The 55,367-nt window shown below is 74.0% G+C and carries 53 protein-coding genes, 1 other RNA gene, 1 pseudogene and 1 riboswitch (2 of these 56 only partly in view); of the genes and pseudogenes, 19 read left to right on the top strand and 36 right to left on the bottom strand.

From position 1 onward, the window contains the following. Together ACIPM1_RS01265 and proP are read right to left on the bottom strand one after the other, a co-directional pair. On the bottom strand, positions 1–540 hold the start of the coding sequence (locus ACIPM1_RS01265) for a DUF2330 domain-containing protein (protein ID WP_402427270.1). Its footprint begins 630 nt before the window's first position; 540 of the gene's 1,170 nt are visible here — the first part of the coding sequence; it begins with the start codon at positions 538–540; its stop codon lies off the left edge, out of view. 113 nt (positions 541–653) lie between these two features. Next, on the bottom strand, positions 654–2,099 hold the full coding sequence (proP, locus tag ACIPM1_RS01270) for a glycine betaine/L-proline transporter ProP (protein WP_402427273.1): 1,446 nt from the start codon (positions 2,097–2,099) through the stop codon (positions 654–656). Between the two features lie 240 nt (positions 2,100–2,339). Here proP and ACIPM1_RS01275 point away from each other — a divergent pair, with 240 nt between their 5' ends. Then, complete coding sequence (locus ACIPM1_RS01275; RefSeq protein ID WP_402427276.1) at positions 2,340–2,522, top strand: hypothetical protein; 183 nt, start codon at positions 2,340–2,342, stop codon at positions 2,520–2,522. A 6-nt stretch (positions 2,523–2,528) separates the two neighbouring features. Here the strand turns inward: ACIPM1_RS01275 and infA are convergent, their stop codons facing one another. The 11 genes from infA to ACIPM1_RS01330 all read right to left on the bottom strand — a co-directional run bounded on the left by infA (position 2,529) and on the right by ACIPM1_RS01330 (position 13,969). Further along, the gene (gene infA, locus ACIPM1_RS01280) at positions 2,529–2,726 is read right to left on the bottom strand and encodes a translation initiation factor IF-1 (RefSeq protein WP_402428143.1); all 198 of its coding nucleotides are present in this window, start codon (positions 2,724–2,726) and stop codon (positions 2,529–2,531) included. Positions 2,727–2,819: 93 nt separating this feature from the next. After that, positions 2,820–3,617: a GNAT family N-acetyltransferase gene (locus tag ACIPM1_RS01285; protein ID WP_402427279.1), complete on the bottom strand. Its 798-nt coding sequence runs from the start codon at positions 3,615–3,617 to the stop codon at positions 2,820–2,822. Positions 3,618–3,948: 331 nt separating this feature from the next. After that, positions 3,949–5,184, bottom strand: coding sequence for a cytochrome P450 (locus ACIPM1_RS01290; RefSeq protein WP_402427281.1), 1,236 nt, complete (start codon positions 5,182–5,184; stop codon positions 3,949–3,951). Positions 5,185–5,453: 269 nt separating this feature from the next. Next, complete coding sequence (locus ACIPM1_RS01295) at positions 5,454–5,888, bottom strand: VOC family protein (RefSeq protein ID WP_356185710.1); 435 nt, start codon at positions 5,886–5,888, stop codon at positions 5,454–5,456. Between the two features lie 183 nt (positions 5,889–6,071). Beyond that, a complete protein-coding gene (locus ACIPM1_RS01300) occupies positions 6,072–6,488 on the bottom strand; it encodes a transglycosylase SLT domain-containing protein (RefSeq protein WP_402427284.1) in 417 nt (138 codons plus the stop codon). A gap of 338 nt (positions 6,489–6,826) precedes the next feature. Further along, complete coding sequence (locus tag ACIPM1_RS01305) at positions 6,827–7,684, bottom strand: ECF transporter S component (RefSeq protein ID WP_402427287.1); 858 nt, start codon at positions 7,682–7,684, stop codon at positions 6,827–6,829. A 266-nt stretch (positions 7,685–7,950) separates the two neighbouring features. Continuing rightward, a complete protein-coding gene (locus tag ACIPM1_RS01310) occupies positions 7,951–9,696 on the bottom strand; it encodes an ABC transporter ATP-binding protein (protein WP_402427290.1) in 1,746 nt (581 codons plus the stop codon). Continuing rightward, complete coding sequence (locus ACIPM1_RS01315) at positions 9,693–10,880, bottom strand: energy-coupling factor transporter transmembrane protein EcfT (protein WP_402427293.1); 1,188 nt, start codon at positions 10,878–10,880, stop codon at positions 9,693–9,695. The genes ACIPM1_RS01310 and ACIPM1_RS01315 overlap by 4 nt, the downstream gene beginning before the upstream one ends. Then, positions 10,873–11,568, bottom strand: coding sequence for an SCO2322 family protein (locus ACIPM1_RS01320; protein ID WP_402427296.1), 696 nt, complete (start codon positions 11,566–11,568; stop codon positions 10,873–10,875). The genes ACIPM1_RS01315 and ACIPM1_RS01320 overlap by 8 nt, the downstream gene beginning before the upstream one ends. After that, positions 11,565–12,776, bottom strand: coding sequence for a prenyltransferase/squalene oxidase repeat-containing protein (locus tag ACIPM1_RS01325; protein WP_402427299.1), 1,212 nt, complete (start codon positions 12,774–12,776; stop codon positions 11,565–11,567). The genes ACIPM1_RS01320 and ACIPM1_RS01325 overlap by 4 nt, the downstream gene beginning before the upstream one ends. Positions 12,777–12,905: 129 nt before the next feature. Then, positions 12,906–12,977: riboswitch (cobalamin riboswitch) on the bottom strand. Positions 12,978–13,300: 323 nt separating this feature from the next. Continuing rightward, the gene (locus tag ACIPM1_RS01330; RefSeq protein ID WP_402427301.1) at positions 13,301–13,969 is read right to left on the bottom strand and encodes a TetR family transcriptional regulator; all 669 of its coding nucleotides are present in this window, start codon (positions 13,967–13,969) and stop codon (positions 13,301–13,303) included. A 209-nt stretch (positions 13,970–14,178) separates the two neighbouring features. Between ACIPM1_RS01330 and ACIPM1_RS01335 the strand changes: the two genes are divergently transcribed. From ACIPM1_RS01335 to ACIPM1_RS01345, 3 genes are read left to right on the top strand one after another with little or no spacing between them, the layout of a single operon-like run. After that, the gene (locus ACIPM1_RS01335; protein ID WP_402427304.1) at positions 14,179–15,702 is read left to right on the top strand and encodes a glycosyltransferase family 4 protein; all 1,524 of its coding nucleotides are present in this window, start codon (positions 14,179–14,181) and stop codon (positions 15,700–15,702) included. A gap of 55 nt (positions 15,703–15,757) precedes the next feature. Further along, on the top strand, positions 15,758–16,492 hold the full coding sequence (locus ACIPM1_RS01340) for a methyltransferase domain-containing protein (protein ID WP_402427307.1): 735 nt from the start codon (positions 15,758–15,760) through the stop codon (positions 16,490–16,492). Continuing rightward, a complete protein-coding gene (locus ACIPM1_RS01345) occupies positions 16,489–17,559 on the top strand; it encodes a prenyltransferase/squalene oxidase repeat-containing protein (RefSeq protein ID WP_402427310.1) in 1,071 nt (356 codons plus the stop codon). The genes ACIPM1_RS01340 and ACIPM1_RS01345 overlap by 4 nt, the downstream gene beginning before the upstream one ends. Positions 17,560–17,563: 4 nt before the next feature. Here the strand turns inward: ACIPM1_RS01345 and ACIPM1_RS01350 are convergent, their stop codons facing one another. From ACIPM1_RS01350 to ACIPM1_RS01375, 6 genes are all read right to left on the bottom strand, one after another. Continuing rightward, entirely contained in the window at positions 17,564–17,851 is a 288-nt protein-coding gene (locus ACIPM1_RS01350) for a hypothetical protein (protein WP_356185741.1), read from the bottom strand. A gap of 124 nt (positions 17,852–17,975) precedes the next feature. Then, on the bottom strand, positions 17,976–18,704 hold the full coding sequence (locus tag ACIPM1_RS01355; RefSeq protein ID WP_402427313.1) for a hypothetical protein: 729 nt from the start codon (positions 18,702–18,704) through the stop codon (positions 17,976–17,978). A 188-nt stretch (positions 18,705–18,892) separates the two neighbouring features. Then, positions 18,893–19,867 carry an N-acetylmuramoyl-L-alanine amidase gene (locus ACIPM1_RS01360; protein ID WP_356185747.1) on the bottom strand — a complete coding sequence of 325 codons (975 nt, stop codon included), beginning with the start codon at positions 19,865–19,867 and terminating at the stop codon, positions 18,893–18,895. A gap of 258 nt (positions 19,868–20,125) precedes the next feature. After that, positions 20,126–20,296, bottom strand: a complete 171-nt coding sequence (locus ACIPM1_RS01365) for a hypothetical protein (RefSeq protein WP_402427317.1) — start codon at positions 20,294–20,296, stop codon at positions 20,126–20,128. Between the two features lie 79 nt (positions 20,297–20,375). Next, the gene (locus ACIPM1_RS01370; protein WP_356185749.1) at positions 20,376–21,035 is read right to left on the bottom strand and encodes a class I SAM-dependent methyltransferase; all 660 of its coding nucleotides are present in this window, start codon (positions 21,033–21,035) and stop codon (positions 20,376–20,378) included. A 104-nt stretch (positions 21,036–21,139) separates the two neighbouring features. Continuing rightward, positions 21,140–22,879 (bottom strand): MFS transporter, encoded by a 1,740-nt coding sequence (locus tag ACIPM1_RS01375; RefSeq protein ID WP_402427320.1) that lies wholly within the window; start codon positions 22,877–22,879, stop codon positions 21,140–21,142. Between the two features lie 315 nt (positions 22,880–23,194). Between ACIPM1_RS01375 and ACIPM1_RS01380 the strand changes: the two genes are divergently transcribed. Continuing rightward, positions 23,195–24,265: a hypothetical protein gene (locus ACIPM1_RS01380; RefSeq protein WP_402427323.1), complete on the top strand. Its 1,071-nt coding sequence runs from the start codon at positions 23,195–23,197 to the stop codon at positions 24,263–24,265. Positions 24,266–24,400: 135 nt separating this feature from the next. Here ACIPM1_RS01380 and ACIPM1_RS01385 read toward each other — a convergent pair whose 3' ends face one another. From ACIPM1_RS01385 to ACIPM1_RS01395, 3 genes and pseudogenes are all read right to left on the bottom strand, one after another. Further along, positions 24,401–25,042 (bottom strand): response regulator, encoded by a 642-nt coding sequence (locus ACIPM1_RS01385; protein ID WP_402427325.1) that lies wholly within the window; start codon positions 25,040–25,042, stop codon positions 24,401–24,403. After that, positions 25,039–26,511 carry a sensor histidine kinase gene (locus tag ACIPM1_RS01390; RefSeq protein WP_402427328.1) on the bottom strand — a complete coding sequence of 491 codons (1,473 nt, stop codon included), beginning with the start codon at positions 26,509–26,511 and terminating at the stop codon, positions 25,039–25,041. Before ACIPM1_RS01390 ends, ACIPM1_RS01385 begins: the two co-directional genes overlap by 4 nt. 19 nt (positions 26,512–26,530) lie before the next feature. Beyond that, positions 26,531–26,635 (bottom strand): annotated as a pseudogene (locus ACIPM1_RS01395) (ABC transporter permease); the annotation flags it as partial. A 295-nt stretch (positions 26,636–26,930) separates the two neighbouring features. Here ACIPM1_RS01395 and ACIPM1_RS01400 point away from each other — a divergent pair. Next, positions 26,931–27,788 (top strand): MaoC/PaaZ C-terminal domain-containing protein, encoded by an 858-nt coding sequence (locus ACIPM1_RS01400; protein WP_402427331.1) that lies wholly within the window; start codon positions 26,931–26,933, stop codon positions 27,786–27,788. A gap of 199 nt (positions 27,789–27,987) precedes the next feature. Here the strand turns inward: ACIPM1_RS01400 and ACIPM1_RS01405 are convergent, their stop codons facing one another. Both ACIPM1_RS01405 and ACIPM1_RS01410 read right to left on the bottom strand, forming a co-directional pair. Then, positions 27,988–28,146: a hypothetical protein gene (locus ACIPM1_RS01405; RefSeq protein WP_402427334.1), complete on the bottom strand. Its 159-nt coding sequence runs from the start codon at positions 28,144–28,146 to the stop codon at positions 27,988–27,990. A gap of 104 nt (positions 28,147–28,250) precedes the next feature. Then, a complete protein-coding gene (locus tag ACIPM1_RS01410) occupies positions 28,251–29,675 on the bottom strand; it encodes a hypothetical protein (RefSeq protein ID WP_402427337.1) in 1,425 nt (474 codons plus the stop codon). Between the two features lie 196 nt (positions 29,676–29,871). Between ACIPM1_RS01410 and ACIPM1_RS01415 the strand changes: the two genes are divergently transcribed. From ACIPM1_RS01415 to ACIPM1_RS01425, 3 genes are read left to right on the top strand one after another with little or no spacing between them, the layout of a single operon-like run. Beyond that, positions 29,872–30,765 carry a Nif3-like dinuclear metal center hexameric protein gene (locus ACIPM1_RS01415; RefSeq protein WP_402427340.1) on the top strand — a complete coding sequence of 298 codons (894 nt, stop codon included), beginning with the start codon at positions 29,872–29,874 and terminating at the stop codon, positions 30,763–30,765. After that, positions 30,762–31,505, top strand: a complete 744-nt coding sequence (locus tag ACIPM1_RS01420) for a C4-type zinc ribbon domain-containing protein (protein WP_356188499.1) — start codon at positions 30,762–30,764, stop codon at positions 31,503–31,505. The genes ACIPM1_RS01415 and ACIPM1_RS01420 overlap by 4 nt, the downstream gene beginning before the upstream one ends. Positions 31,506–31,557: 52 nt before the next feature. Then, on the top strand, positions 31,558–32,787 hold the full coding sequence (locus ACIPM1_RS01425) for a bifunctional RNase H/acid phosphatase (protein ID WP_402427343.1): 1,230 nt from the start codon (positions 31,558–31,560) through the stop codon (positions 32,785–32,787). On the opposite strand, the gene eda is transcribed toward ACIPM1_RS01425, so the two are convergent. Then, complete coding sequence (gene eda, locus ACIPM1_RS01430; RefSeq protein WP_402427346.1) at positions 32,762–33,421, bottom strand: bifunctional 4-hydroxy-2-oxoglutarate aldolase/2-dehydro-3-deoxy-phosphogluconate aldolase; 660 nt, start codon at positions 33,419–33,421, stop codon at positions 32,762–32,764. The genes ACIPM1_RS01425 and eda overlap by 26 nt on opposite strands. A 78-nt stretch (positions 33,422–33,499) precedes the next feature. Then, positions 33,500–34,300, bottom strand: coding sequence for a peroxide stress protein YaaA (gene yaaA / locus ACIPM1_RS01435; RefSeq protein WP_402427349.1), 801 nt, complete (start codon positions 34,298–34,300; stop codon positions 33,500–33,502). Positions 34,301–34,375: 75 nt separating this feature from the next. Between yaaA and ACIPM1_RS01440 the strand changes: the two genes are divergently transcribed. From ACIPM1_RS01440 to rnpB, 3 genes are all read left to right on the top strand, one after another. Continuing rightward, positions 34,376–35,851: an RNB domain-containing ribonuclease gene (locus ACIPM1_RS01440; RefSeq protein WP_402427352.1), complete on the top strand. Its 1,476-nt coding sequence runs from the start codon at positions 34,376–34,378 to the stop codon at positions 35,849–35,851. Between the two features lie 102 nt (positions 35,852–35,953). After that, entirely contained in the window at positions 35,954–36,532 is a 579-nt protein-coding gene (locus ACIPM1_RS01445; protein WP_402427355.1) for a Uma2 family endonuclease, read from the top strand. 61 nt (positions 36,533–36,593) lie between these two features. Beyond that, positions 36,594–36,997, top strand: an RNA gene (rnpB, locus tag ACIPM1_RS01450) — RNase P RNA component class A. 46 nt (positions 36,998–37,043) lie between these two features. Here the strand turns inward: rnpB and ACIPM1_RS01455 are convergent. Together ACIPM1_RS01455 and ACIPM1_RS01460 are read right to left on the bottom strand one after the other, a co-directional pair. Next, complete coding sequence (locus ACIPM1_RS01455; RefSeq protein WP_402427358.1) at positions 37,044–38,483, bottom strand: arylsulfotransferase family protein; 1,440 nt, start codon at positions 38,481–38,483, stop codon at positions 37,044–37,046. 582 nt (positions 38,484–39,065) lie between these two features. After that, entirely contained in the window at positions 39,066–39,623 is a 558-nt protein-coding gene (locus ACIPM1_RS01460) for a DoxX family protein (RefSeq protein WP_402427361.1), read from the bottom strand. A 133-nt stretch (positions 39,624–39,756) separates the two neighbouring features. Here ACIPM1_RS01460 and ACIPM1_RS01465 point away from each other — a divergent pair, with 133 nt between their 5' ends. Next, the gene (locus ACIPM1_RS01465; RefSeq protein ID WP_356188471.1) at positions 39,757–40,083 is read left to right on the top strand and encodes a nuclear transport factor 2 family protein; all 327 of its coding nucleotides are present in this window, start codon (positions 39,757–39,759) and stop codon (positions 40,081–40,083) included. Between the two features lie 213 nt (positions 40,084–40,296). Further along, positions 40,297–41,544 carry a D-alanyl-D-alanine carboxypeptidase family protein gene (locus ACIPM1_RS01470; RefSeq protein WP_402427365.1) on the top strand — a complete coding sequence of 416 codons (1,248 nt, stop codon included), beginning with the start codon at positions 40,297–40,299 and terminating at the stop codon, positions 41,542–41,544. Between the two features lie 383 nt (positions 41,545–41,927). Here ACIPM1_RS01470 and ACIPM1_RS01475 read toward each other — a convergent pair whose 3' ends face one another. Next, positions 41,928–42,686 carry an SDR family oxidoreductase gene (locus tag ACIPM1_RS01475; protein WP_402427368.1) on the bottom strand — a complete coding sequence of 253 codons (759 nt, stop codon included), beginning with the start codon at positions 42,684–42,686 and terminating at the stop codon, positions 41,928–41,930. A gap of 75 nt (positions 42,687–42,761) precedes the next feature. Then, positions 42,762–43,790 carry a Gfo/Idh/MocA family protein gene (locus ACIPM1_RS01480; protein WP_402427371.1) on the bottom strand — a complete coding sequence of 343 codons (1,029 nt, stop codon included), beginning with the start codon at positions 43,788–43,790 and terminating at the stop codon, positions 42,762–42,764. A gap of 89 nt (positions 43,791–43,879) precedes the next feature. Here ACIPM1_RS01480 and ACIPM1_RS01485 point away from each other — a divergent pair, with 89 nt between their 5' ends. From ACIPM1_RS01485 to ACIPM1_RS01495, 3 genes are all read left to right on the top strand, one after another. Next, the gene (locus ACIPM1_RS01485; RefSeq protein ID WP_402427374.1) at positions 43,880–45,217 is read left to right on the top strand and encodes a multidrug effflux MFS transporter; all 1,338 of its coding nucleotides are present in this window, start codon (positions 43,880–43,882) and stop codon (positions 45,215–45,217) included. Then, positions 45,136–46,344: a serine hydrolase domain-containing protein gene (locus tag ACIPM1_RS01490; RefSeq protein WP_402427377.1), complete on the top strand. Its 1,209-nt coding sequence runs from the start codon at positions 45,136–45,138 to the stop codon at positions 46,342–46,344. Before ACIPM1_RS01485 ends, ACIPM1_RS01490 begins: the two co-directional genes overlap by 82 nt. 324 nt (positions 46,345–46,668) lie before the next feature. Next, positions 46,669–47,664, top strand: coding sequence for a small ribosomal subunit Rsm22 family protein (locus ACIPM1_RS01495; protein WP_402427380.1), 996 nt, complete (start codon positions 46,669–46,671; stop codon positions 47,662–47,664). Here ACIPM1_RS01495 and ddaH read toward each other — a convergent pair. Next, entirely contained in the window at positions 47,653–48,474 is an 822-nt protein-coding gene (ddaH, locus tag ACIPM1_RS01500; protein WP_402427383.1) for a dimethylargininase, read from the bottom strand. The two genes, ACIPM1_RS01495 and ddaH, sit on opposite strands and share 12 nt — an antisense overlap. Before the next feature lie 242 nt (positions 48,475–48,716). Between ddaH and ACIPM1_RS01505 the strand changes: the two genes are divergently transcribed. Then, positions 48,717–49,454, top strand: a complete 738-nt coding sequence (locus ACIPM1_RS01505; RefSeq protein ID WP_402427386.1) for a bifunctional DNA primase/polymerase — start codon at positions 48,717–48,719, stop codon at positions 49,452–49,454. 297 nt (positions 49,455–49,751) lie between these two features. Here the strand turns inward: ACIPM1_RS01505 and ACIPM1_RS01510 are convergent, their stop codons facing one another. The 4 genes from ACIPM1_RS01510 to efeO form a co-directional block, all read right to left on the bottom strand. Beyond that, the gene (locus tag ACIPM1_RS01510) at positions 49,752–50,753 is read right to left on the bottom strand and encodes a hypothetical protein (protein WP_402427389.1); all 1,002 of its coding nucleotides are present in this window, start codon (positions 50,751–50,753) and stop codon (positions 49,752–49,754) included. 202 nt (positions 50,754–50,955) lie between these two features. Next, on the bottom strand, positions 50,956–51,807 hold the full coding sequence (gene efeU / locus ACIPM1_RS01515) for an iron uptake transporter permease EfeU (protein WP_402427392.1): 852 nt from the start codon (positions 51,805–51,807) through the stop codon (positions 50,956–50,958). A gap of 3 nt (positions 51,808–51,810) precedes the next feature. Next, positions 51,811–53,085 (bottom strand): iron uptake transporter deferrochelatase/peroxidase subunit, encoded by a 1,275-nt coding sequence (gene efeB, locus ACIPM1_RS01520; protein ID WP_402427396.1) that lies wholly within the window; start codon positions 53,083–53,085, stop codon positions 51,811–51,813. 14 nt (positions 53,086–53,099) lie between these two features. Further along, positions 53,100–54,239, bottom strand: coding sequence for an iron uptake system protein EfeO (gene efeO / locus ACIPM1_RS01525; RefSeq protein WP_356188447.1), 1,140 nt, complete (start codon positions 54,237–54,239; stop codon positions 53,100–53,102). Positions 54,240–54,443: 204 nt separating this feature from the next. Here efeO and ACIPM1_RS01530 point away from each other — a divergent pair, with 204 nt between their 5' ends. Continuing rightward, the gene (locus ACIPM1_RS01530; protein WP_402427399.1) at positions 54,444–55,088 is read left to right on the top strand and encodes a PhzF family phenazine biosynthesis protein; all 645 of its coding nucleotides are present in this window, start codon (positions 54,444–54,446) and stop codon (positions 55,086–55,088) included. Positions 55,089–55,181: 93 nt separating this feature from the next. Here the strand turns inward: ACIPM1_RS01530 and ACIPM1_RS01535 are convergent, their stop codons facing one another. Then, positions 55,182–55,367: the final stretch of a heme oxygenase (biliverdin-producing) gene (locus ACIPM1_RS01535; RefSeq protein WP_402427402.1), read on the bottom strand. The gene runs 462 nt beyond the window's last position; only the last 186 of its 648 coding nucleotides appear in the window; its start codon lies off the right edge, out of view; the stop codon is at positions 55,182–55,184.

The raw sequence follows: 55,367 nt of genomic DNA on the forward strand, positions 1-55,367 counted from the left end.
GAGCGCGTCGGGGTCGGTGGCGGTCAGGCGGGCCACGTCGAACGGGCCGAGCCGCTGGCGCCCCACCACCCCGACGCCGCCCGCGCCGACCGCGCCGGGAGAGGCCGCGCCCACGCGGTCGCCGGAGTCGAAGGGCCAGTCGCCCCGCTGCGGCCAGAAGTGGTGGCGGGTGCGGTGGGCGGGGGCGGAGGCGGCGGCGAGCTGGTCGAAGAGCGCCGGGTCGCCCAGCCGGACGGTCGCCCGGTGCGGGACCGGCATGATCCACGCGGCCCGACCGGCGTTCCCGGTGACGGTCAGGCGCATCACGATCTGCTCCTGCCGCCCGTCCCAGCGGACGGCGGACACCTCACGGCCGACGGCGATCCGGCGGTCGGGGTCCGTCACCATGGCGCCGCAGCCGCACGCGTAGGCGGGGGCGACGAGCCAGGCGAGCTGGACGCCCAGCAGGGCCAGTACGACCGTCAGCACGCGCCCGCGCCCGCGCACGCGAGTCCCAGCGCGTCGCTGAAGGCCGACCGCACCGATTTCGAGCTTCTCCATGGACCAACGCCCCCCGTCCCGTCACCGCCAGGGGATCAGACGGTGGGACGGAGGGCGTGGTTCCAGGGGAGGTCAGGACCTCCGGGGCGGCCCCGTATGGGCCGCTCGCCCGGTCAGTGCCGGACGGCGCCCTTCGGGGCGTCCTTCGCGGCACCGGCGTTGGCGGCACCGGCCTCCGCGCCGGAGGCGTCCTCGGCGCGCTCCACCGCGGGGGCGGAGCCCGGCAGCGGGCGGCCGGCCGACTCGGCCATGAACCAGACCGCCGCACCACCGATCAGCGACGCCGCCATCATGTAGTAGGCGGGCATCATCACGTTGCCCGTCGCGCCGATCAGCGCGGTCACCACCAGCGGGGTCGTACCGCCGAACAGGGACACCGAGATGTTGAAGCCGATCGACAGGGAGCCGTAGCGGACCCGGGTGGGGAACAGGGCCGGGAGCGCCGCCGGCATGGACGCGGTGAAGCAGACCAGCAGCAGGCCCAGGGCGCCCATGCCCAGCGCGACCGCCAGCAGGCTGCCCTGGCGGATCAGCAGCAGGGCGGGGACCGACAGGAACAGGAAGCCCGCGCAGCCGGCCGCGATCATCGGGCGGCGGCCGATCCGGTCGCTCAGCGCACCGGCGAAGGGCTGCACGATCATCATCAGGACCATCACGCCGAGCACCACCAGCAGACCGTGCGTCTCGTCGTACTTGAGCTCACTGGTGAGGTAGCTCGGCATGTACGACAGCAGCATGTAGTCCGTGACGTTGTAGATCAGCACCAGGGCCATGCACAGCAGCAGCGCCTTCCACTGGCCCGCGACCATCTCGCGCAGCGGCACCTTCGGGCGGCGCGACTCCGCCTTCTCGGCCTCGGCGGCGAACGCCGGGGTCTCCTCCAGGCGCAGCCGCAGGTAGAGGCCGATGATGCCCATCGGACCGGCGATCAGGAACGGGATCCGCCAACCCCACGAGGTCAGGTCCTCGGTGGACAGCAGGGCCGTCATCAGGGTCACCAGGCCCGCCCCGCCGACGTAGCCGACGAGCGTGCCGAACTCCAGCCAGCTGCCCAGGAAGCCGCGCTTCTTGTCGGGGGCGTACTCGGCGATGAAGGTGGTCGCGCCCGCGTACTCGCCGCCGGTGGAGAAGCCCTGCACCAGGCGGGCGGCCAGCAGGAGCAGCGGGGCGCCCACGCCGATCGTCGCGTACGACGGGATCAGGCCGATCGCGAAGGTGCCGACCGCCATCATGATCATGGTGGTGGCCAGGACCTTCTGGCGGCCGATGCGGTCGCCGAGCGGGCCGAAGACCATGCCGCCGATCGGGCGGACGAGGAAGGCCGCGGCGAAGGCGCCGAACGTGGACAGCAGCTGCGCCGTCGGGTTCCCGGACGGGAAGAAGACCTTGCCCAGGGTCACCGCGATGTAGCTGTAGACACCGAAGTCGAACCATTCCATCGCGTTGCCCAGCGCGGCGGCCTTCACGGCGCGTTTGACGAGGGCCGGGTCGATGACGGTGGCTTCCTGGTTCCTGGAAACGGACTGGGACGGGGGAGCAGCGACTGTGGCAGCCGACAAGGGTTCGCTCGCCTACCTCTCGACGGGGACAGGGACGCGACCCACGCGACGGCGCTGACGTGCGGGCCGAAAACGACCCGCTCACGGCGGGCCCAAAAACGACCATACGGCGGATTGTGTGCCTTACGGACCGTACGGCAGTCGTTGCATGCTGCACATAAATGGGCGCCAAGCAGGTACTTCCGGCCGCTCCCCGCGCACTTTCCGGCCGTATGCCTGTGATGCTTCTCGCGCCCCACCGTGGGAACCGCACCGCCCCCGCATCCACTCCCGCGGGCGCTGTCCATCGACATGGAGCACTGGCCGCGCGCGGCGGCGGCGCCCGCTCCGCCGGAGGAGCGGGAGGCCGGGGCGGGCGGCACCGCGCTCGCCGCACGCCGGCCGGCCTCCTGGGGCGGGACGGTCTTCACCGAGGCGGGATGAGCGCGCTCACGTCCGGTAGCGGTAGATGATCCGGCCCCGGGTGAGGTCGTAGGGGCTCAGCTCCACGAGCACCCGGTCGTACGGGAGGATCTTGATGTAGTTCTTCCGGATCTTCCCGCTGATGTGCGCGAGCACCTTGTGCTCGTTGTGCAGCTCCACGGTGAAGGTGGCGTTGCGCAGACATTCGACGACGGTTCCCTCCATTTCGAGACCGCCCGATGTTTTCGGCAAAATCACTCGTTCCTTTGAGTCGACGACGGTGAAAAACGCGAGGACGTGCTGGGATGTGGCGGCGCCTCAGCGGCGCACCAACTCCACGTTCACGCCTGTGCGCCGGGCGCCCACGCCCTCGAAGAGCGCCGCGGCGGCGGCATTGGACTCGTCCACCTCGGCCCATGCCGTTTCGGCGCCGGAGCGGTGCAGCGAACCGAGCGCCTGGGCCAGCAGCGCCCGCGCGATGCCCTGGCGCCGCTCCTCGGCCAGGACCGCGACCAGTCCGATCCGCGGCCTTCGGGGGACCAGCGCCATCCGGACCAGCCCCACGTAGCGACCGGACCGTTCCGCGACCGCGTACTTCGACGGGTCCACGACGGTGACCCCGGCGGGGCGGGGCAGCACCTCGGCCGGCATCGTCCGCCAGCCGACCGTGGCCTCGACCTCGTCGCGAATCGCCCGGTCCAGCACGCGCAGCGGGTCCTCCCGCGCCTCGCCGGCGGGCACGATCGTCACAGCCGTGGGCGGTCGCACCGCGTCGAGCCCGGTGACCCGCGGGTCGGTGGGCACGGCGTACTCCCGCTCACGGCGCCCCGTGGTGAAACCGGCCCGCTCCCAGCCGGCCCTGACCTCGTGGTCGGTCTCGCCGGCCACCACGTACAGCGGTGCCGGCAGGTCGGCCACCATCGTGGCGGCGAGCCGGTCGAAGACCGCGCCCTGCCACGCGTCGACGCTGACGAACATCCGCCCGTCGGGCCTGCGCACAGCGTCGCCGCGCCCGACCTCCCGGTCGTCCTCGACGGCGAGCCAGTGCGTCTGCGAGATCCGTGCGATCGTCACCGGGCGCTCCCCGGCGCCCGAAGAGAAATGCGATGTGTCCATAGTGACGGCCTTTCAGGAATGCCTTGTCGGTCGAGGCACTCCCGAGGACGCCTATGTCACTCGCGCACCGTGCGGGAAAGGGGGAGCACCCACTTGAGAACAGCGTTCACGGGTCTCACCTCCTAGCGGCCTGTCACGGTGTTCCGCACGCTACCAAGCGGGCGGCATCCCGCCCAACCCATTTTCCGCGGCTGCTCCCGGCCCCGCCCCGCCGGGCAACGCGGGCCCCGGGACGGCCGGATGGCGCCGGCGGGCGCTTGCGGAGGCACCGGGCCCGGACGGCCGACGCGGACCACGGGTTCGGCGTCGTCGACGCGGCCGGTCCGGGCTCTCAGGCGGTGGTGACCCGGAGTTCCTTCACGCCGTTGAGCCAGGCCGAGCGCAGGCGGCGCGGAGCGGCGGTCATCCGCAGGCCGGGCATCGTGTCGGCGATCGCCCGGAAGACGAGGTCGATCTCCAGGACGGCCAGGGACCTGCCCAGGCAGTAGTGCGGTCCTCCGCCGCCGAAGCCGAGGTGCGGGTTGGGATCGCGGGTGATGTCGAAGGCGTCCGGGGTGTCGAAGACCTCCGGGTCGTGGTTGGCCGAGGCGTAGAAGAGGCCGACCCGGTCGCCCTTCCTGATCCGCCGGCCGCCGAGTTCGGTGTCCTCGACCGCAGTTCGCTGGAGGGACACCACCGGCGTCGCCCACCGCACGATCTCCTCGGCGGTCGTCGCGGGACGCTCCCGCCGGAACAGCTCCCACTGCCCGGGGTGGGTGAGGAAGGCGTGCATGCCGTGGGCGATGGCGTTGCGTGTCGTCTCGTTGCCCGCGACGGCCAGCATCAGCACGAAGAAGCCGAACTCGTCGGAGCCGAGGTTGCCCTCGTGCTCCGCGGCCACCAGCGTGGTGACGATGTCCTCGGCGGGGCACCGCTTGCGGTCGGCGGCCATGCTCTTCGCGTAGGCGATGATCGCCGCGGCCGACTCCGCCCCGGACTCCTCCGTGAGCGCGTACTCCGGATCGTCGTAGGCGATCATCCTGTTCGACCACTCGAAGATCCGCGCCCGGTCCTCCTGCGGCACGCCGATGAGCTCCGCGATGGTCTGCAGGGGCAGTTCGCAGGCGACCTCCGTGACGAAGTCGAAGGGGCCGGGCAGCGCGCGCGCCCGCTCCACGATCGCCCGTGCGCGGGTGCGCAGCCGGTCCTCCAGCGCCCGGATCGCGCGCGGGGTGAAACCGCGCTGCACGATCTGCCGGACCCGGGTGTGCTCCGGCGGGTCCATGTTGAGCAGGATCAGCCGCTGGGCGTCGATCGCCTCGCGCTCGATGTGCTCGCCGAAGCGGATGACGGCGGTGTGGAGGGAGGACGAGAACAGCTCGGGACGCGTGGAGACGTACCTGACGTCCGCGTGCCGGGTCACGGCCCAGTAGCCGTCGTCGGCGAAACCGGCCAGGCCGTGCGGCTGCTCGATCCAGTGGACCGGCTCCGTCCGGCGCAGCTCGGCGAACTCCGGAAGGGGTACGCGCTGGTGCAGCAGTTCGGGGTCGGTGGGGTCGAACCCGTCGGGCAGCGCTGGACAGGGCATGAGCGATTCCCACCGTTCTGACGGTCCATCACGCATTTCCGAGGAGGTAGTAACGGGTTCCGTCAGTGGCGAGGGGCGCGGCGCGCCGAAGTCCCGGGTGATTGGTACAGATGCGCGGACGGCGCCTTGGGGCCACCGGGACGATCATTCAGCCTCGGTGTAGAGCAGGCATAGCCCATTTCAAGGAGCAGCAGCCGGAGCTGACCACCGCGGTTCAGAGCCGTCCAGGGGCTGCCCGTCGGGCCGGCCTGGGCTCGGGCTGCTCAGGGTCAGTCGAGACAGAACTCGTTGCCCTCGATGTCCTGCATCAGGATGCACGACTCGTTCTCCTCATCGGCAAGCAGCGTTCGCACGTGTACCGCGCCGAGCGCGACCAGCCGCGCGCATTCGGCCTCCAGGGTGGCGAGGCGCTCCTCGCCCACGAGTCCGGTGCCGGCCCGCACGTCGAGATGCACCCGGTTCTTGACGACCTTCCCTTCGGGAACGCGCTGGAAGAGCAGGCGGGGGCCCACCCCCGAGGGATCACTGCAGGCGAAGTAGACGACCTGATCCTCGGGCGGCAGCGAGCGGTGGTAGTCCTCCCAAGTGGCGAACCCCTTCGGGACCGGCGGTACGACGTATCCCAGCACCTCGCACCAGAAGGCGGCGAGGCGCGCGGGTTCCGCGCAGTCGAAGGTGACCTGGAACTGCTTGATCGATGCCATCGGCGCACCATAGCAGGGGGACGCTGGTGCCCATCTCCCGCTGTAAACGGGCGCGTTGGGGGGAAGGCCAGCCCACAACGGCCGCGTTCCGCGTGGGGTGGGTGCGGCGAAGGCGACGGCCCCGGGGATCGGGGGCCGCCGCCTCCATGGCTGCCGTGAGGTGGCTCAGACCGCGGGTGCGGCTCAGTACCAGCCGTTGGCCTGCCAGAAGTTCCAGGCGGCGGTCGGGCTGCCGTAGCGGGAGTTCATGTAGTCCAGGCCCCACTTGATCTGGGTCTGGGCGTTGGTCTTCCAGTCGGATCCGGCCGTGGACATCTTGGAGGCCGGGAGGGCCTGGACCAGGCCGTAGGCGCCGGAGGAGGAGTTGGTCGCGGAGACGTTCCAGTTGCTCTCGCGCTCCACGATCTTGCTGAACGCGTTGTACTGCGCGGCGTCCGGGATCATCTGGCGCGCGATCGCCTGCGCCTGACCGCCAGGGGTGGCGGTGGCGGCCTGGGCGGGGGCCGCGGTCAGGGCCATGCCGACGGCGGCGGCGGCCACGACGGCGGTGGTGAGGGACTTCTTCGGCGTGGCGATGCGGCGGATGAAGGAGACGGACACGGAGAACCTCTTGCGTCGGGGACGGTGGGGGGTCGCGTGCAGTTCCGTCACCACGCGGTGCGCGGTGGGGCGTGCGTCGGTGCCGCGACCCGTGGGGCCTGTGGCGCCTTGCGACGTCGCTCAGACAAGCAGGTGCGAAATCTGTCCGCAAACACCCCTTTTACTAGTTGTGGTCGCATCCGGGTTGAAGGTCCGGTGTGTGAGCTACATCGCAATGCGCAGGTCAGCGGGGGTGTCCGGGCGTGCGGGCCGGGCCCGGGGACTACGGCCCGGGGTCGTAGGTGATCCGCGTCACGTGGGCGGGCTCACGGAGGCCGTCGCCGTCCGCGCACACGGACTCACGGAGCGGGTGCGTCGAATGTGACCGGCGCCTCGAAGGCGGCGCGGCGGGTGGCGCGGCGCAGGGCGCGGAGCAGCGCGGGGCCGAGGGTGAGGGTCAGGACGACGGTGACCACGGCGCGTCCCAGGTCCCAGCCGAGCGAGGTGGCCAGGCAGTACGCGAGGAAGCGGGCCAGGTTGGCGGGGACGGCGGCGTGCGGGTCGAAGGCGATGGAGGAGGCGAGGGCGCCCATGAAGGGCCAGCCCGCGAGGTTCATGACCGTTCCGTACGCGAACGCGGCGAGGAAGCCGTAAAGGGCCAGCAGCGCCGACTCGGCGCGGCCGCGCAGGCGTTCGGGGCCCGGCAGCAGGCCCGCGCCCATGGTGAACCACCCCATGGCCAGCATCTGGAACGGCATCCACGGACCCACCCCGCCGGTGAGCAGGGCCGAGGCGAACATCGTGACGGAGCCGAGCACGAACCCGAAGCCCGGTCCGAGGACGCGCCCGCTCAGCACCATCAGGAAGAACATGGGCTCGATGCCGGCGGTCCCGGCCCCGATCGGGCGCAGGGCCGCGCCGGTCGCGGCGAGTACGCCGAGCATGGCGACCGCCTTCGGGCCCAGGCCCGACTCGGAGATCGTCGCGGCCACGACGGCGACGAGCAGGACCAGCAGGCCCGCGAACAGCCAGGGCGCGTCCTGCGCGTGCGCGCCGAGCTGCGAGTCGGGCGGGGCGAGGAAGGGCCAGCCGAAGCCGACGACCCCCACGGCGCTCACCAGGACGAGGGCGGCGAGCGAACGGGGGCCGAGGCGGACGGCCCGCACCCGGCGTCGCGGGCCGGTCGTGCGAGCGCCTTCGCGCCGTGAGTCCGTCATGGGCGGGCCTTCGTGCCGTGGGTCGGTCGTGCCGGGGCTCTCGCGGCGCGGGCCGGTCGTGCCAGGGACTTCGTGCCGTGAGTCCGTCGTGCCGGGGCTCTCGCGGCGCGGCTCGGTCGGGGTACGGCCTTCGTGCCGCGGGTCCGTCGTGCCCGGGCTCTCGCGGCGCGGCTCGGCCGGGGTACGGGCTTCGTGCCGCGGGTCGGTCTCGTCACGGCCTCGGCGCTGTCCGGCGGTCGTGCGACGGGCTCCGCGCTCCTCGGCGGTCATGCGAGGGCCTCGCGCACCTGGGCCGTGGTCAGCCACGGCTGCGGCGCCAGGATCTTCGTCACCTGCGGCGCGAAGGACGGGGAGGAGACCACCACGTCCGCCGTCGGGCCGTCCGCGATCACCTCTCCGTCGGCGAGCAGGACCACCCGGTGGGCCAGCTCGGCGGCGAGTTCCACGTCGTGCGTGGCGAGCACGATGGCGTGGCCCTCGGCGGCCAGGGCGCGCAGGACGGCGACCAGGCGGGCCTTCGCCGCGTAGTCGAGACCGCGGGTCGGCTCGTCGAGCAGCAGCAGGGGCGGGCGGGCGGTGAGGACGACGGCCAGGGCGAGCGTGAGCCGCTGGCCCTCGGAGAGGTCACGGGGGTGGATGCCGTCCGTGATGCCGGGCAGCAGCTCCGAGACCAGGGTCCGGCAGGTGCCCGGCGGGGCCCCGGCGTCCCGGTCGGCGGCGGCGCACTCGGCGGCGACCGTGTCGGCGTAGAGCAGGTCGCGCGGCTCCTGCGGGACCAGGCCGACGCGGCGGACCAGCTCGCGGGGCGGGGTGCGGTGCGGGGGCGCCCCGCCGACCTGGACCCGCCCGGCGGACGGCTCGACCAGGCCGACCAGCGCCCCGAGGAGCGTGGACTTGCCGGCGCCGTTGCGGCCCATGAGCGCGATGGTCTCGCCCGGCGCGACGGCCAGGTCCACCTGCCGGAGCGCGTCCACGCGCCCCCGCCGGACGGCGAGCGAGCGCACGTCGGCGACGGCGGCGGCGCCCGCCTCGGAGGCGGAGACACCACCCTCGGCGGTCGGGTGCTCCGGCGTGACGGTGGGCGCGGCCCGCCGGAACAGACGCTGGAGGACGCCGGGGGAGTGGGGGACGGCGGGCCGGGACGGGATCCCGGGGGAGGGGACGCCGGGAGAGGAGGGCGCGGGGCGCGGGACGTGGTGTGCCAGGCGGTCGCGCAGGGAGGCGGCGCGGCGGCGAGCGTCGCGGACCGTCAGGGGGAGGGGGGTCCAGCCGGCCAGCCGGCCGAGGTCCACGACCGGGGGGAAGACGGGGGAGACGGCCATGACGTCCGCCGGGGCGCCGAGGACGGGCGCGGCGCCCGGGGAGGGCAGCAGGACGACCTGGTCGGCGTACTGGACGACGCGTTCCAGGCGGTGTTCGGCCATGAGGACGGTGGTGCCGAGGTCGTGCACCAGGCGCTGGAGGACGGCGAGGACCTCCTCCGCCGCCGCCGGGTCGAGCGCCGAGGTCGGCTCGTCGAGGACCAGCACCCTCGGGTGCGGGGTGAGCACCGAGCCGATCGCGACCCGCTGCTGCTGCCCGCCGGAGAGGGTGGCGAGGGGCCGGTCGCGCAGGCCCGCCAGGCCCAGCAGGTCCAGCGTCTCCTCCACCCGGCGCCGCATGACGTTCGGGGCGAGCCCCAACGACTCCATGCCGTAGGCGAGTTCGTCCTCCACCGTGTCCGTCACGAAGTGGGACAGCGGGTCCTGTCCGACGGTGCCGACGACATCGGCGAGTTCGCGCGGCTTGTGGGTGCGGGTGTCGCGCCCGGCCACCGTGACGCGGCCGCGCAGGGTGCCGCCCGTGAAGTGCGGGACGAGGCCGCTCACCGCGCCGAGGACGGTGGACTTGCCCACCCCGGACGGCCCGACGAGCAGCACGAGTTCGCCTTCCGGCACCTCGAAGTCGACGCCGCGGACGGTCGGTTCGGCGGCGCCGTCGTACGTCACGGAGACGTCCTCGAAGCGGATCATGAGGGCTCCTCGGCGGCGGGGGTGGACGGGGCGGGGGGACGGCCGGTGGCGGCGCGGCGGGGTGCGGCTCCCCGCCCCGGTGCGGGGGCCGCGGGGGCCAGGAACGCCGGGAGCAGGCCCAGGAGTACGGCCGTCGCGGGCCACAGCGGGAGGGCCGGGGCGGCGAGCGGGACCACGCCCGGGTGCAGCGCGCCGGGATCCCGCGCCGCGGCCAGGAACAGCAGCGCGGCGACCGCCGCGCCGGATGCGGCGACCAGGCAGGAGCGCGCGTTCCAGGTGTCGGGGCGGTAGCGGGTGCGCGGCGAACGGCGGCCGCCGAGCCACAGACCCGCCAGCGCTGCGGCGACCCCGGCGAACAGGACGGGGAGGCCGTAGGTGCCGCCCTCGGCGGTGAGCAGCCCGTACGTTCCGGCGCAGACGCCGAGCAGCCCGCCGAGGGTGAGGGCGGCCGTGGTGCGCCGGACGGCGGGCGCCACCTCGGCGGTACGGCCGTAACCGCGGGCGTCCATCGCGGCGGCGAGGGCGACCGAGCGCTCCAGCGCGCCCTCCAGCACCGGCAGCCCCACGTGCAGCAGGCCCCGGACGCCGCGGTCCGGACGGCCCCGCAGCCGGCGCGCGGCGCGCAACCGGCGGACGTCGGCGACGAGATGCGGGGCGAAGGTCAGCGCGACGACGACGGCGACGCCGGTCTCGTACAGCGCGCCCGGCAGGGACTTCAGCAGGCGGGCGGGGGCGGCGAGGGCGTTCGCCGCGCCGACGCACACCAGCAGGGCCGCCAGCTTCAGGCCGTCGTAGAGCGCGAAGACCAGGGCCTCGGCGGTGACCCGGCCGCCGAGGCGGATGCCCTGCGCCCAGTGCGGCAGCGGGACTTCGGGCAGCGTGACGATCACGTGCGTGCCCGGGATCGGGGAGCCGAGCAGGGTGGCGAAGGCGAGGCGGACCAGTAGGACCGCCAGGGCCAGCTTGACGAAGGCCGGGTAGGAGCGGGCGGAGGGGGTGTCCGGGCGGCAGGTCACCACGACGTAGCCGGACACCGTCAGGAGGAGGGTGAGCAGGAGGGGGTTGGTGGTGCGGGTGGCGGCGGTGCCGAGGGCCAGCGACCACAGCCACCAGGCCCCCGGGTGGACCGCGAGCCGGGAGGGCGTGCCGCGCGACGGGCCGCGCCCGGGGCCGTCGCTACCCATGCCTGCGCCGGCGCGCCTGCCACACCGCCGCCCCGGCCAGGGCCGCCACGCCCGCCGCGCCGGCGAGCAGCCCCACCGACGGGCCGTCACCGGACGGCTTCCCCGACGAGGACGCGGACGCGGAGGAGGCCGAGGACGAGGGCGAGGTCGGGTCCGGGGTGGCGCCCGCGTCCTTCCCCGCGGTCGTGACCTGCTCGCCGCAACCCTGCCGGGGATACCCGGCGATCGCGCACAGCAGGGCGTTGGTGTCGTACCGCAGCGGCCCCGCCACCGCGGCCAGGGCCTCGGCCGTCGTCGCGTCCGGGGACACCCGCGCGCAGGCCGTGCGCGGGTTCGGCGGGGTTTCGCCGGACGGGGCGTCCGCCCTGGTGCCGAAGTCGAGCACCAGGGCCACCCGCTTGCTGCCGTGCCGGGCCGGGGTCCGCGCGCAGATCGTGGCGAAGTCGGCCGTGCCGCGCGGCTGCTTCGCGTTCCGCGAGTCCTCGCTCACCGCGAAGCGGAAGCCCTGGACGTCGCCGTCGGCGGGGCGCGCCGTGGACGGCCCCTGCGTGGCGTACGACCAGTGGCCGCCGTCCCGCTCCCAGAAGGACCAGTAGCGGTAGCCGACGGCCTGCGCCTGGCCGGCGCCCGCCGGGAGCAGGAACGCGGCCAGGAGCAGGACGGCCCGCACGCGGACCCGGCGGGTCACGGCTGCTGCTTCTTCCGGCGGCCGCTGAGCAGGAAGCCGACGCCGATGCCGGCGACCAGGCAGACGCCGACGAGCCACCACACGCCGTACCCCGAGTCGCTCTTGCGGTCGGCGTGCGGGGACTTGTGCCCGGCCGACTGCGGGGCCGGGCCGGCGGCGTTGAGCCGGTCGACCAGGTTCACGCCGCCGAAGGCGCGCGGGTCGGTGCCCGTCGCGTTGGCCGCGAAGATCAGCTGGGCGTAGGCGGCGGGGCCGCTCTGCTTGGCCCACGCCTCGAAGTGCCCCTCCAGCCACCGCAGCGGCTTCTGCGCCTGCCCGGCCCCGCCCTGCGCGGCGAGCGCGACGACCGCGTCGGCGGTGTTGCCGTAGTCGGGCTGGTCGGTGGAGCCGGGGAGCACGGAGGTCAGGTAGCCGTCCTTGGCGACGGCCCCCGCGAGGTAGGACGCGCCGTTGGCGGCGGCGCGCTCCGGCGTCGCCTTGCCGGAGCCCGTGCAGTGGGCGGCCGTGCCGGCCGTGGCCGCGGCCTTCGCCGCGAAGCCCTGGCCGAGGGCGCCGACCACGCCGGCGGCGGTCGCGTCCGCGTTGGCGGCGAGCTTGCCCTTCTTGTCGGGCTGGTAGGCGAAGGCGCCGGCCCCGTCGCCGTCGCACGGCAGGGCGAGCTTCAGCAGGGCGTCGTAGGCGGACCGGCCGCCCTTCTCGACGGCGGTGGGCTTCTGGCCGGCCGCGGCGAGCGCGCCGACCACGACGGAGGTGGAGTTGGTGTCGCTGGGGCCGCCGGGGGCGTATCCCCAGCCGCCGTCCTTGTTCTGCGCGGACTTCAGCCAGGCCACCGCCTTGCCGGTCACGTCGTCATGGCCTCCGAGCGCGGCGAGCGCCTGGACGGCGGCGGCCGTGCTGTTGGTGTCCACCATCACCTTGGCGTCGCAGGCCTTCCCGGGCGTGGCGCGGAACGCGGCGAACGCGCCGTTCGCGCACTGCTGCCCGGTCAGCCAGTCCACCGCCTTCGCGGCGGGCCGCACGCCCACGGTGTGCTGGGCGAGCAGCGCGAGCGACTGGCGCCAGACGCCGTCGTAGGTGGGGTCGGTGCTGCCGTAGAGCCCCGACGGGATCGCCGGCTCGGGCGACGGGGACGGTGCGGCGACGGCGGGTGCCGCGGTGCCGAGCACGGCTATGGCGGCCAGAGCCGCGGCGGTGCGGCGAACGTTCATGATCGGCTGCTGCCTCTCCCTGAAGAGAGCCGGACAGCACGGGACACCCCGGGCGGCTCGGCTCCGTAACCTCGACGGTGCCGTGGGCCGGCGGACCGCCGACGCACGTGAGCCGGTCACGTCCGCCCGGGGCAGTCCGGCTCACCGCCCCACGGGCGGCTCACGGTTGCGGGTCAGCGCCGGAATTGCACCGGCTTCCCCCCGTACGGGTGTGATGACGACGCGGCCACTCTACCCGCAGGTAGCGGGGCCCCGAGAGGGGCCTGTGCGCCGGGGACCCGGCCCGCGCCCCCGCCGCCGCACCGCGCCGAGGGGGGTCCGTCACGGTGGCTCCGTCAGGTCCCCGTGCGGACCGATGCGCGGGGTGGTCCGCGGGAGCGGGTGGCCGCCGGGGAACAGGCTTCTCCAGCCGCGGAGTTGGGCTCGATGTCGCTCCCGCGACGGTGGAGACGGCGGCCCGGGCGCGGACGCACCGTCAGCGGTGAGGGGGGCGAGGGGGCGGTCGGCAGGCCCGGCGGACGGGCCTAGGCGTCCTCCGCCGGTGCCGTCAGGTCGATCAGACGGCAGGCCGTCTCTATGTCCGTCCGCACCTGGGCGATGGAGGCCCGGCCCGACAGCCAGGTGATCAGCGCCGAGTGCCAGGTGTGCTCGATCACCCGGACCGCGGCGAGCTGTTCGGGGGTCGGGCTGTCCAGGCCCATCGCGTCCAGGATGATCGCCGTGGTCTGCCGGGAGACCTGGTCCACCTCGGGGCTCACGCTGCGGTCGGCGAAGGTCAGCGCGCGGACCATCGCGTCGGCCAGGTGCGGCTCGCGCTGGAGCGCGCGGAAGGCCCGCATGAGGGTCTCCGCCACGCGTTCGGCCGCCGTCTCGCCCGCAGGGGGCTTCTTGCGCAGCGTGGCGTGCAGGTGCTCCAACTGGTCCTGCATCGTGGCGACCAGCAGATGCACCTTGGAGGGGAAGTAGCGGTAGAGCGTGCCGAGCGCCACCTGCGAGGACTCCGCGACCTCCCGCATCTGCACCGCGTCGAAGCCGCCCCGGCCCGCCAACTGGGCGCTCGCGTGCAGGATGCGGCGGCGCCGCGCCTCCTGCCGCTCGGTGAGGGGAGGCGGCGGAGGACCGTCCGCTCGGACGGAGTGGGGACCGGGGGAGGTCCGCGCGGTACGGGCTTCCCCCGTGGCTTCCGCAGGCATGGGCACCGTTCCGTGACAGTCGGTGAGGGCGGGTGATCGGACAGCGGGGCAGGGGTGCCGGCCGTGGCATGAATCACCTGATCCACTTCTCACAGCGCGGCTACCTGCCGGTAGATTCGGAGCCTCCTGGACGATCAAGTCTGAAACTTGTTCTAGATTAGCGTCCCGGCGTAATCTCGCGGGACAATGCAGGAAGAAGGGGGCCCAGAGTGACCGCTGAGGCCAGTCAGGCGGGTCCCCGGAAGGACCCGGCCGCGGACGGCGAGCGACCGCTCGACATCGCGCTCCTCACCTACAAGGGGAACCCGTTCTGCGGCGGGCAGGGCGTCTATGTGCGCCACCTCTCGCGCGAGCTGGCCCGCCTCGGCCACCGGGTGGAGGTGATCGGTTCCCAGCCCTACCCCGTGCTCGACGAGGGCCTCGACGGCCTGCGCCTGACCGAGCTGCCGAGCCTGGACCTCTACCGCCAGCCGGACCCCTTCCGCACCCCGAAGCGCGAGGAGTACCGCGACTGGATCGACGCGCTGGAGGTCGCGACGATGTGGACGGGCGGCTTCCCCGAGCCGCTGACCTTCTCGCTCCGCGCCCGCCGCCATCTGCGCGCCCGGCGCGGCCAGTTCGACGTCGTGCACGACAACCAGACGCTCGGATACGGGCTGTTGGGCGACGTCGGCGCGCCTTTGGTGACCACCGTCCACCACCCCATCACCGTCGACCGGCAACTGGAGCTGGACGCCGCCGAGGGGTGGCAGCGGCGCTGGCCCGTGCGCCGCTGGTACGCCTTCACCCGGATGCAGAAGCGCGTCGCCCGCCGCCTGCCCTCGGTGCTCACCGTCTCCGGCACCTCCCGCCAGGAGATCGTCGACCACCTCGGGGTGCGCGAGGACCGCGTCCACGTCGTCCACATCGGCGCCGACACCGACCTGTTCTCCCCCGACCCCTCGGTGCCGCGGGTGCCGGGCCGGATCGTGACGACGTCCAGTGCGGACGTGCCGCTGAAGGGCCTGGTCTTCCTCGTCGAGGCGCTCGCCAAGGTCCGTACCGAACACCCCGGGGCGCACCTCGTCGTCGTCGGCAAGCGGCCCACCGAGGGACCCGTCGCGCAGGCGGTCGAGCGGTACGGCCTGGAGGGCGCCGTCGAGTTCGTCAAGGGCATCTCGGACGCCGAACTGGTCGACCTGGTCCGCTCGGCCGAGGTCGCGTGCGTGCCGTCGCTGTACGAGGGGTTCTCCCTGCCGGCGGCGGAGGCGATGGCCACCGGCACCCCGCTGGTCGCCACGACCGGCGGCGCCATCCCCGAGGTCGCGGGCCGCGACGGCGAGACGTGCCTGGCGGTGCCGCCCGCGGACGCGGGCGCGCTCGCCGCCGCGCTGAGCCGGCTGCTGGAGGACACGGAGCTGCGGGACCGGCTGGGCCGGGCCGGGCGCGAGCGGGTGCTGCGCCACTTCACCTGGGCGCGGGCGGCCGAAGGGACCGTGGCCCGGTACCGGGAGGCCATCGCCGCGGCCAGGGCCGGGCGCGCCACGGCCGACGCCCCCGCCCGGTCGCGGTCCACGGCCGTCGCGGTCGGCGCGGCCGCGACCGCGAGCGGCCCGGCGGCGGCCGGCGCGGCGGAGGCCCGACCGGCTGCCGTGGCGACGGGCGGCGAACCGGCTGCCCTGGCCGCCCGCCCGGGAGCCACGGCCGTGGCGGCCGGATCCGAGGCGCAGGCCGCGGTGGAGGCGGCCAAGTGAGAGGCGCCGCACCCCAGATGACCGACGTCGATTCCAACCGCGAAAGCAGGAGCACGTGCTGACCGTCGACTTCTCCCGGTTCCCGCTCGCCCCCGGCGACCGTGTCCTGGACCTCGGCTGCGGTGCCGGACGGCACGCGTTCGAGTGCTACCGGCGCGGCGCCCAGGTCGTGGCCCTCGACCGGAACGGCGAGGAGATCCGCGAGGTCGCCAAGTGGTTCGCCGCGATGAAGGAGGCGGGCGAGGCCCCGGTGGGCGCGACCGCGACGGCGATGGAGGGCGACGCCCTCGCGCTGCCCTTCCCGGACGAGTCCTTCGACGTCGTCATCATCTCCGAGGTGATGGAGCACATCCCGGACGACAAGGGCGTACTCGCCGAGATGGTGCGGGTGCTGAGGCCGGGCGGCCGGATCGCGGTCACCGTCCCGCGCTACGGCCCGGAGAAGGTCTGCTGGGCCCTCTCCGACGCGTACCACGAGGTCGAGGGCGGCCACATCCGCATCTACAAGGCCGACGAACTGCTCGCCAAGATGCGGGGAGCGGGCCTCCGGCCGTACGGCTCGCACCACGCCCACGCGCTGCACTCGCCGTACTGGTGGCTGAAGTGCGCCTTCGGCGTCGACAACGACAAGGCCCTGCCGGTGCGGGCGTACCACAAGCTGCTGGTCTGGGACATCATGAAGAAGCCCCTGGCCACGCGGGTCGCCGAGCAGGCGCTGAACCCGCTGATCGGCAAGAGCTTCGTGGCGTACGCGACCAAGCCCCACCTCCCCCGGGCGGCCGCCAAGTGACCACTCCCCGCACGGAACACCTCGTCCTGCCCGGAGTCCTCACCGCGGAGGAGGCCGCCGCCACGGTCGGCGGCATCCTCGCCGTGCAGCGGGAGGACGGGGCGATCCCGTGGTTCCGCGGGCACCACCTCGACCCGTGGGACCACGTCGAGGCGGCGATGGCGCTGGACGCGGCGGGCGAGCACGAGGCGGCCGAGCGCGCCTACGACTGGCTGGCGCGGCACCAGCAGGCGGACGGCTCCTGGTACGCGGCGTACGCCGACGGAGCCCACGACGACGTCACCGACCGGGGCCGGGAGACGAACTTCGTCGCCTACCCGGCCGTCGGGGTGTGGCACCACTACCTGTCCACCGGCGACGACGCGTTCCTGGACCGGATGTGGCCGGTGGTGTACGCGGCGGTCGAGTTCGTGCTGCGGATGCAGCAGCCGGGCGGCCAGATCGGCTGGAAGCGGGAGGCCGACGGCACGGCCACGGCGGACGCGCTGCTGACCGGCAGCTCCTCGATCCACCACGCCCTGTGCTGCGCGCTCGCCATCGCCGAGCAGCGGGAAGAGCCGCAGCCGGACTGGGAGTTGGCGGTCGGCGCGCTCCGGCACGCGATCCGCCGCCACCCCGAACGGTTCCTGGACAAGGACCGCTACTCGATGGACTGGTACTACCCGGTGCTGGGCGGCGCGCTCACCGGCGTGGAGGCCAAGGAGCGCATCGAGTCCGGCTGGGACCGCTTCGTGGTGCCCGGACTCGGGGTGCGCTGCGTGGTGCCCAACCCGTGGGTGACCGGCGGCGAGTCCGCCGAACTGGCCCTGACGCTCTGGGCGGTGGGAGAGTCCGACCGTTCCCTCGACGTCCTCAAGTCCATCCAGCACCTGCGCGATCCGGAGACCGGCCTGTACTGGACGGGCTACGTCTTCGAGGACGCCGCGATCTGGCCGCGCGAGCTCACCACGTGGACCGCCGGGTCCCTCCTCCTCGCCGTCGCCGCGCTCGGCGGCGACGAGGCCACCTGCACCGTCTTCAGTGCCGACCGGCTGCCGAGGGGGCTGGACCCGGACTGCTGCGGCTGACGGTTCAGCCGCGCATGCGGCCGGCGATGGCGTGCCCCACGAACAGGTAGACCACCGCGGCCAGGCCGTAGCCGGCGACGACCCGGGCCCACGCCTCGTTGAAGGTGAACAGGTCACGCGACCAGCCGGCCAGTACGTCGGCCGCGTTGTGGACGAACTGGACCAGTTCGTTGGCCCGGTTGGCGTCCAGCAGATACATCAGGATCCACAGGCCGAGGATGAAGGCCAACACGTCCGCGATCATCGCGATGACTCTTCCGGCGGAGTTGGAACCGCTGTGATAAGGGGACATGGCTTCCTTCTGGCCCCGGTGGCCTGATTGAAACCTTCGGCGCCGGGGTCCGGCCCCGGTACGGCGACGGCCCCCCGCCCGGAAGGGGCGAGGGGCCGTGGCGGTGCGCCGGCGGCGGAAGGACTCAGCCGCGCTGGATGTTGGACGCGTCCTGCAGGACACCGCGGCGGCCGTCCTGCATCTCGCACAGCAGGCCCTGGCCGCGCTGCTCCACCGCCAAGTACCACACGCCCGGCGCCAGTTCGGCGATCTGCGACGAGCCGTCCTCCGCGAACAGCGGACGCGGGGCCGGCACCGCGAACCAGAACGGCGAGAAGGGCGCGGCCGACTGCGGGGCCTGCTGCTGCGGCTGCCCGCCGAACGGCTGGGTCTGCTGCGGCTGGCCGCCGAAGGGCTGCTGCTGGGCGCCCGGGTAGCCGTAACCGCCCTGCGGCTGCGCCCCGTAGGGCTGCGGCGCGGCGGGCTTGGGAGCCGGGACGAGCGCGGCCTGGAGAGCGGGGACCAGCGGGGTGGCGACGGCGGCACCGGCCAGGACCAGGGCGGCGACGAAGCCGAGGATGAGGCCCGCGCCGGCGCTGATCGAGCCGGGGGTGTCCACGAGCTGCCAGAACAGGGTCCACGCCACGAGGACCGTGAAGGCCGCCCCGACCGTGCCCAGGTCCAGGCCCGCCACCTTGCGGGGCTGCGGCAGGCAGCGGTTGACGACGATCAGCGCGGCGCCGACGACTCCGCCCATGTAGGTGCCCAGGCCCAGACCGAGTCCGTCCCAGGCGTTGCCGCTGCTGACGAAGCTCGTGTCGTACAAGTCGAGGAACGACGCGATGAACAGCAACACCGCTGCTCCGATCACCACGCCGTCGCCTCGAGTGAGGGAGCGGATATTCACTTCAGGTCCTTCACAGGTCGTCTCGTCGTCGGTAGAGGCGTCGCCGTCACCGGGTCGCCGACAGGCCCCGGTGCGAAGCGCGGGGGTGGCCCCTCATGGTAGGGACGACACTATCGTCCGTCCCGTGAGGGTGTCCGCCGGGATCAGCGCGCCGATCACGACCCGCGCAGGAAACTCACGATTCCCTCAGAGATCCCCTGCGCCGCTTTCTGCCGCCAGGCGCCGCTGGTCAGCTGCGCCGCGTCCTTGCTATCGCGCATGTTGCCGCACTCGATGAACACCTTCGGAACCGTTGACAGATTGAGACCGCCCAGGTCCTTCCGTGTGACGAGTCCGGTGCCGCCGCCGATGTAGTTGGACGGCGCGTTCCCCGTGACGCGCACGAAGTTGCCCGCGACCCGCTCGCCGAGGTCGCGCGAGGCGGCGGCGATCGGGCGGGTGTCGGCACGGCCGGCGTGCACGGACGCGGGGAGGATGACGTGGAACCCGCGGTCGCCCGCTGCGGCGCCGTCGGCGTGCAGGGAGATCGCCGCGTCCGCGTGCGCGGCGTTGCCGATCCGGGCCCGCTCGTCCACGCACGGGCCGAAGGCCGGGGAGTCCCCGTCGTGCGTCAGCTTCACCGTGGCGCCCTGCCGCTGGAGCAGCGTGCGCAGCCGGTGCGCGAGATCCAGGCTGAACCGGGCCTCGGTGTAGCCGGAGTTGGTGGACGTGCCCGTGGTGTCGCACTCCTTGCGGTTGGTGCCGATGTCCACCTGACGGTTGATCTCGGCGGCGTGCCGGAAGTTGCCGGGGTTGTGCCCCGGGTCGATGACGACGACCTTGCCCTTGAGGGAGCCGGAGGCGGCGGGCGCGGAGGCGGAGGGCCCCGCGCTCCGCGACGGCGCCGGGGAGGCGCCCGGCTGCTTGGAGTCGGCGCCGGGGGAGGAGGCCGGGGCGGACGGGGGAGCGCTGGTGGCCGGACGCGCGCCGGCCCGGTCCGCGCCGTCCCCGGAACCGTCCTTGCCCACCGCCTCGTACACGACCCAGCCGAGCAGCCCGCCGGGCACCAGCGCGGCGAGCGCGACGATCAGGGGCGCGCGGCGGGAGCGGCGGGGCTGCGGGGGATCGAAGTCCGGGCCTAGGTACGACACGTCAGCCACCCTAGCGGCCGGCCACGGCGAGCACGGCCCGAGCCGGTCACCCGGGGGGCCGGTGCGGGACCGGGGCCTGCCCGCGCCGGTCGACCGTGGTCCGCGTAAGGCCCGAGCTGGTGATCCGGGGTCCGGTGCGGGACCGGGGTCCGCGTACGGCCCGGGCCGGTCACCCGGGGCTCGTACGAAGCCGGGGCCCCGCGTCCGCCCCGGGCGGAGCCGCGTGCCCGGCCGTGGCCCCGCGGGCGCCGCGACGGCTCAGAAGCCGCCGATGATCAGCCACGCCGCGACGCCGAGCACGGCCAGGTAGCCCCTCACGCCGAGGGCCTTGCCCAGTCCCTCGCGCCCCGAGTTCTCGAGCACCCGGCCCGCGATGCCGACCAGCGGCGCCCCGAAGACGATCAGGAGTATGCCGATCAGGAAGTCCACACCCCCCACCCCCGTAGCGGATCGCTCCCCGGTGATCCGGATGAGTGAGCGTAGGGGCGGGGCGCGGCCGGGGGAAGGCTCAGGAGGTGCGGACCGGCGCCTGCGTCCGCCGCAGGACGCGCAGCGAGCCGGTCGCCGGGAGCTCGGTGAACTCGCCCGACTCCAGGGCCCGGAGGTAGACGCGGTACGGAGCCTGTCCGGTGAACTCGTCCGCCGGGTCCGGGAACACGTCGTGGATGACGAGGAGGCCGCCCTCGGCGACATGGGGCGCCCAGCCCTCGTAGTCGGCGGCGGCGTGCTCGTCGGTGTGGCCGCCGTCGACGAACACCAGGCCGAGCGGGGTGTTCCAGAACGCGGCGACCTGCGGCGAGCGGCCGACCAGCGCCACCACGTGCTCCTCCAGGCCCGCCCGGTGCAGGGTGCGCCGGAACGTGGGCAGCGTGTCCATCAGGCCGATCTCCGGGTCGACCGTCTCCGGGTCGTGGTACTCCCAGCCGGGCTGCTGCTCCTCGCTGCCGCGGTGGTGGTCCACGGTGAGCGCGGTGACCCCGGACTGCCGGGCCGCGTCGGCGAGCAGGATCGTGGAACGTCCGCAGTAGGTGCCGACCTCCAGCAGCGGCAGCCCGAGCCGTCCGGCCTCCACGGCGGCCGCGTACAGCGCGAGCCCCTCGTCGGTGGGCATGAACCCCTTGGCGGCCTCGAACGCGGCCAGGGTGTCCGGCTTGGGTGCCGCGGGCATGGGGGTCCTTCCGGTCGTACGTGCGTGAGGGCCCCCATGCTGCCGCACCCCCCGCCGGCGGGGCGACGGAGGGTGCGGGTGGCGTCGGTCTCAGGCGCGGGCGCTCACGCGGTGACCGTCTCGCCCGGCAGGGACAGGTCCAGGTCGACCGGGCGGTCGTCGCCGGTGTGGGTCGCCGCGGAGGCGTGCGGGCCGTGCCCGGTGGCGCGGGCGGCCAGCACATAGGGGCCCTCGGCCGGGACGGCGAGGGCGTAGCTGCCGTCCGCCGCGGAGAGCGTGGCCCCCGCCTGCCGGCCGCGCCGGTCGATCAGCGTGACCTTGGCGCGCGGCACCGGCGCCCCGTCGGCGCCCAGGACCCGCCCGCGGAAGCCGCGCAGCACCTCCTGCGCGCGCTCCAGGTTGGCGTCCTCCTCGCTGCTCGCCCGCAGCTGCGGCCGCGCCGACCGGTTCGGGCTCGGCAGGCACAGGGCCAGGACCAGACCGAGGGCCACGGCGGCCGTCGCGATCAGGAAGGAGACGCGGAAGCCGTGCATCGTCGGGACCGCCACGCCGCCGACGGGGCGCGCGGTGTTCGCCAGCACCATGCCGATCACGGCGCTCGACACCGAGGTGCCGATGGACCGCATCAGGGTGTTGAGGCCGTTGGCCGCGCCGGTCTCGGAGGCCGGGACCGCGCCGACGATGAGGGCGGGCAGGGACGAGTACGCGAGGCCGATGCCCGCGCCGAGGACCACCGAGGTGACCACCGTCTGCCAGGCGGCGTCCATCAGGCCGAGGCCGCCGCCGTAGCCGGCCGCGATGACCAGCAGACCGAGGATCAGGGTCACCTTGGGGCCGTAGCGGGTGGACAGACGGGCGTAGACCGGCGCCGTGAACATCATCGTCAGGCCCAGCGGGGCCACGCACAGACCCGCCACCACCATCGACCGGCCCAGGCCGTAGCCGGTGGCCTCGGGCAGCTGGAGCAGCTGGGGCAGGACGAGCGAGACGACGTAGAAGCTGACGCCGACCATGATCGAGGCGAGGTTGGTCAGCAGCACCTCGCGGCGGGCGGTGGTGCGCAGGTCGACCAGCGGAGCCTTGACGCGCAGCTCCAGCACGCCCCACAGCACCAGTACGACGAGGGCCGCGGCGAACATGCCGAGCGTCCTGCCGGAGGACCAGCCCCAGTCGCTGCCCTTGGTGACGGGCAGCAGGAGCAGGACGAGCCCGGCGGACAGGCCGAGCGCGCCGAGCAGGTCGAAGGAGCCCCGCGCGCGCATCGGGGACTCGGGGACGACGAGGAGGGTGAGGACGATGGAGAGCACACCGAGGCCGGCGGCGCCGTAGAACAGGGCGTGCCAGTTCGCGTGCTGGGCGACCAGGGCCGCGGCGGGCAGCGCGAGGCCGCCGCCGACGCCGATCGAGGAGCTCATCAGCGCCATCGCCGAGCCGAGCCGCTCGCGCGGCAGCATGTCCCGCATCAGGCCGATGCCGAGCGGGATGGCGCCCATCGCGAAGCCCTGGAGCGTACGGCCGACGATCACGGGCAGCAGGGTGCTGGTCAACGCGCTGACCAGCGCGCCCACCACCATCACCGCGAGGCTCGCGATCAGCATCCGCCGCTTGCCGTACAGGTCGCCGAGGCGGCCCATGATCGGCGTGGCCACCGCGCCCGAGAGCAGGGTCGAGGTCAGCACCCAGGTCGCGTTGCTGGGCGCGGTGTCCAGCAGTTGCGGCAGGTCCTTGATGACCGGGACGAGCAGGGTCTGCATCACCGCTACAACGATGCCCGCGAAGGCGAGTACGGGGACGAGTGCCCCGCTCGCGCTCGGCGCGGGCCGGTCGGTCGTCGTGAGCGTCATGAAGTGGGGCCTCCGGGCCGGGGAGAGGGGTCGATGATCACGCGGGTAGCCCTGGGTGAACCCCGTACGTCCGGGCGCCTATTCCGATACTTTGGCGTACTAACGATTTCTTGACCGTTCCGCAATCTCCTGACGGCCCGTCGGCTGTTCGGTGGTACGCCGTGCGGCGGTCGGCCGTACGGACGGTTCGCCGTGCGGGTCATATCCGCGCGGGATACCTATGGCCTTGCGGCCGGACGATCACCCCCTGTGCCTGAGTCGGCGCTGTGAGCTCGCGGCCGTCCTCGCGTCCTCGACAGACAAGGAAGCTTGTCCATGAAGTCCTCCATGCGCCTGCGGGGCGCGTCCGCCGCGCTGGGCCTCGGGCTGTGCCTGGTGGCACTGCCCACGGCGTCGGCCCAGGCTCAGGCCCGGGTCCAGGTCCCCTGTGACGTGACCGCTCTACGGAACGCGATCATCGCGTCGAACAGCAGCGGCGCGGACCTGACCCTCGCCCGCAACTGCACGTACACCCTCACCGACGCCTACGCCGGCGAGGACGGCCTGCCCCCGGTCACCGGCACCTACACCGTCAACGGCGTGGGCGTCACCATCCGCCGCGCCTCCTCGGAGCAGTTCCGCATCCTCCACGTGGCTCCGGGCGCGCGGCTGACCCTCAACAACGTCACCCTCGTGGGTCGTCAGACCGAAGAGGTGGCGGGGGGCGGCATCCTCAACGAGGGCACCCTGTCCGCGACGCAGGTCACCGTCAGGGACACGCAGAACCTCGCCGCGTACGGCGGCGGCATCGCCAACGCCGGCACCCTCTCCATGCAGCGCGGCGCCCTGACGGGCAACAGCGCGTACCTCGGCGGCGGTCTCCTGAACTGCGGTGGCAGCGCGACGCTGAGCAACGTCGCGCTCTCCCACAACAGCGCGTCCGACGGAGGCGCGCTCAACAACAACTGCTCGAGCACCCTGACCCTGAACGCCACCACGGTCCGGGACAACGAGGGCCGCTACGGCGGCGGCATCGTCAACTGGACGAACCTGGTCACCAACGGCACCAGGATCACCGCCAACACGGCCTACTACGGCGGTGGCCTGTTCAACGTGCGCGGCACCGCGAACCTCTCGAGCAGCCGGGTGACCGAGAACACCGCGTTTTACCAGGGCGGTGGCATCTACCTCGCCGGTGGGGCGGTGAACCTCCTCTCGGGTACCACGGTCACCCAGAACACGCCGGACAACTGCTACCCGCCGGGCCGCGTCACGGGCTGTTCCAACCCGGCAGTCGGGCGCCTGGCCAGGTCCGCAACACCGATGCCGCAGGACGCGCGGAAGCTCGCCAAGGTCCGCGCGCTGCTCAAGAAGACGCCGGCCATCCGGGTCGTCGGCCTGGACTGAGCCCAGGACGCGCCACCCCGGGGTCCACTCCGGCCCTCCCCACCGCACCGTCGTGCGCGGGGGCGGGTCGGCCGCGATCAGTGCCGGGGGCCGCACAGTGGCGGCGCGGTCCCGTCGGCGCCCCCGCACGGCTCCCTACAGCCACCCCTGCTGCCGTGCCTCCCGCATCGCCTCCAGGCGGTTGCGGGTGCCGGTCTTGCCGATGGCGGCGGAGAGGTAGTTGCGGACGGTGGACTCCGACAGGTGGAGCCGGGCGGCGATGTCGGCGACCGTCGCGCCGTCCGCCGACGCCTTCAGCACGTCGCACTCGCGGGCGGTGAGCGGGTTGGGCCCGGCACTGAGGGCGGCCGCGGCGAGCGCCGGGTCGACCACCGTCTCGCCGGTGAGCACCCGGCGGACGGTGGCGGCCAGTTCCTCCACCGGGCCGTCCTTGACCAGGAAGCCCGCCGCGCCCGCCTCCATGGCGCGGCGCAGGTAGCCGGGCCGGCCGAAGGTGGTCAGGATCACCACCCGGCAGTCGGGCACCTGCTCACGCAGGTCGGCGGCCGCGTCCAGGCCGCTCCTGCCCGGCAGTTCGATGTCCAGCAGGGCCACGTCGGGCCGGTGGACCAGCGCGGCGTCCACGATGGCGTCGCCCGCCGCGACCTGGGCGACGACCTCCATGTCCTCCTCCATGCCGAGCAGGAGGGCGAGGGCGCCCCGCATCATCCCCTGGTCCTCGGCGAGCAGGATGCGGACGGGCTGGGCGGGCCGGTGGTCCCGGGGCGTCTCGTTCACGGGCCAAGGGTAGGGAGGGGACCCGAGCCGATGCCGTCGTCCGGTCGTGCCGAGTGACCGCCGGTGCCGGGGGTCACCTCGCGCCGGGCGCCGTGGACCGCAGGCCGGGCGAGTCGCTCCGCCGGCCCCCTGGACCGGGCCAGATGTTCTTCCTCCGGCCCGTTGGCACCGGCGACTTGTTCGTCCGGTCCCGTGAAGTCCGACGTGTCCACCGGGAGTTCGGCGGTGACCGTGAAGCCCCCGCGCGGCGACGGCCCGGCACGCAGGGAGCCGCCCGCCGCCGCGAGGCGCTCGGTCAGGCCCTTGAGACCGGTGCCGCCGATGCCCGGCGGAGCCGGGTCGGAGACGAGGGTGGGGACGGGGACGCCGGCGCCCCCGCCGTCGTCGGCGACTTCGAGCCGGACGCGTTCGGGCGTGCCGTCGACGGTGATCTGGCAGCGGGCCGCACCGCTGTGACGTACGGCGTTGGTGACCGCCTCCCGCACCACCCAGCCCAGCAGGGCCTCGGTCTGCGGCGTCAGCGGCGGCCCCGACCGGCGCACGACGGGCTCGATGCCGGCCGCGGTCAGCGCCGAACGGGCCCGGTCCAGTTCGGTGCTGAGGCTGCCCTCGCGGTAGCCGGTGACCGCCTCGCGGATCTCGGTGAGCGCCTGCCGCCCGACGGACTCGATGTCCGTGATCTGCGTCAGCGCCGCCCCCATGTCGCGCGGCGCGAGCCGCCGGGCCGCCTCAGACTTCACCACGATCACCGAGAGGGTGTGCCCGAGCAGGTCGTGCAGGTCGCGGGAGAAGCGCAGCCGCTCCTGCTCCACCGCGCGCCGGGCCAACTCCTCGCGGGCGGAGCGCAGTTCCCGTACGGCCTCGGACAGGGACAGGATCGCGGCCGTCACCAGCGTCGACAGGAAGGTGCCGTAGGCGACGTTGATCCAGTCCGTGCCGTGGCCGCGCAGGGCGGCGACGGTGCCGGCCAGCGCGGCCAGGCCCAGGCAGCACCTCCCGAGCCAGGGCCCCCGCACGATCGCGCCCGTGGCCAGGCCCAGCAGCGGGAAGAACTGCAGCCAGCTGCCGCCGTAGCCGATGGCCAGCGCGCAGGTGACCGCTCCCAGCAGGGCCAACGCCACCCGCGTGGCGCGGGCCTCGCGTCTGCACTTGTCGAAGGCTCTGAACACGACATAGATATAAAGCGAGTTGAAGGCCAGCAGGCCCAAACCGCCGATCCACGGGTTCGGGGGCCGGCCCTGGAAGATGTTCGAGAAGGCGCCCATCCCCATCAGTAGCCAGGGCAGCAGACCGAAGCCGCTGACCGGCGGACTCGGGTCCTCAACCGCTCGCCAGGTCTTCCGGGCGGCACGCCACTCGGCTCCGCGTCGCTTGTGACGCTGCTCGGCAAGGCACCTTTGCTCACGTGCCCGCCGGAGCGACGACCGTGCCGGTGCCGACCGGCCGGTGACCCCGCGCTTCCAGGACATTCCCCTACTCCCCCCCCGATCAGTCGGTGCCCGCGCCGCGGCGGTACGACAGGACGGCGTACGAACCCGGCGCGGGCAGCCAGGCGGTCAGCACGAGGATCGCACCGAGGGGCGGCGGTGTCCCGCCCGGCGCCGTCCCGTTCCTCTTCGCCATGACCACGACGCTACGAGGACCCGGGCCCCGTCCGGCAGATGCGCTTGTCCGCTCTCCGGCGGGACAAATGTCACGGCCGGCCGCACCGCACCCCACGCGAGCCGGCGCGGAGTCAGGAGCTTTCACAGTCGGCGGGCGCAGGGTTATACAGGGGGCGCCGACTGGAACTCGTTCTAGAAGCTCCGGGTTCCGCGGCATCGTGACGACCTCGGTGCGGCCGACGGAGCGGACGGCCGCGCGGGGTCTCGAGACCGTCAGGAGCCCCATGCCCATCGACGCAGCCAAGGCACTCGCCGCCGAGCCCCGGACCGGCGAGATCTCCTGGACCCCCAAGGACGTCCAGCTCTACCACCTCGGCATCGGCGCGGGCGTCCCCGCCACCGACCCCGACGAGCTGCGCTACACCCTGGAGTCCAGGCTGCACGTCCTGCCGAGCTTCGCCACCGTCGCCGGGGGCGGCTCACCCGGCGTGATCAGCGGTCTGTCCATGCCCGGCGTCGAGGTCGAACTCGCCCGGGTGCTGCACGGCGGCCAGGCGCTGACCGTGCACCGGCCCCTTCCCGTGCGTGGCACCGCCACCGCCACCAGCCGGATCGCCGCCGTCCACGACAAGGGCACGGCTGCCGTCCTCGTCCTGCGCACCGAGGTCACCGACGCCGACGGCCCGCTGTGGACCGGCGACGCCCGGATCTTCGTCCGCGGGGAGGGCGGCTGGGGCGGCGACCGGGGCCCCTCCACCCGTCCGGCGGAACCCGCCGGCCCACCGGACCGGACCGTCGAGCGGCCGATCCGCGAGGACCAGGCCCTCCTCTACCGGCTGAGCGGCGACTACAACCCGCTGCACGCCGACCCCGAGTTCGCGCGGCTCGCCGGGTTCGACCGGCCCATCCTGCACGGGCTGTGCACCTACGGCATGACGCTGAAGGCCGTCGTCGACACCCTGCTCGGCGGTGACGTGACCCGGGTCCGCTCGTACAGCACGCGTTTCGCCGGGGTGGTGTATCCGGGCGAGACCCTGCGCATCCGCATGTGGCGGCAGGAGGGGGCCGTGCGGGTCGCCGTGAGCGCCGTCGAGCGGGACGACGCCCACGTCCTCGCCGACACCGTCGTGGAGCACACCTGAACCGCCCGGGGGGCCGGTGCGCCACCACCGCCGGAGGGACCGTCAGCCGTCGTCACCGGGGCGGGCCGCGGGCGGAGGGGGAGGAGTTCGCGGCCGTCGAGGTCCTCGGCCCGCGCCGCGCACGGCGCGACGACGGCGGAGGGGCCCGGACTTCCAGGAAGTCCGGGCCCCTCCGCCGTCTGCTGTCCGCTGTCCGCCGTCAGGCGGCCGCTTCGGCCTCCCCGCCGGGCTTGCGGTGGCGGCCGCTGGGGGCCGTCTCGCCCTGCTGGGACGAGACCGGACCGCGGTGCCTGCCATGACCGGTGGCGTCCTGGACGCGCTCGTCGGGCAGCGGCTGGTTCGTACTGGCGTCGCTCATCGGAAGGATTCACCCCGTCAACATCATCTTTCGTACAGCCGGGCGAGTCTAACCGGCACACCTCGGGCGAAATCCAGGCGGCCACGCCGACCGGCACGACTTCGTTACCTGCTCGCCATACGGTCCGTCAGAGGCGCCTGCTGCAACGGGACCGGGCGGGGCGCGGCGGGCTCCGGCGGCAAGGGTCGCGCCACCGGGCCGGGTTCGGCGTCCGGTTCGGCGTCCGGTTCTGCGCCCGGACAGGGCCTCGTCCCGTCGTCCGCGGCCGGTGTCCCCGCGCCCGGCGCCCGCGTCACCGGCGCCTGCCTGGCCGACGTCCGCGCGGCGCCCGCCCAGGGGTCCTCACCGGCCCCGGCATCGGAGGGCTCCCCGGCATCGGAGGGCTCCCCGGCGTCGGTGGGCTCCCCGGCATCCGGGAGGTCCCCGCCGGAGGGCTCCCCGGCGCCGGGCGGCTTCCCCTCCGCGCCCGCAGAGCCCTCCCGCGCCGCCGGGTGCGGCGACGCCTGCCCCAGCGGCGCCTCCCACGCGGCCACCCCGCAGGGCACCGCCTCGGTCGCGTACGGCAGCCGCAGCTCCCCGTCCGCGGTCCACAGCCCGGTCCCGGTCAACCACCCCTCGGGCGCGGGCAGATGGACCACCTGCCGCTCGGCGGGCCGCCACACGCCGACCCAGCTGCCGAGGGCGCCGTCGCAGCGCAGCGCCACCCCGCACTGCTCCGGCGTCAGCACCTGCCCCGGCTGGATGGCGAACGGGGTCACCACGCAGTCCGGCAGCCGCAGGCACTCCGGGAAACGCACCGGCAGGGTGCTGCCGAGGACGCCCCAGCCCAGCCGGTCCTTCCCGGGAGAGGGTGCGTCCGAGCGGATGAGCAGCAGCCCGCTGTCGGGGTCGGCGAGCAGCAGCCGGTCGTCGCTCTCGGCGGTGATCTGCAGCAGCGGCGACACCGCGCCGTCGCGCCCGAGGTCCACCACGACCGTCTTGGTCCGCCCCAGGACCTCCCGGTCCAGGGCCAGCATCCGTGCGGCGCGGTCCAGCCAGACCCCGCCCGAGCAGTGCCCCGGCACCTCGGCGACCAGCTCGGGCCCCAGGGCGCCGCCCACCACCAGCCACACCGCCGTGGAGCGCCGGCCGACGGCGAGCGCGTAGGCCCGCTCGCCGCCGGGCGCCGGGGGCAGCAGCCGCAGGCCGGTGCCCTCCGGGCACTCGACCGCGCCGAGCGGCAGTTCGCCGGTGCCGGGGCCGGTCGGATACAGCAGGGAGAAGGCGTGCCGCCCGGCCGTCGGCCGCCGGATGAGGACCCGGCCGTCGGCCATCGGCTGCACCTCCGTACCGGGCTCCTCGGGCTGGTTGCCGGGCAGCGGCACCGTGTAGGGCTCGGGGCCGTCCAGCGTCCAGCGCTCCGGGTAAAGGGAGTCGCCGCTGCGCGCGAGCCGGGCCGCGTAGGCTCCGTCCGCCGTGATCGTGCAGCCTGCCCGCGGCGTACCGCCGTGCTCGTTGTCCGCCGTGGGCTCGATGGCACAGGCCGTCATCGTCGGTCACCTCCGGTGACGACGCTAGTTTTCGTCGGTGCGGAGGCAGGAGCGGCGGGCGGCGGCTTCACACATAAGGGTGGAGCAGAAGCGATTCTGCTGAGGGGGCGGAGACGTGTGTGCTGGACGCGCGCGCCCCGGGCCGGGGCGACGGCACCGGTTCAGCCGCGGAGATCGGCCAGGTAGCCTTGCACCCGTGCCCCGTCTGTCTGAAGTCATCGCCGCGCTGGAGAGCCTGTGGCCCGCCGAGCGGGCCGAGTCCTGGGACGCGGTCGGCACCGTCGTGGGCGACCCCGACCAGGAGGTCACCCGGGTCCTGTTCGCCGTCGACCCCGTCCAGGAGATCGTCGACGAGGCGGTGAAGCTGGGCGCGGACCTGCTGGTCACCCACCACCCGCTCTACCTGCGCGGTACGACGACGGTCGCGGCCTCCACCTTCAAGGGCCGCGTGGTGCACACCCTCATCAAGCACGACATCGCGCTGCACGTCGCGCACACCAACGCGGACACCGCCGACCCCGGCGTCTCCGACGCCCTCGCGGGCGCGCTGGACCTGCGGGTCGTACGGCCCCTGGTGCCCGACGCCACCGACCCGGAGGGCCGCCGCGGGCTGGGCCGCGTCTGCGCGCTGGACCACCCGCTGACCGTCCGCGAGTTCGCCGCGCGCGCCGCGGAGCGGCTGCCCGCCACCGCGCAGGGCATCCGCGTCGCCGGCGACCCAAAGGCCCTCGTCCGCACGGTCGCCGTCAGCGGCGGCTCCGGCGACAGCCTCTTCGACGCCGTACGGGCCGCCGGCGCCGACGCCTTCCTCACCGCGGACCTGCGCCACCACCCGGCCTCCGAGTTCATGGCGGCCTCCGCCCACAGCCCCCTCGCGCTGCTCGACGCGGCGCACTGGGCCACCGAGTGGCCCTGGTGCGAGCTGGCCGCAGCCCAGCTCGACGAAATCTCCGACCGGCACGGCTGGGACCTGCGCGTGCACGTCTCGGCCACGGTCACCGACCCCTGGACCGCCCACGCGGCGTCCACCGCCACCCTTCCAACGAGCGCTTCGCGCACCCCTTCGAATGCCCCGGGAGCCCCCAACTGAACGCCGCGCCCGCCGACCAGATCCGACTGCTCGACGTCCAGGCCCTCGACGTCCGCCTGCAGCAACTCGCGCACAAGCGGAAGTCCCTGCCCGAGCACGCCGAGATCGAGTCGCTGACGAAGGATCTGACGCAACTGCGCGACCTGCTGGTGGCCGCGCAGACCGAGGAGAGCGACACCGCCCGCGAGCAGACCAAGGCCGAGCAGGACGTGGACCAGGTGCGCCAGCGCGCCGCCCGCGACCAGCAGCGCCTCGACTCCGGTGCCGTCACCTCCCCGAAGGACCTGTCGAACCTCCAGCACGAGATCGCCTCCCTCGCCAAGCGCCAGGGCGACCTGGAGGACGTCGTCCTGGAGGTCATGGAGCGCCGCGAGTCCGCGCAGGAGCGGGTCGCCGAGCTGACCGAGCGCGTCGGCTCCGTCCAGTCCAAGATCGACGACGCCACCGGGCGCCGGGACGCGGCCTTCGAGGAGATCGACGGCGAGGCGGCGTCCGTGACCAAGGAGCGGGAGGTCGTCGCCGGCTCCGTCCCCGCAGACCTGCTCAAGCTGTACGACAAGCTGCGCGCGCAGCAGGGCGGCATCGGCGCGGCGAAGCTGTACCAGCGCACCTGCCAGGGCTGCCGCCAGGAGCTCGCCATCACCGAGCTGAGCGAGATCCGCGCGGCGGCCCCCGACACGGTCGTACGCTGCGAGAACTGCCGCCGGATCCTGGTGCGCACCGCCGAGTCCGGCCTGTAGCCGGGCGCGCGGTCGGTGGTCGGGCGGTAGGGCCGGTAGGGAGCGGTACGGCGTGCGGGAGTTCATCGTCGAGGCGGACGGCGGGTCGCGGGGCAACCCCGGGCCCGCGGGCTACGGGGCCGTGGTGACCGACGCGGCGACGGGGGAGACGCTGGCGCGGGCCTCGGAGTACCTGGGCACCACCACGAACAACGTGGCCGAGTACCGGGGCCTGCTGGCCGGCCTGCGCGCCGCGCGCGAACTGGACCCCGCGGCGCGGGTGCACGTCCGCATGGACTCCAAGCTCGTCGTGGAGCAGATGTCGGGCCGCTGGAAGATCAAGCACCCCGGCCTCCGACCGCTGGCCACGGAGGCGGCCCGGGTCTTCCCGCCCGACCGGGTCACCTACGAGTGGATCCCGCGCGACCAGAACAAGCAGGCCGACCGCCTGGCCAACGAGGCGATGGACACGGGGACTTCACCTGACGCCGGCCCGTCCGAAGCGGGCGCGGATGCCGTCACCGGCGAGGGTGCCGGAGCGCGTGCCGACGCCGGTGCGGAGGCCGAGGCCCGTGCGGCCGCCGCCGCGGATGCCGCACCCCCCGCCCCCACCCCCGCGGGCGCCGACGTCAGGGCCGCGCGGGTCGTCGCCTCGCCCGGGTGGGCGCCCGCGGATCTCGGCGCTCCGGCCACCTTCGTCCTGCTGCGGCACGGCGAGACCCCGCTGACCCCGCAGAAGCGGTTCTCCGGAAGCGGCGGGACCGACCCCTCGCTCTCCGCCGTGGGCCGGGAGCAGGCCGAGCGAGTGGCGGCGGCCCTCGCCCGGCGCGGCACGATCCAGGCCGTCGTCTCCTCGCCCCTGGCCCGCACCCGCGAGACCGCCGGCATCGTCGCCGCCCGGCTCGGCCTCGGCGTCACCGTCGAAGAAGGCCTGCGCGAGACCGACTTCGGGGCCTGGGAGGGGCTCACCTTCGCCGAGGTCCGCGAGCGCCACCCGGACGACCTGAACGCCTGGCTGGCCTCCCCGGAGGCCGAACCCACCGGCGGTGGCGAGAGCTTCGCCGCGACCGCCGTCCGGATCGCCGCCACCCGCGACAAGCTGGTCGCCGCCCACGCGGGCCGCACGGTCCTGCTCGTCACGCACGTCACGCCGATCAAGACGTTCGTCCGCCTGGCGCTCGGCGCACCCCCCGAGTCGCTGTTCCGCATGGAGCTGTCGGCGGCCTCGCTGTCGGCGGTGGCGTACTACGCGGACGGCAACGCGAGCGTCCGGCTGCTCAACGACACCTCGCACCTGCGCTGAGCCCCGCCGCCGCGCGGGCCAGCCGCTCGATCCGGGACCAGTCCCGCGCGGCCACCGCGTCCGGCGGCAGCATCCAACTCCCGCCGACACAGCCGACGTTGGGCAGCGCCAGATACGCGGGCGCGGTGTCCGGGCCGATGCCCCCGGTCGGGCAGAAGCGGGCCTGGGGGAGCGGGCCGGACAGGGACTTCAGATAGGCGGTGCCCCCGGCGGCCTGGGCCGGGAAGAACTTCATCTCCCGCACCCCGCGCTCCAGCAGCGCCACCACCTCGGTCGTCGTCGACACCCCCGGCAGGAACGGCACCCCGGACGCCCGCATCGCCTCCAGCAGGGCGTCCGTCCAGCCGGGGCTCACCAGGAACCGCGCCCCGGCCGCCACGCAGTCCGGCACCTGGCCCGGGGAGATGACCGTGCCCGCGCCCACCACCGCCTCCGGCACCGCGCCCGCGACGGCCCGGATCCCCTCGAGCGCGGCCGGCGTCCGCAGCGTCACCTCGATCGCGGGCAGCCCGCCGGCCACGAGCGCCCGGGCCAGCGGCACCGCGTCGGCGGCGTCGTCGAGGACGACCACGGGCACGACGGGGGCGAGATCGAGCACGGAGACCGGCGCGGGCGCGGGCACGGAGGAGGGCATGGCCGTATCCTGCCCACGGCCTTCACCCTGCGCAAAGGGCGTTGCGTATGCTGCAACGCGCCGAGGGTGCCGGTCGTGTCAGTGGATCTCCGTCACCACCACGTCCAGCGCCCACGGCCTCCCCGCCCTCGCGGGCGGCTCCGCCTCCACCACGTACCCGAGGTCGCGCAGCGCCTCGACCAGTTCGGCCGGGTCCTTCGGAGCGGCCCCCTCGGTCAGCAGGGCGCGGACGATCCGGCCCTTGGTCGCCTTGTTGAAGTGGCTGACGACCGACCGCTTCTCCACGCCGTCCACCGTCTGCGCGTGCAGCACCCGCACGGTCGCCGTCCGGTGCGCGACCTCGCCCTTCGGCTTCCAGGCGGCCGCGTACGCGGAGGACCGCAGGTCCAGCACCAGCCCGCCGCCGGCCGCCTCGGGCAGCACCGCGGCCATCGGCGCGCGCCAGTACGCGCCCAGCGCGCCGATCCCCGGCAGCCGCACCCCCATCGAGCAGCGGTAGGACGGGATCCGGTCGGTCACCCGGACGGCGCCCCACAGCCCCGAGAACACCAGCAGCGACCGCGCCGCGCGCCGCTTGGCGGCCGTGTCGAGGGAGGCCAGGCCGAGGGCGTCGTAGAGCACCCCGGTGTAGATCTCCCCGGCGGGGCGTGCGCCCGCCGTGCGCAGTTCCGCGTTCTTGGCGACCTCGCCGCGCAGGCCCTCGCTCAGCCCGAGCACCTCACGGGCCTTGTCCTCGTCGCCCGCGCACAGCCCGACCAGTTCGCCGAGGACGGCCTCACGGGCGGCGGCGAGCCCCGGCAGCGACAGCGACTCCGGCCGCAGCGGGGCGCCACGCCCGGAGGAGGCCTTGCCTTCGGACGGCGGCAGCAGGACAAGCACGGGGTCACTCCTTCTGTGGGACTCCGCGCCAGCGTACGGCGTGCCGCCCGGGCACCCCCGGCCTACGCTCGCTGTATGCCCCGCCGCCGCATCCGCGTGACCGGCGCTCCCGGAGCGCCCCTGAGGGCCGCGCTCGCCGCCCTGCGCACCGCGCCGGGGGTGCCCGGCGGCTTCCCGCCCGAGGTCCTGGCCGAGGCCGAACGGGCGGCCCGGGACCCCGCCCTCCCCCTCGAAGCGCTTGCGGCCCGCGCGACCCACGCAGCCCGCGAAGACGCCACCGACGTACCCTTCTTCACCCTCTCCCGGCCCGGCGCCACCACCCTCGGCCGGGCCCTGCACCTGTCCCGGCGGGGCACCGGCCACCGCGTCCGGTACGCCGTCGCGGACGTCGCCGCCTTCGTCGTACCGTCCGGCCCGGTGGACGCCGAGACGCACCGCAGGGTCACCACGCTGTGCCTCCCCGACGGGAACGTCCCGCTGCACCCGGCCGTCCTCGGCGAGGGCGCGGCGAGCCTGCTGCCCGGGCGGACCCGGCCGGCCGTCCTGTGGACGCTCGACCTGGACGCGGACGGCCGTGTCCTCGCCGTGGACGTCCGGCGCTCCCTGGTGCGCAGCCGCGCACGGCTCGACCCCGCCGGGGTCCAGCACGCGATCGACGCCGGGACCGCCGAGGAGCCGCTCGTGCTGCTGGCGGAGGTCGGGCGGCTGCGCGAGGGGCTGGAGGCCGAGCGCGGCGGCATCTCGCTCACCGTGCCCGAGCAGGAGATCACCGTGTACGGCTCCGCGTACCGGGTCGCCTACCGCGTGCCGCCCCCCGTCGAGCGCCGGTACGCCCAGCTCTCCCTGCTGCCCGGCCTGGCGGCGGCCGAGCTGATGCTCAGGCAGGGGACGGGCGTGCTGTGCACCCTGCCCGCCGCCCCCGACGGCGCGGTCGGCCGGCTGCGCCGCACCGCGCACGCCCTGCGCGTCGACTGGCCGCACCACGTCTCCTACGCGGCCCTCGTCCGCTCCCTCGACCCGCACCGGCCGCCGCACGCGGCCTTCCTCCAGGAGTGCACGACCCTGTTGCGCGGCGCGGGCCACACCGTCTTCCGGGACGGCAGGCTGCCGGAGCTCACCACCCACGCCGCCGTCGCCGCCCCCTACGCCCACTGCGCCGCCCCGCTGCACCGCCTCGCCGACCGGTACGCCACCGAGATCTGTCTCGCCGCGGCGGCCGGCCAGGACCCGCCGGACTGGGTGCTCGCCGCGCTGGACGCGCTGCCCGCGGAGACGGCGGAGGGCGCCCGGCGCGCGGAGGCCGTCGAACGGGCCTGCCTCCGTGCGCTGGAGGCCGCGCTCCTGGCGGACCGGACCGGCGACGTGTTCGACGCCTGCGTCATCGACGTCGAGGAGCGGCACCCCACCACCGGCACCGTCCAACTGGCCTCCCCACCCGTCCTGGCCCCCGTCGAGAGCCCCGGGACCCCCCTCCCCCTGGGCGAGGACCTGCGCGTACGACTCACCCGTGCCGACCCCGTCACGGCCACCCTGTGCTTCAAACCCGCGTGAGCGCGCACGTCTGTGCCACGATCGAGGGAACGGTTCCCGATCTCATGGACAGGTGATCTTGGGATGTCCGAGTCTGGCGAGCGACCGAAGGAGGGGCGTGACATGACTGCCGTGGCGCACGAGCCCACCACGCCGGCCGAGGGACTGCTGGAGATCTTCCTGTCCCTCGACACCCCGGCAGGCTTCCGGGCCGAACTGATCGAGGGGGAGATCGTAGTGACGCCGCCGCCGGACGGGGAGCACGAGGACTACATCGAGCTGATCGTGAGGCAGGTGTACGGGCGGGCCCGTACCGAGATGCAGTTCTCCGGGAACAAGGGCTTGAAGCTGATCAGTGGAGGACACTGCCCGAAGAATCATGTGATCCCGGACGGCACCTTCGCGCCCAGGGCGCTGCGCCTCTACCGAGGAGCCGAGCCCTGGATGCCCTGCGAAGGCGTCGCCATGGTGCTGGAGGTCACCTCCACGAAGCCGGAGACCGACCGCGAGGCCAAGCGCCGGTGCTACGCCCGCGCCGGCATCCCGCTCTACCTGCTCGTGGACCGGGATGCCGCCTCGATCACCCTGTTCAGCGACCCGAAGGGCGACGACTACCCCGAGCTGTGCACCCGTCCCTTCGGCAAGCCCCTCTCCCTCCCCGAACCCTTCGCCTTCGACCTGGACACGACGGACTTCCTCTGACGGGGCGATCGGCCCGGACGAGAGGGGCCGGTGCGCCCGGTACCATGTTCGACACGGCAGACGAGCCGGGCGGGCGGCCGCGTGGAGTCCCTCAAGGGGCTTCCCGAGGAACGTCCGGGCTCCACAGGGCAGGGTGGTGGCTAACGGCCACCCGGGGTGACCCGCGGGACAGTGCCACAGAAAGCAGACCGCCGGGGGCTTCGGCCCTCGGTAAGGGTGAAACGGCGGTGTAAGAGACCACCAGTGCCCAGGGTGACCTGGGCAGCTAGGTAAACCCCACCCGGAGCAAGGTCAAAAGGAGCGCCGTGAAAAGCGCTCTGCGCGGACGTTCGAGGGCTGCCCGCCCGAGTCCGCGGGTAGACCGCACGAGGCCGGTGGCAACACCGGCCCTAGATGGATGGCCGTCGCCGGAGGGCCCGCGAGGACCCTCCGGAACAGAACCCGGCGTACAGCCCGACTCGTCTGCCCCTCATCGCGGCTCTGCGCTTCGAACGGCCACGCCGCGATTCCGTCATGGCCTCCCCCGTCGGCCGTGGCCCGGGAGAGTCACGACACGTGAGGTCCCCAGCACCCTGCCCCGCGCATTCAGCGCCTTCACCTGGAAATACGGTCCAGGGGACTTCGTGGTGACGGCTGTCTCGAATCCGGAGCGTGGGGCGTGCCTCACCACGACCGACAGGGAGTGGGGGTCGGACCCGGCGAGTACCCGCCATGCTCTGGTCTGCGTCGAACCGTTCCAGGAGGCGTAGACGACGTTGCCCCCGCCGTGGGCGCGTGCTGCGGCACTCGGGGGGTAGTCCGGGGTGCCGATCCATCTGTTCCGGAACGCTCGGTACGAGATGTCGGAACCCGGCAGCTTCGCCTCGTAGAGCAGGTTCCGCGAGGCGCTGCCCTGACTGTTTCCCTCTGGCGCGTATTCGGAGTAGTACGGGCTCTGGCCCCATCCGATGAAGGCGTTGCCGTTGCCGAGGACCTGTGTGTTTCCCTGGGTCGGCGACTCCAGCGGCGGCTGGTGGTAGTAGGCCCGGTCCACCGTCGCCTTCCGTTCGGGGAGGTCGAGGCTGAGGATCAGGCCGTGCGAGACCTGTGCGGGCGCGCCGTCGGGCAGATGGCAACAGCCGTTGTCGAACAGGCTGATCCGGTTTCCCGGCCGGTATCGGGCGTCGTGCTGCCAGGAGAAGTCCGCCTGGGGGCCGAAGGCGAAGTCGCTTTTCCTCCCCCCGATTTGATAGCGGATCCTCCCCGACCTCCGGGCGACGTCGTAGATCGCCCACATGTTCCGAGCGGAGATCAGCAGCCGGCCGTCAGGGCCCTCGTCGACCGAGTTGAGGTGGAAGGGATCCCACACCTCGCCGGGCGACGACGAGTTGGGCGCCGGCTCCTCGGAGTCCGCGGGGTCCAGGTGCTCCAGTGCGTTCCACGAGAAGAGCAGTCTGCCGGTGGCGAGGTCCACCTCCTGGATCTCGCTGTTCTCGATGGAGCCGTTCTTCCGCCCTCCGTAGGGCGTCAGATCCATGGGCACCGGCTTGGACGCGATGAACAGCGCGGTGCCCCTGCGGGTCAGGGTGAACTCGTGCTGGTCCGGGTAGTAGCCGTGATGCGCGAAGACCGTCTTGAGCAGGCGGAGGTGGCGGTCGTAGATGTAGTAGCATCCGCCCGGTTCCGGGGCGCCGGGCGGCAGGTTCGTGTACCACGGTGGCAGGGCGATGCTTCCCTGCCACCAGGTCAGCACCGGCTGCGCCCGGCCCCTGCGGGCGTCGTGATAGGTCTGGACCTTGACGTCGGTGTTCTGGAGGGTCGTGGAGGGGAGCGGGCGGAACCAGACCGGATCACCGGAGTCGTCGTTGATCAACGCCCCGGTCTGACCGGTCACCCTGCCCGCGCTGTACGGGCCCACAAGGATGTCTCCGCGGGCCGTTCCCGCCTTGTCCGCGGTCACGGTCACCCGCATGGGGTGAAGGCCCGGCTCGGAGACGAAGCTCCACACATCGTTGCCCGAGAGGATCGGGGGCGGAGGACTCTGCGTCGGAGGGAAGGGCTCCGTGGCGCACAGGTGGTGGCCGGCTTGCGGACTCGACGCCGCTGGAGGCACGCAGCTCGCGACGACGCACCCCGCGGCGATGCCACTGGTCTCCGACCCAGGAGGACCAAGGCGGGGGACTTCCCGGCCGACCGTAAGTGACAGGGTCGGTCCGCACCCGCTCGAGCCCGCCGAGGTGGACCGTTCGGCGCACGCGGCCTCACCCGGGCAGACGACAGAGGCATCGGAGGCCCCTGAGACGTTTCCCCCTGCCCGGTCCACGAGGAGCCACCGGTCCAGCACCCTGGAGCTGCCGGCCCGTCAGGATCCGTGCCGTCGGGACTCATTGCGGCACCGAACGGCGCGCCGGCGGACCGGGCGAGAGACGAGCCCAGGAACAGGCGCACCGCACCGACGCGGTGGCGACCGCCTTCCGGCTCTGGCGTGCGCCGCACCCGGCGAGTGCCGGGCGGCCAGGGACGCAGCGTGCCGGGCGGTCGCGCCCGGGCACGTCTACTCCATCAGGTCCTCCTCGAACAGCGCCTCCTGTTCGCCCTCCCGCTGTCTGCGCAGCCGACGGTTGCGGGTGCCGACGACCACCGCCGTCGCCGCGGCCACCGTCGCGAACGCCGCCGGCACCATCCAGCCGCGGTCGACCGCGTGGCCGAGGGCGTGGTCCAGGGAGAGGCGGCCGGGGCCCGCCACGGCGAGGCCGGCGGAGGTCAGGCCGAGGGTGGCCGCGTACTCGTAGCCGCCGCTCTGGGCGAAGAAGCCGTTGGGCGCGTGCACCGCCGCGGCCCCCGCCATCGCGCCGGCCGCCGACGCGCCCGCCGCGGGCGTCGCGAGCCCCAGCGCCAGCAGCAGGCCGCCGCCCGTCTCCGCCAGTCCCGCCGCGGTGGCGCTCGCCCGGCCCGGCCGGTAGCCGACGGACTCCATGAACTGGCCGGTGCCCCCGATGCCGCCACCGCCGAACCAGCCGAACAGCTTCTGCGCGCCGTGCGCGGCCAGCACGCCGCCGGTGCCCAGTCGGAGCAGCAGCAGGCCGAGATCGCGTCGGTCGTAACAGGTCACGGTGACTCCCGAGGCAGACAGCAGGAACACATCCCCTTCCGCGTTTCCACCGTCGCACCCGCGGCGCCCCCCGGGCCCGTCCTGGGCGCCGTTCGGGTGGCGGGGGGCCGGGGGCGGTGTGAACCTGACCGACATGACGATTTCGACCGCCAAACTGAGCGACCCGGCCGTCCGTGCCTTCGTCACCGCCGTCAACAGCCACGACCGCGAGGGCTTCATGCAGCTCCTCGCGCCCGGCGCGACCATGTCGGACGACGGTCTGGACCGCGACCTCGCCGAGTGGATCGAGAAAGAGATCTTCTCCACACACGGCCACATGGAGGTCGACAACGAGTCCCGGGGCGGCCGCGCGCTCCTCGCCCGCTACAGCAACGACACCTGGGGCGAGATGCGCACCCGGTGGAGCTTCGTCGTCGCCGACGACGGACGGATCTCCCGGTTCGAGACCGGGACGGCCTAGCGGCCCAGCGGCCCCAGCAGCAGGCCCAGCGGGCCCCGCAGGCCCCGCAGGCCCAGGCAGAGCGGGCCCAGCCATCCGGCCGGAAGCCGGGGGGAGGGCGAGCCGAACTCCTGCGTAAGGCCACCTGAACGGAACGTGGCTTTGATGATCCTTTGATCGTGCTTTGAGGCCCCCCTGTGCGCGGGCACCGCCTCAGTCTGTACGGTCCCGACCGTGCGTGATTCGTCTCGGTTCCCCCGTCCGACCCCCGCCCGTCCGTCCCGGCGATCCCTGTTCGCCGTCGCCCTCGCCGCGGCCGTCCCGCCGGTCGCCGCGGCCGCCCCGGCCCAGGCCGCGGCCCCCGCCACCACCCCCGCCGTCGGCGGAGAGCGGCTCGCCCGCGACGGGGTGCAGGTGAACGGAGCCACCGACCTGCCGAAGGGGCTCAGCGCCCGCTCCTGGCTCGTCGCCGACGCGGACACGGGCGAGGTGCTCGCCTCCTACCGCGCGCACCGGCCCCTGGCCCCCGCCTCCACGCTGAAGATGCTGTTCGCCGACACGGTGCTGAGGAAGTTCCACCGCGCCGAGCGGCACACCGTCACCGCCGCCGACCTGGCCGACATCCCGCCGGGCTCCAGCCTCGTCGGCATCAGGCCCGGGATCACGTACACCGTCGAGCAGTTGTGGCAGGGCGTGTTCCTGCGCTCGGGCAACGACGCGGTGCACGTGCTCGCCCACATGAACGGCGGCGTGGCGAAGACGGTCGCCGAGATGCAGGCCAGGGCCGCCGACCTGCAGGCCCTGGACACCCACGTGGTCAGCCCCGACGGCTTCGACCATCCGGGCCAGCTCTCCTCCGCGTACGACCTGACGCTGTTCGCCCGGCACGGTCTGAAGGACGCCGACTTCCGCGCCTACTGCGGCACGCGGACCGCCGCCTTCCCGGCCGGCGGGAAGAAGACGTTCCAGATCCAGAACACCGACCGTCTGCTGACCGGCTCGTGGGGCCTGCGGACGTACGACGGCCTGATCGGGGTGAAGAACGGCTACACCAGCGACGCCGGCAACACCTTCACCGGCGCGGCCACCCGCGGCGGGCGCACCCTGCTGGTCACCGTGATGCACCCCGGCAGCGGCGGCAACGGCGTCTACGAGGAGACCGCCGCCCTGCTCGACTGGGGCTTCGCGCAGGGGCCCGCGACACGGGCGGTGGGCGCGCTGGTCGCCCCGCTGAGCGAGGGCGGCGCCCGTGCGGGCGCCGAAGCCGTCCGGAAGGCCGTGCGGGCCGCGGCCGGGGCGCCCGGCATGGCGGTGGGCAGGCCCTCGGCGTGGCGGCTGCTCGAAGGGGCGGGCGGAACGGTCGTGCTGCTGGCCGGCGGGGTGTGGGCGCTGCGCCGCCGGCTGAGGCCGGCGACGGCCGGGGCGGACTCCGGGGGCAAGGACTCCGGGGGCAAGGACTCCGGGGGCCGGCACCGGCGCTGACCCTCGCAAGGGGCGGCAGGCCGTGAAGGAGAGCGGCAGAGGGTGAAGGGGGCCGACCGTGGGGGAGAGCTGCGACCCTTGACGGGCGGCAGTCCGTAAGAGGCGGCGGGCGGCGCTGAACGCCGAGATGGGCGGCAGCCGTTCCGCGCACCGTTGCGCACCCCGCGGTCCCGCGGCGGGGGCCACCCCCAGCCGGTGCCGTGGAACGGCTGCCGCCTCCCCCCTCGGTGTGGCTCTCGGCACCGTCGGCGGAAGCGCGCCCCTCCAACTGTGAAGCTGTTGTGGAGGAGATGAAGAGCATAAGCCCGCTATAGGCCCAGATGGTGCGGAGTTTTTTGTTCCGCTTGTGTGGATTGCCTTTTCGGGGCCGGGCGCGGTACCGCTCAGCCCCGCCCGACGTACGGCATTCCCGTCGCCAGCACCGTCGCGAACTGCACGTTCGCCTCCAGCGGCAGCTCCGCCATGTGCCGCACCGTACGGGCCACGTCGGCGACGTCCATCACCGGTTCCGGGACGACCTCCCCGTTGGCCTGGAGGGCGCCGGTCCGCATCCCGGCCGTCATGCCGGTGGCCGCGTTGCCGATGTCGATCTGCCCGGCCGCGATGCGGTACGCCCGCCCGTCCAGCGACAGCGACTTGGTCAGTCCCGTCAGCGCGTGCTTGGTGGCGGTGTACGGCGCCGAGTGCGGCCGGGGCGCGTGCGCCGAGACGGAGCCGTTGTTGATGATCCGTCCGCCCTGCGGGTCCTGCTCCTTCATCCGCCGGTACGCCGCCTGCGCGCACAGGAACGCCCCGTTGAGGTTGGTGTCCACCACGTGCCGCCACGCCTCGTAGGGCAGGTCCTCGACCGGCACCCCGCCGGGCCCGAACGTCCCCGCGTTGTTGAACAGCAGGTCCACCCGCCCGAAGCGTTCCACGGTGGCCGAGAACAGTGCGGCCACCTCCTCCGGCCGCGACACGTCGGTGCGCACGGCGAGGCAGGCGGCCCCCGGCACGAGCTCCGCCGTCTCCGTGAGCGTCTCGGGGCGCCGCCCGGCCAGCGCCACCGACCAGCCCGCGTCCAGCAGTTCCACGGCCACGGCCCGCCCGATCCCGGAACCGGCGCCGGTCACCACGGCGATCTTCGCATCCCTGCCAGTCATGCCCCGGAGCGTACGAGGGCGCTCCGTCATACGGAATCCACTGTCCGCCCCGCGGATGCGGACGTCCGGAAGGCCTCAGACGAGCACCGGCTCCGCGTCCTCCCCCGGATAGCGGACCCCGATCCGCTCCCGCACCGCGTCCAGCGTGCGCATCACGGCCAGGGTGCCGTCCAGCGGCACGAGCGGTGACTCGGTCTCGCCCGCGCGCAGCGCGCGCATCACCTCCAGCGCCTCGTGCCGCAGGCTGGTGCGCGGGCCGTCGGCCGGGTCGGCGGCGAACTCCTCCGGCTCCCGGCCGTCGCGGTGCAGGACGAAGCGGTCCGGGTGGAAGAAGCCGGACGGGACGTCGATGCGGCCCCGGGAGCCGGTGACCGAGGCGGAGGTGGCCGTACCGCCGGTGATGGAGCAGTGCACGGACGCCAGGGCGCCGCCGTCCCAGGAGAGCAGGGCCCCGGTCTGCAGGTCGACGCCCTCGGGGGAGAGCACCCCGCGCGCCGTCACGTCCGCCGGCTCACCCAGCAGGAGCTGCGCGAACGACACCGGGTACACGCCGAGGTCGAGCAGCGCCCCGCCGCCCAGGTGCGGGTCCCGCAGCCGGTGCGCGGGCGGGAAGGGCCCGGAGAGCCCGAAGTCGGCCTGGACGGTGCGCACCTCACCGATCGCGCCGTCGTCGACCAGCGCCTTCAGCCGCCGTACGAGCGGGTTGCAGTACATCCACATGGCCTCCATCAGGAAGCGCCCGCGCTCCCGGGCCAGCGCCACCAGCTCCTCGGCCTCGCGCAGGTTCAGCGTGAACGGCTTCTCGCACAGCACGTTCCGCCCGGCCTCCAGGCAGAGCCCGGCCGCCGCCCGGTGCGCCGCGTGCGGGGTGGCGACGTAGACGACATCGATGTCCTCGTCCCGGGCGAGCGCCTCCCAGCCGCCGTACGCCCGCGGTATCCCGAACCGCTCCGCGAAGGCCCGGGCCGACTCCTCGCCGCGCGAGGCGACCGCCACCACCTCCGCGTCCGGCAGGTCCACCAGGTCCGCCGCGAAGGCCGCCGCGATCCCTCCCGTCGCCAGGATCCCCCAGCGCACCCTCTGCTCCGCCCTCGGCTCCCTCATCGAAGGACCCCACCCTCGCTCGTGTGACGCTCGGCACCGTGTACGAGCTGAGAGCATAGGGGGCGGATCCGATGAAGAGGGAGGGACGCATGCCCGAGGGCGGGGCCTCGACACCGCACGCCTCACCGGCGGCCATACCCAGGACGGGGCCCTCGGGGCCACCGACGCGCGCGCGGCGCCGCACCGGCCCGCTGCTCACCCTGGTCCTCGGCGGCCTGACCGCCACGCCCCCGCTGGCGATGGACATGTACCTCCCCTCCCTGCCGGAGGTCACCCGCTCCCTGCACGCGCCCGCCGCGACCGTCCAGCTCACGCTCACCGCCTGTCTGGCCGGCATGGCGCTGGGGCAGCTCGTGGTCGGCCCGATGAGCGACCGGTGGGGCCGCCGCCGCCCGCTCCTCGCCGGCCTCGCCGTCTACGTCCTCGCCACCGCGCTGTGCGCCTTCGCGCCCACCGTCGAGTTCCTGGTCGCCTTCCGGCTGGCGCAGGGTCTAGCGGGCGCCGCCGGGATCGTCATCGCGCGGGCGGTGGTCCGGGACCTGTACGACGGCGTGGCCATGGCCCGCTTCTTCTCCAGCCTCATGCTGATCTCCGGAGTCGCCCCGATCGTGGCCCCGCTGATCGGCGGTCAGATCCTGCGGGTGACCGACTGGCGGGGGGTGTTCGTGGCGCTCACGGCCGTGGGGCTGCTGCTCGGCGCGGCCGTCCTCACCCGGCTGCCGGAGACGCTCCCCGCGGACGGGCGGCACGGCGGAGGCGTCGGCGAGACGCTCGGCGCCGTGCGCCGGCTTCTGGCCGACCGCGTCTTCACCGGCTACACGCTCGCGGGCGGCTTCGCCTTCGCCGCGCTCTTCGCCTACATAGCGGCCTCGCCGTTCGTGATCCAGGAGATCTACGGCGCCTCCCCGCAGACCTTCAGTCTGCTGTTCGGCCTCAACTCGGTCGGGCTGGTCGTGGCCGGCCAGATCAACGGCAAGGTGCTGGTCGGACGGGTCCGCCTGGACCGGGTGCTGGGCGTCGGCCTGACCCTGATCGTCCTGGCCGCGACCGCCCTGCTGCTGATGGCGTCCGGCGTCCTCGGCGAGGCGGCCCTCGCCCCGGTCGCCGCCGCGCTGTTCGTGCTGATGTCCGCGATGGGCATCACCCTGCCCAACACCCAGGCCCTGGCCCTGACACGCACCCGGCACTCCGCCGGCTCCGCGTCCGCCCTGCTGGGCGCCACCTCCTTCCTCATCGGCGCGATCGCCTCCCCGCTCGTCGGCATCGCCGGGGAGCACACCGCCGTCCCGATGGCCGTGGTGCAGCTGGTGGCGGCACTGGCGGCCCTGGCCTGCTTCGCGGGACTGTGCCGCCCCTGGAACACCCGTGCGAGCGGTGGGGCCCTGTCCTCCCCGCGCGGAGCCGAGAGCCCCGGGGAGGAGAGCTGAGCACGTCGAAGCTGCGTCCCGGGACACCGGAGCGCGCCGGGCTCGACCCCGGTGAACTCAAGCGGCTCGTCCACGAGGTCCAGGAACTCACCACCGGGGACCGCCCCTGGGCGCCCGGCGCCGTCGTGGTCGCCGGGCGCGGCCCGGTGATCACCGTGGCCGAGGCGGCGGGCTGGGCCGTGCGGTACTCCGCCCACGACCCGGCGACCGACCGCGGCGTCGAACTGCCGCCCGAGCGACGGGTGCCGATGACCGTCGGCACCCCCTTCGACCTCGCCTCGCTCACCAAGCTGTTCACGGCGGTCGCCGCGGTGCAGCAGATCGAGCGGGGCACGCTCGGCATCGACGCGCGCGTGGGGGCGTACCTGCCGGACTTCGGGGCCGCCGCCCGGCACGGCGTCACCGTACGGCAGCTGCTCACCCACACCTCCGGGCTGCGCCCCGACCTCCCGCTGTACGACTGCCCCGACGACGCCTCCCGGTCGGCGCTGCTGCGCGCGGAGGCGCCGGTGGGCCCGCCCGGCACGTACGTCTACTCGGACCTGAACTTCCTCCTGCTCCAGCACCTCCTCGAGCGGCTGACCGGGCGCGGCCTCGACGTCCTCGTGCGCGACGGCATCACCCGCCCGCTGGGCATGACGGCGACCCGCTTCGGACCCTGCCCGGGCGCCGCCGCCACGGAGGACCAGCGGCGGCCGTGGGCCAAGGCGGACCGGGGGATGCTGCGCGGCGAGGTCCACGACGAGAACGCCCGGGCGCTGGGCGGTGTGGCCGGTCACGCGGGCCTGTTCTCGACCGGGCGGGACCTCGCCGTCTTCTGCCGCACCCTGCTGGCGGGCGGGGCGTACGGTCCCGCCCGGATCCTCGGCACCGACTTCGTGGAACTGCTGCTGACCCCGCCGGGCCTCGGCTTCGCCGTGGACCAGCCGTGGTTCATGGGCGAGCTCGCGGGGCGCGGGGCGGCGGGGCACACCGGCTTCACCGGCACCTCCCTGGTCCTGGACCCGGCGACGGACACCTTCCTGGTGCTCCTCGCCAACACGGTCCACCCCCGCAGACGCCCGCCGGACAGCGGCCCCCGCGCGGCGGCGGCCACCCGGTTGGCACGCGCGGTGCGGGCGGCCTAGGGGAGCGCTCGCGGTCGCGGTTCGTGGCTGGGGATGTCGCCGGGTGGGCGGTGGTTGCGCTGGGGTGGTCGTCCGGTGGGCGGCGGTGGTCGTCCGGGGAGCGGTGGTTGCCGTCGGCGTGAGCGGCGGTGGTCGTCCGGTGGGCGGCGGTTGTCGTGGCGGCGGTGGCCCGTGGGGGCGGCCGTTGTCGCCGGGTCGGTCGTCCGCGTGGCGCCGGTGTCGCCGGGGCCGTCGCCCGCGTCGCGGTGGTGTCGCCGGGGCCGGCGTCCCGCGGGAGCGGTAATGGCGTCCGGTGGGGTGGCCGGCGGCTCATAGAATCGGCGGGTGAACGTCCCCCTGTCCCCGGCCGAGTCCCTTCGCGCCGCCCTCGCCGGTCTGCTCGACGGGCTCCCGCCCCGGCAGGCCGCGGGCGCCGTCGAGCGGCTGATCGCCAACTACCGGGGGAGCACCCCCACCGACGCCCCCATCCTGCGCGACCGCGCGGACGTGGCCGCGTACGCCGCGTACCGGATGCCGGCCACCTTCGAGGCCGTACGCGCGGCCCTGGCGGCGTTCGCCGCCGCGGCCCCCGGATGGCGGCCCGCCGGTCATGTGGACGTCGGGGGCGGGACCGGCGCCGCCACCTGGGCCGTCAGCGCCACCTGGGACGGCCCGCGTCCGGTGACCGTGCTCGACTGGGCCGAACCCGCGCTGGCGCTCGGACGGGAGATCGCCGAGGCCAACCCGGCGCTGCGGGACGCCCGCTGGCAGCGCGCCCGGATCGGCGCGGCGCTCGTCCTCGACCCGACCGACCTCGTCACCGTCTCCTACGTCCTCGGCGAGCTGACCGGGGACGACCGCGCCGCCGTCGTCGACGCGGCCGCGGCGGCCGCCCAGGCCGTGGTGGTCGTCGAACCGGGCACGCCCGACGGCTACGCCCGCGTCATCGAGGCCCGCGACCGTCTGCTGGGGGCGGGCTTCCGGGTCGCCGCGCCCTGCCCGCACAGCGCCGCCTGTCCCATCGTGCCCGGCACGGACTGGTGCCACTTCTCCGCGCGGGTGAGCCGCTCCTCCCTGCACCGGCAGGTCAAGGGCGGCTCCCTGCCCTACGAGGACGAGAAGTTCAGCTACGTCGCCGCCACCCGCTTCCCGGTGTCGCCGGCCCCCGCCCGGGTGGTCCGGCGCCCCCAGATTCGCAAGGGCCAGGTCCTCCTCGACCTGTGCGAGGCCGACGAGCGGCTGAGCCGCCGCACGGTCACCAAACGCCACGGCGACCTGTACAAAACGGCCCGGGACACCGACTGGGGCGACCGGTGGCCGCCCGAAGCCTCAGACGCGTAGCTCCTGGGAGCAGCACTTCACGGCGCCGCCGCCCTTGAGGAGCTCGCCCACATCCACACCGACCGGCTCGAAGCCCCGTTCCCGCAGGGCGTCGCACAGACCGGCCGCCGCCTGCGGCAGCACCACGTGCAGACCGTCGGAGACCGCGTTCAGGCCGAACGCGGCGGCGTCGTCGTCGGTCGCGACCAGCGCCCCGGGGAAGAGCCGCCGCAGCACCTCCCGGCTGCCGGGGGAGAAGGCGGGCGGGTAGTACGCGATCTCGTCCGCGGCGTCGTCGAGGACCGCGAGCGCCAGGTCGAGGTGGTAGAAGCGGGGGTCGACCAGTTCCAGGCCGATCACCGGGCGGCCGAAGAACTCCTGCGCCTCGCCGTGGGAGAGCGGGTTGGTGCGAAAGCCCCGGCCCGCCAGCACGTAGGAGGCGGTGACCGCGAAGTCGCCCTCGCCCTCGTTGATGTGCACGGGCACGTGCAGGTGGGTGAAGCCGTTCGCCGCGAACCACTCCAGGTGGGCCTCGGCCTCCGGCTCCCGCTCCGGGTGCGCGAACCGGGCACCGAACACCCGGCCGTCGACCACGGTGGCGCCGTTCGCCGTGAACACCATGTCGGGCAGGCCGGGCTCGCAGGGCAGCTCCTCCACGGTGTGGCCGAGCGACCGGTACACCTCGCGCAACTGCTCCCACTGGGCGAGGGCCAGCGCGCCGTCGACCGGCTTGGCCGGGTCCATCCACGGGTTGATGGAGTACGTCACGTCGAAGTGCGCGGGCGGGCACATCAGATAGCGCCGGGCTGTGGCGCGGCGGGAACGGGCCAAGGCGGGCTCCTCGGGTGCCGCAGGGCTGCGGGGGACGTACCGCGGGTTGTCGTGGGCGGGGGTCCGGTGGATGGGAGTGCGTGCTGCGTGGTGCGTCTGGTGCCCATGGTGCGCCGGGCCGGCCCGCCGCGCGCGGTGACCCCGCCCCCTTGGGGGACCCCGGATCCGGCCTCCGGACCCCGGGGGCGCAGGATGGTGGGACCATGGGGCATGGTGACCACAGCGGCGAGGCGAGGGGATAGATGAGCGCGGAGTTCGGCGGACGCACCGGCCGGCAGGGCAGGCTCTCCCAGTGGCTGCGGGGACGACGCCCGAAGGAGAGCGCCGGCGACGGCGGCCGGGAGGCCCAGTTGCTGGCCGCGGCGGCCGCGGGCCTGCCCCTGGCCCCCGCCGCGCATCCGGCGGCCGGCTTCCGCTGCTCCTGCGACCGCGTCGGTTGTCCCACGCCCGCCCGGCACCCGGTTTCCTTCGCCTGGCAGACGCAGTCCACGACCGACCGCGCGCAGATCGAGCGCTGGGCCCGGAACCAGCCGCAGGCCAACTTCATCACCGCGACCGGCATGGTGCACGACGTCCTCGACGTCCCCCTGGAGGCCGGCCGGGCGGCCCTCGCGCGGCTGCTCGCGGCCGGCGTCGAGGTCGGCCCGGTGGCCGAGAGCGACGACGGCCGCATGCTGTTCTTCACCCTCACCCGCGGCACCCCCGAGGACGAGGACGAGTGGTGGCCGTGCGAGCTGGACTGCCACCCGGAGACGATGGACGAGCACCCGGGACTGCGCTGGCACTGCCGCGGCTCCTACGTCCTGGTGCCCCCCGCCCGGCTGCCCGGCGACGACGGCCGGCGGGTGCGCTGGGTGCGCGGCCCGGAGCACGCGCTGCCCGACCCGCTGAGCCTGCTGGAGGACCTCACCGACGCCTGCGCCCGCCACACCGGCGAAGAGGCCGACCACGCGGGCTCGGCCTGGCCACTGCGCCGCTGAGCCCCGCCCCGCGGGCCTCGGACGGGACACCGCCCCGCCTGGCCAGGGCGGGGTACGAGCACTCCACTCGCCCTGCCGGCCTTGGGCGAACCCCCGGCCCTGTCGGCCCCGCGCGGCCCGGGAGGGGCGCGGACGCCGCGCGCGCTGCCGGCCTTCGCGCGGCGGGAGGGCGTACGTGCGCTCCTCGCCTCGAGGCTGCCCCGGTGGGACGCGGGTGACCCTCGCCGCTCGCGGAGCCCGGGTGCTACCGGCCCCCGCGCGGCCGGGCAGCGTACGGGCGCGCTTCTCGCCCCGGCGCTACTCGCCGCGTGCCGCCGTCAGCCCCTGGACGCGCCCCAGCATCGACACCTGGCGTCCGCCCGCGGTGCGGCCCGGGTCGAGGGCGACCTCGTTGGAGACGAACTCCATCGTCAGAGACTGCTTGACCTCGCCGGTGGTCAGCGCCTGCACGTCCTTGTTCTGCGCGGGCACGGAGGCACCCGCGGCGGCCGTCTGCTTCTGATAGTGGTGCGTGGTGAAGAACACCAGCGCGCCGCCGTCCGCGGTGCGCAGCGCCAGTGGGGCGTAGTCGCCGCTCGTCAGCGGCTCGTCGATGTACTGGGTGGCCAGGCCCGGCCGGGTGGCGCCCTTCTCGCGCGCCGTGCGCCACCCCGTGGTGTGCGGGCCCGCCGCGAAGGTGTTCCCGCCGCTCTTCAGGTATCTCGCGTAGTCCCCGCTCAGCTCGCCCGGCGCGACCGCCACGTCGGCGGAGTCCGCGGGCACGGCCTCGGCCCAGCCGTCGGCGTCCTGCCGGAACCGCGGTACGTCAGCGGGCGCCACCAGCGTCAGATACGCCACCCGCCACGGTTCGGCGAGGCCGCCGCGGGTGAACACCAGCAGCCAGCGCGCGTCACCGCCCTTGTTGCCGCGGGCGTCGGCGAGGAACCAGCGCGGCCAGCCGGCCTTCTTGGGGATGGTGAACTTCGCGTCGGTCAGTTCCAGCGGCGTGTGCGCCGGGTTGCCGCCCGGGTGGTTGGCGTGCCCGGCCTTCAGCCGGGCCGCGTCGATGGCGGCGAGCGCCCCGGTGACGTGGCGGGCGTCCAGGGAGGCGTCGTAGGCCTTGTCGGCCGCGTTGTAGGCGGCGGTGAACCGGCCGAGCGCCTTCTCGGCCTCCACGCGGGTGGCGGCCGGGAGCACCTCGCGCTCCCCGTGCACCACCACGCACCCGCTCGCCGTCCACGCCAGGGCGGCCACCGAGGCCGCCAGGACCGCCTTCCGCCCGAGCCTGCGAAGCCTGCCAGAGCCGCGAACCCTGCTCATCAGCTACCTTCACCTTCCCCTTCCCGGAGGCGAACCCTACCGGGGCGGGAAGGCACGCGAGTGCCGGGTTCCCTCTACCGTGACCGACCCGGGCGGCCCGGCCCGTCGTCACCGTGACCGACCCGGGCGGCCCGGCCCGTCGTCACCGTGACCGGCCCGGGCTGCACGGCCCGTCGTCACGACGGCCGGTCCGGACGGACCGTCAGACCTTGTCGTGCACCGGGGGAGTGGACGGCTGCGGCTTCCCGGCGCCCGAACCGGCCGGCGCGAAGAACAGCGTCAGCGTCGGGACCAGGTACACCAGCCACACGGTGGCCTGGAGGACCGTCGGGTCGGGCTGGAAGTTGAACACACCCTTCAGCAGGGTGCCGTACCAGCTGTCCGGCGGGACGGTGTCGCTGATGTCGAAGGCCAGGCTGCCCAGACCCGGGATCCAGCCGGCCTCCTGGAGGTCGTGCACGCCGTAGGCGAGCACGCCCGCCGCGACCACGACCAGCATGGCCCCGGTCCAGGTGAAGAACTTGGCGAGGTTGATCTTCAGGGCGCCGCGGTAGAACAGCCAGCCCAGCACGACCGCGGTGGCCAGGCCCAGCGCCACGCCGATCAGCGGGCGCGGGGTGCCGTCGGAGGCCGCGTGCACCGACGCCCACACGAACAGGGCGGTCTCCAGGCCCTCACGGCCCACGGCGAGGAACGCCGTGGCCACGAGCGCGCCCGTGCCCATCGCCAGGGCGGCGTCGAGCCGGCCGTGCAGCTCGGACTTCAGGTGCCGGGCGGTGCGCCGCATCCAGAACACCATCCACGTCACCAGGCCGACCGCGACGATCGACAGCGAGCCGCCGAGCGCCTCCTGCGCCTCGAACGTCAGCTCCTGCGAGCCGAATTCGAGGACGGAGCCGAAGCCCATGGCGATGGCCACGGCGATGGCGATGCCGGCCCAGATGGGCTTGAGCGCGTCGCGCCGGCCGGTCTTGACCAGGTAGGCGATCAGGATGCACACGACGAGGCTGGCCTCCAGCCCCTCGCGCAGACCGATCAGGTAGTTGGAGAACACGGACTAAGCCTCCTCGGACAGCAGCGAACGGCCCCACCAGTCGCCCGCGTCACGGACACCGGGCGGGACCGCGAAGACCGCCGAACCCACGTGCTGGATGTACTCGTTGAGCGCGTCGTGCGCCGCCAGCCTGCGCTGGAGCGGGATGAATCCCTTGCGCACGTCGCGCTGGTAGGCCAGGAAGAACAGACCGGCGTCCAGGCGGCCGAGGCCGTCGGTGCCGTCGGTGAAGGAGTAGCCCCGGCGCAGGATGGTGATGCCGTCGTTGGAGTCGGGGTGCGCGAGCCGGACGTGCGCGTCGGGCTTCATCGCCTTCAGGAACGGCGCGTCGTGCTCCTTGGCCCTGCCGACCGCGGCGCCCTCGCCCTTGTCCCGGCCGAAGACGTCCTCCTGCTCCTGCAGCGAGGTCCGGTCCCAGGTCTCGATGTTCATGCGGATGCGGCGGGCGACCAGGTACGACCCTCCGGTCATCCAGTCGGGCCCGTCGCCGTCGCCGACCCACACGAACTTCCTCAGCCGGTCCGGCTCGGTGCCCGCGATGTTGCGGGTGCCGTCCTTGAACCCGAAGAGGTTGCGCGGGGTCTGGGCGTGCGGGGTCGTCGACGAGGTCTTGCCGAAGCCGAGCTGGGACCAGCGGACGGCGACCTTGCCGAAGCCGATGCGGGCCAGGTTGCGGATCGCGTGCACGGCGACCTGCGGGTCGTCCGCGCAGGCCTGGACGCACAGGTCGCCGCCGGTGCGGGAGCGGTCCAGGTTGTCGCCGGGGAACTTGGGCAGGTCCACCAGCGCGGCGGGCCGCTTGTCCGCCAGCCCGAACTTGTCGAACAGCGACGGACCGAAGCCGATGGTCAGCGTCAGCCGGGACGGCCGCAGGCCGAGCGCCTCGCCGGTGTCGTCCGGCGGGGCCTCGGCGAGCCCGCCGTACGCGCCCTCGCCGACCGCCTTCCCGGCGGTCATCCGCCGCGCGGCCGCCGTCCACTCCTTCAGCATCCGCACGAACTCGGCGCGGTCCTCGGTCTTCACGTCGAACGCGGCGAAGTGCAGCCGGTCCTGGACGGCGGTGGCGATGCCGGCCTGGTGCGCGCCGTGGAACTCCACCGCGGCGCCTGTCTCGGCGGCGACCGGGTCGGCGTCCTGGCCGGCGCGGGTCATCGCCGCCGCGCCACCGGCCGCGGCGGCGCCGAGCGCGAGCCCGGCCCCGCCCCAGCCGATCAGGGCGCGCCGGGAGGGCGCCTTCGCGGGCGTGCTGTCGGTGGTGGCTTCCCGGGTGTCCGTCATCGTTGTGGGTCCCCTCACTTCACGACGGTGGCGGCGAGCTTGGACAGCGGCTCGGCGAGCGCGTTCACCGCGTCCGAGAGCTCCTTGCGGTCGTCCTGGCCGACCTTGTCGTAGGAGACGAACTCGTACGGCGTCTTGCCGGCGCGGTACTTGTCGAGCAGCGCCTCGAGCGCCGCGAACTGCTTGTCGAGCTCCTTGGTGAGCGCCGGGTCGTTGGCCTGCGCGGCCGGCTTCAGCAGCTCGTAGGCCTTCTGGGCGCCCTCGACGTTGCCCTTGAAGTCGACCAGGTCGGTGTGCGAGTAGGCCTCCTCCTCGCCGGTGACCTTGCCGGTGGCGACCTCGTCGAGGAGTTCCTTGGCGCCGTTGGCCATGGAGGTCGGGGTGATCTCGGCGGTGGCGACCCGCTTCTGCCAGTCCTTCAGGTCGGTGACCAGCTGACCGGCGAGCGTCTTCTCCCCGGCGCCGATCTTCTTGTCCTGCCACAGCGCCTTCTCCAGGCGGTGCCAGCCGGTCCACTTCTGGCCGCCCTCCAGGCCGTCCTCGCGGACGTCGACCTTCGGGTCGATGTCGCCGAAGGACTCGGCGACCGGCTCGGTGCGCTCCCAGCCCAGCCGCGAGGGCGCGTACGCCTTCTTCGCGGCCTCCAGGTCGCCGGCCTGGACCGCCTTGGCGAAGGTCTCGACCCGGGGCAGGGTCTCGTCGGCCTGCGTCTGCACATAGGCGCGGTAGCCGGCGACGGCCTTGTCGAGCGCCGGGTCGCGCTTGGCCGTCGAGCCGCCGGTGGCCCGGACGTCCTGGCGGATGCCCTTGCCCTTCATGCCGGGCTTGCAGGCGATCCGGTAGGAGCCCGCCTTCACCTCGGCGGTGACCTTCTGCCGGGTGCCGGGCCCGATGTTCTCGCGCTCGGCGACGACCCGGTCGTCCGGGAAGAGGACGTAGACCTCGGTGACCTTCGAGCCCTTGTTCTCGATGTCGAGCTCTATGTGGCCGGCCGGGAACTGCTTCTTGGACACCTCGCAGGCGTCGTCGGTCGCGGTCACGCTGATCACGTGGTCGCCGTCCCCGGCCGTGCTTTTCTGCGTGCAGGCCGTCAGGGAGGTCAGGGCGGCCGCGGTGGCGGCGGCGGTGACGACGGAGAGTCGGACGGCTCGCATGCAGGCTCCAGACGAGAACGGTTCGGTGAGGCTTTCCTAAGTTACCTGAGGCTTACCTCACTGGAACCCACCCCCTCCGTGATTCAGCTCGCACGGAAAGATCGCAGACACGGCTCGATCGCGACAGTGCAAAGTAAACACCAAGGAGAGGTAAAGAGAAGGTCAAGGGAGTGTCCGGCGTGGCGTCGGTGCTTCAATGCCCGGGTGACTGACTACGACGTGCTGCGCGTGTTCTGCGGACCGCGGGGCGGCTACGGCAACGAGCTCGGCGTCGTCCGCGACGGCGCGGCGATCCCGGAGCGGGACGAACGCCAGGAACTCGCGGCGAAGCTCGGCTTCAGCGAGACGGTGTTCGTCGACGACCCCGAGCGCGGCGTCATCGACATCTACACCCCCACCCTGCGCCTGCCCTTCGCCGGTCACCCCTGCGTGGGCGCGGCCTGGCTGCTGGACGTGCCCGAGGTGGTGACGCCCGCCGGGGTGGCCGGCGCCCGCCTCGACGGGGAGTTCTCCTGGATCGAGGCGCGGGCGGAGTGGGCGCCGCCGCGCACCCTGCGCCGCTACGCGACTGCCGCCGAGGTCGACGCGCTGCCCGTGCCGCCGCCCGGCGAGTGGGTCTACGCCTGGGCGTGGGAGGACGAGCCCGCCGGACGGGTGCGCGCCCGCGCCTTCCCGGGGCGCGACGACGGCGTCGACGAGGACGAGGCGACCGGCGCGGCCGCCCTGCTGCTCACCGAACAGCTGGGCCGCGCCCTCAACATCACCCAGGGCGCCGGCTCGCAGATCCTGACGGCGCCGCAGCCGGGCGGCTGGGTGGAGGTCGGCGGACGGGTCGTCCTGGAGCGTTAGACGCGTCGTCGCATCAGGCTGAACCGGTTCGCAGCAGGTCGTACCCTGCTGCGGCGGGACGCATCCGGCGGAAGTGGTACCGCCCGGGGCCCGCTACGCGCTCAGCGGGAACTCCTCGCCGAGTTCGGCGAGCACGGCGCTGTTGAGCGCGAAGGAGCGCTGGCACTCCGCGACCATCCGCTGCCGCTCCAGGTCGTTCGCCCGGAGCTCGTCCAGCCGGTGCCGGTAGTCGCGCTTGAACGCGGCCGGACTGTCGATCCGGTCGAAGACGTAGAAGCG

Source organism: Streptomyces sp. NPDC086766 (assembly GCF_044746005.1).
Taxonomy (GTDB): Bacteria; Actinomycetota; Actinomycetes; order Streptomycetales; family Streptomycetaceae; genus Streptomyces.

Bases quoted from the DNA above. Each gene is read 5' to 3' on its own strand.
- infA (WP_402428143.1), bottom strand. From the start codon at position 2,726: ATGGAGGGAACCGTCGTCGAATGTCTGCGCAACGCCACCTTCACCGTG.
- ACIPM1_RS01375 (WP_402427320.1), bottom strand. From the start codon at position 22,879: ATGACGCTCACGACGACCGACCGGCCCGCGCCGAGCGCGAGCGGGGCA.
- efeB (WP_402427396.1), bottom strand. From the start codon at position 53,085: ATGACGGACACCCGGGAAGCCACCACCGACAGCACGCCCGCGAAGGCG.
- ACIPM1_RS01475 (WP_402427368.1), bottom strand. From the start codon at position 42,686: ATGACTGGCAGGGATGCGAAGATCGCCGTGGTGACCGGCGCCGGTTCC.
- ACIPM1_RS01480 (WP_402427371.1), bottom strand. From the start codon at position 43,790: ATGAGGGAGCCGAGGGCGGAGCAGAGGGTGCGCTGGGGGATCCTGGCG.
- efeO (WP_356188447.1), bottom strand. From the start codon at position 54,239: ATGCGAGCCGTCCGACTCTCCGTCGTCACCGCCGCCGCCACCGCGGCC.
- ACIPM1_RS01310 (WP_402427290.1), bottom strand. From the start codon at position 9,696: ATGATCCGCTTCGAGGACGTCTCCGTGACGTACGACGGCGCCGCCGAA.
- ACIPM1_RS01350 (WP_356185741.1), bottom strand. From the start codon at position 17,851: ATGTCCCCTTATCACAGCGGTTCCAACTCCGCCGGAAGAGTCATCGCG.
- ACIPM1_RS01370 (WP_356185749.1), bottom strand. From the start codon at position 21,035: ATGCCCGCGGCACCCAAGCCGGACACCCTGGCCGCGTTCGAGGCCGCC.
- ACIPM1_RS01325 (WP_402427299.1), bottom strand. From the start codon at position 12,776: ATGAACGTTCGCCGCACCGCCGCGGCTCTGGCCGCCATAGCCGTGCTC.
- ACIPM1_RS01305 (WP_402427287.1), bottom strand. From the start codon at position 7,684: ATGACGGACTCACGGCGCGAAGGCGCTCGCACGACCGGCCCGCGACGC.
- ACIPM1_RS01380 (WP_402427323.1), top strand. From the start codon at position 23,195: ATGAAGTCCTCCATGCGCCTGCGGGGCGCGTCCGCCGCGCTGGGCCTC.
- ACIPM1_RS01410 (WP_402427337.1), bottom strand. From the start codon at position 29,675: ATGACGGCCTGTGCCATCGAGCCCACGGCGGACAACGAGCACGGCGGT.
- ACIPM1_RS01485 (WP_402427374.1), top strand. From the start codon at position 43,880: ATGCCCGAGGGCGGGGCCTCGACACCGCACGCCTCACCGGCGGCCATA.
- ACIPM1_RS01295 (WP_356185710.1), bottom strand. From the start codon at position 5,888: ATGGCATCGATCAAGCAGTTCCAGGTCACCTTCGACTGCGCGGAACCC.
- ACIPM1_RS01285 (WP_402427279.1), bottom strand. From the start codon at position 3,617: ATGGACACATCGCATTTCTCTTCGGGCGCCGGGGAGCGCCCGGTGACG.
- ACIPM1_RS01405 (WP_402427334.1), bottom strand. From the start codon at position 28,146: ATGAGCGACGCCAGTACGAACCAGCCGCTGCCCGACGAGCGCGTCCAG.
- ACIPM1_RS01440 (WP_402427352.1), top strand. From the start codon at position 34,376: ATGCCCCGCCGCCGCATCCGCGTGACCGGCGCTCCCGGAGCGCCCCTG.
- ACIPM1_RS01445 (WP_402427355.1), top strand. From the start codon at position 35,954: ATGACTGCCGTGGCGCACGAGCCCACCACGCCGGCCGAGGGACTGCTG.
- ACIPM1_RS01315 (WP_402427293.1), bottom strand. From the start codon at position 10,880: ATGGGTAGCGACGGCCCCGGGCGCGGCCCGTCGCGCGGCACGCCCTCC.
- ACIPM1_RS01290 (WP_402427281.1), bottom strand. From the start codon at position 5,184: ATGCCCTGTCCAGCGCTGCCCGACGGGTTCGACCCCACCGACCCCGAA.
- ACIPM1_RS01510 (WP_402427389.1), bottom strand. From the start codon at position 50,753: ATGAGCAGGGTTCGCGGCTCTGGCAGGCTTCGCAGGCTCGGGCGGAAG.
- ACIPM1_RS01390 (WP_402427328.1), bottom strand. From the start codon at position 26,511: ATGTCCTGGAAGCGCGGGGTCACCGGCCGGTCGGCACCGGCACGGTCG.
- ACIPM1_RS01400 (WP_402427331.1), top strand. From the start codon at position 26,931: ATGCCCATCGACGCAGCCAAGGCACTCGCCGCCGAGCCCCGGACCGGC.
- ACIPM1_RS01465 (WP_356188471.1), top strand. From the start codon at position 39,757: ATGACGATTTCGACCGCCAAACTGAGCGACCCGGCCGTCCGTGCCTTC.
- ACIPM1_RS01455 (WP_402427358.1), bottom strand. From the start codon at position 38,483: ATGCGGGTGACCGTGACCGCGGACAAGGCGGGAACGGCCCGCGGAGAC.
- ACIPM1_RS01505 (WP_402427386.1), top strand. From the start codon at position 48,717: ATGAGCGCGGAGTTCGGCGGACGCACCGGCCGGCAGGGCAGGCTCTCC.
- eda (WP_402427346.1), bottom strand. From the start codon at position 33,421: ATGCCCTCCTCCGTGCCCGCGCCCGCGCCGGTCTCCGTGCTCGATCTC.
- ACIPM1_RS01330 (WP_402427301.1), bottom strand. From the start codon at position 13,969: ATGCCTGCGGAAGCCACGGGGGAAGCCCGTACCGCGCGGACCTCCCCC.